We start from the raw sequence: 56,129 nt of genomic DNA, 5'->3' as shown, positions 1-56,129 counted from the left end.
ACTCGCCCGTGGAATCATGACTGCGTGCCGCGACGGCCGCAATGTTGGCGACCCCGACATGCTGCATATATACGAAAGGCGGCTGCGCCTGTCGGCGGCGCCGCTCTACCATGCAACGAACATATTGGTTGGACTCTACTCCAGAGACCACCTGGCGGCACGGCTTGCAAGGCATCTGGGGCTTCGCTTTGCCCAACATGTTCCCCTTGTCCGGCATGGGATTTCGGCGGAGCTCCAGCGGTGATACTGCACCAGCAGTCGCATTTTTGCGCGTGCTGGGCGAGCGATGAGAGAGTGCATGATGCACCGGAGTAATCCTGCTCCCCGACGCTGATCTCCGATTGAAGAATTAACCCGTCCTTCAGGGGGGCTGCATAGGCTGCGGACAAGCAGGAGTAAGCAAGCTGACCCGTCCAGCCTTGGAAAAAGAAGATCCGCTGGAGGCGAGAATCCTTCAGGACCAGCTCGCTGATCTGAGGGCAGGCCTTTTCGTCTCAATGCCGATAAGCATTGTGCTGTCCGGGCTGATTTTGACCGTGCAGGCCCTTTCCGGGAACGGTCTTGCTGGCGCGGCCTGGTTTTCGGTCGTTAATGCGATAAATGCCGCCCGCCTTGCACTCGCCCGTCATCAGCTGAAGGAACCCGGAGTCCAGGATGATCTGACACGGGTTTGGCTGCGGCTTCGCTGGTTTGGCAGGCTTGCTCTTCTGGCGGGATTCACCTGGTCATTCCTTGCCGTCCTAACGGCTGGATACACGACGTCTCAAGCATCGCTGCATCTAATAATTCTGGCGGGCATTTCAGCTGGCGCGGTCACGTACGGCAGCTCATATGCTGCGGCAGCGATATGCTTCATCACACCGCCACTCCTCATTGCCGCCGCATGTTTGCTGACGAAGGGAGCCCCGGAAAACTACATTCTGGCTTTTGCCGTCCTGCTTTTCGAGGGCGGCCTGGTTCGATCCTCGTTCGTTGGACAAGCGCGCTTCCGTGACGCGAGCCGCCTGAGACATCAAGCCGAGCGGCTTGCCGCGGAAATGGAGCGCAATTCCAGGGAGGACCATCTTACCGCGCTCCTCAACAGGCGGGGCCTCGAACATGCAATCGATCAGTTTGAGAACACCGATGGACCCTTTGTGGCCATGCTGATTGATCTGGACGGGTTCAAATCTGTCAACGATACCTACGGTCACAGAACGGGTGACGAGCTGCTTGCCAGGATCGCCCGCCGAATAGAGGAAGAAGCACCGGAGGGCTCAACGCTCGCCCGCATCGGTGGGGATGAATTCGTGCTGGTTTTTTCTTCGCGAAAGAATTCTCCTTCTCCCACCAATCTCGCGTCCAATCTCATAGCCAAGCTTGCTCGCCCCTATCCTGGGATCGCATCAGTCCGCATTGGAGCGTCTATAGGAATCTACTTGGCTGAAAACCCCGGACTAACGGAAATGTTGTTGCGGGCCGACATCGCCCTTTACACAGCTAAGCGCCGCGGCAGGAATGAATTTTGTCTGTTCGATGCCGAGCTAGCCCGGGAGTTGCAACGCCGCCAGTCAATCGAACGCGATCTTCATTCGGCGATAACGATGAGAAGCTTGGTCGCTTGGTTTCAGCCAATCGTAAGACTCGAAACTGAAGCCGTCGTCAGTTTTGAAGCCTTGCTAAGATGGTCTCACCCGCTTCACGGTCCCATTTCTCCGCCCGAGATCATGACAGCGGCACGCGAAACTGGAATGCTTCAGCTGCTAACTCAAACGGTATTCGCCGACTGTTGCGCTCTTATCGAGGGCTTGGTCAAAGCTGACCGTCGTGATGTTCGTGTGGCGATGAATGTTTCACCGTGCGAGTTGGAAGCTGGCGATATTGACGAGATGATTCTTAATGGTCTGGCGGCAAAAGACCTCCCTGCAACGATGTTCGACATCGAGATTACCGAAGAAGCCCCAGTGGATCCGGACAGAGTGGATGAAAAGCTCGCCCGGCTTTCACATGCTGGCATTTCTATCGCGCTCGATGACTTCGGCACCGGTTTTTCGACGTTGGCATCGCTCAAGGACAGTCGGATCAGGAAGGTGAAAATAGATCAGGGCTTCGTTCGCGGCTTAGCCAAGTCCCGGGAGAATCGGCTGCTTGTCAAAGCGGTGATTGATCTTGGTAGGACGCTCGGGATCGAGGTCATGGCCGAGGGCGTTGAAACAGAGGCAGATCGGCAAACTCTGTACAAGCTTGGCTGCAGAACCGCGCAGGGCTTCCTGTTCTCTAAGGCAGTGCCTCTCCATTTGGCACTTGATTCGGTAGTAAAAGAGCACGCGAAGGAGTTGTGACCGGCCTCTCCGTCCGTGCTGCTCGCGGAACTTTCATGTGGGGTGGACCTGACGCGCGAAAGCCGTTTCGGACGGTAGAGTTATTACGGGGGCGAAACTGAGCACGTGGTTTGGATAGCAGCAATCCGGTCCACCGGCGCACATGCAGCGGCTTCATACAAGCGTTCAAGTTGCGAGATGAGCTTGAGTGAACGACGTCGGAGAATTGCGTCCTTTGGACGCTGGTTTCGCGGTTCCCGTAGGATTCGATTACGGGAAGCGTTCTTGGCTGCTTCTCGGCTCAGCGCTCATCGGGATGAACAACGTACCCGCGGTCAAGGTCTTCGCGACCTCAACCCAGTCACCATCCCGCAACAGCAGCGGTCGGGTCCTGATCAAGCGCTCAGCCTCAGCACAGGTGCTGGAGCAACGGTAGAGCGCGGAAAACGTGTATCGGAATGCGCTGGCTCACCATAGGAAGCTGCCACGGCATGTCGAATGTCCCCAGGGGGCGGACCGTTCCCTTGCATTTGTCTCGATGACGGGCTCTCAAAGCTAAAGCCAAGAGAGCTTTATAAAAATCGCACCCGATCGGCTGCGCAACGACGACCAGCTGAGGCCCGATCGGGTGCTAAGGTCGTGCCAAAAAAGGCGCGTCACTGTCGCATTTCTAGCCGGCTTGCGATCGGACGTCATCTCTTGGCGATCGCTGCCCCTTCTCTCAAATGCGCTTAGCGGCGCCGATGGCGAATAGCGCAAGCTTTTCCACCCGTTTCTACTCCACTACCGAGACTCGTCACCAACCTCCTTTTATTCGCTTCCATATGGCCCATCCTGTCTCCAATCGAGGAGGAGCGCGAACATGGGCCAAGCCGTAGAACGTCTCAGTCTCGGGAATTCTTCTGCTCGCCAAACTGCCGTTGTCGCCGGCACCATATTTGGCAGGGTGACAGTGCACGACAAGATATCAGGCGTTCTTGTCTGGGCTGAACTATGCTTGCAAGCCATAACCCAAAAATCGCCGATCCCTTTGAATTCGAGCCGGATGAATGGGTGTTTCAAAATTTTTGGCGGTTTTAGGCAGAACCCTCCGATGGCCCGCGTACCGGTCAAGCTTCGTGAGCACTTTAGGTTCGTCGATCAGGCATAGGTTTCTTTCCCATGCCACATGCTGGCCGTTTGCCTAGTTCGGAAGCCCTCGAGAGGCGTTGCTCGTCTTGGTATGGCGTCGCCCCTTTTTCCGATCCATCGGCCACGGAGCTAGAATGGTGTCTAGCTGTTGCCGCCTACTTGGTCATCCGGCATGGAGATGCCTATATACCGACCTTCGAAAGGCTGGAATACGAGGTCGAACAAATGCGGCGGAAGCTCGGAAATCGCGAGCGAGCGCAGCGCGTGCTGGCCACGCTCAACCTAAATGGCTCGGACAGCTGGAGCCGTGAGGTTGGTTCTCAAGGCCTGGATGGCGCCGCAATCACATTCGCCCGGGCGGGGTAAAAGCGATTTTTTGGAGCCACTCGCGCTTTTGCGCTAACGAAGGTCCCGCGCCGTATTTGGGCCGGATCCATTTGTGGCCCATCAGAGAAGCAATTACCTTCTCCGGCGCCTCAACTGCCGTCAGCCGGTCCTCGAAAGTGTGTCGCAGGCTATAAAGACTATGCTCGGAAGTCGGCAGAAGTTCCTTGCTGGCGAGCACCTTGTTGACGAGCGCTGAAAGTGACGCGGCCTTGTCGCGATAACGAGGAAAGCCGTCCGGATGGAGCTTGATGGCTGCAAGTGCGCCGCCAACCAAGGGAATGTCACGGGCTGAATGACCGGTCTTCAAGCGACGGCCATTGGGGCGCACCCGCACATGCGGGATTTCTCGATCGAGGTGGATTGTTTCGGTGGTGAGGTTTGCCGCTTCAGAAAGCCTGAGTCCGGTATCGGCAATCACATAGATTAGATGGCGGGCTTCGTCATTGAGTCCGTCGAGCGCGCCTTCAGCGAGTATCTTCTCCTGAATGAACTCCGCTGTGAACGCAGCGCGTTGCCCGGGGACGGCGCCGGAAAGACGCAGGTTTCGAAAAACCGGCTCCAGCTTGAGCTGGTGAGTCAGATCGACGACGCGCAGCATTTTCGAAACATGGCCGATGTCCTTGTTGGCCGTACCGATATCAAGTCCATCCTCAACGATCCGCTTTTGCCACCACTCGCGGAACGCGATTGCGTCGTCCCGAGTGAGGCTTGCGATCTCCTTGTCGCCAATGACTCCAACCAGATTGGCAACTGCGCGCTTTTTGGGGTTACGCCATTTCTTGATTTGGTTGGGCGACATGGTCAGCAAGTTCTGTTGCTCGATCGTCTCGAATTCCTTGATAAGACCGCTCAGGCGGACCGCTGGCCGCTTCTCCCCACCCATGACGGCCGAGACGTCCTGCGCGTCCTCGATCGATTTTTTGTCGAGGAGCAGCTTGATACGGGCCATGAGTTCGTCGAGCGGCCCCGCTGCTAGTTCCTCGTTAGTGCGATAGGCCAATCCAAATGACCGCGCGCGCTTCCTCGCGGCTTCGAAACGCAGCCCCGCCTCGGCGGATTGGCCTTCCCGCAGTCTACGCCAATACGCCTCCAGCCCCGCGCCGAGGCTTTGCACTGCATCTCGCGCCCGTACACCGCGGGGATCGTCAGCCACGGCGACGCCCGTGGAAATGCGTACTAGGCAGCGGCGATCAAACGCCGCGAATTCCTTCGGCACCCTGCGGACGAGATACCAGATGCCTTCACGTTTATGCGGCTTTGGCGCTGCGGAACGTCGCATTATCTTTCTCTAATGTTACACAGTTTGTTACACAGTCTAAGATATGTTTCGCTTCGTGCTGGTCAAGCGCAACAAGGAAGCTTTTGAAAGGAAAGGATTTTTATGGAAGCTAAATGGCGGAGAGGGAGGGATTCGAACCCCCGATACCCTTGCGAGTATGCCGCATTTCGAGTGCGGTGCATTCGACCACTCTGCCACCTCTCCGCGAGGTCATGGTCGGCCGTTGCCGGCGCGGCGCACTAGATAACGGCTGACCGCCGCAGTTACAAGGCCCTAGTCGACCGATTTCCCGCTTCTTGAAAAAGCGTCGGCGAGGCGACGGACCGGCGCGCGGCCCGCGGCATGCTCAGGAGCAAGGGCCGCTCGCCTTGACTTCCTTGCGACCTTCGGTTAGGGACAGCCCGCATCCGGCGTGGGGCTTCTCCGCGCCGCTTGTTTTTTGAACCCGCAGACTGACAAAAAGACGGCCGAACCGCCTAAAGCGGTTCATCGAGGCCGACCGAACAGCGAAAGGCAAAAAATGTTCGCAGTCATCAAAACGGGCGGCAAGCAGTATCGCGTCGCCGCCAACGATCTGCTCAAGATCGAGAAAGTCGAAGCCAAGGTCGGCGAGATCGTCGAGATCGGCACTGTTCTCGCGCATGGCGAGGGTGAGAATGTCACCTTCGGCGCGCCGTTCGTCGATGGCGCTCTGGTCACGGCGGAAGTCGTCGAGCAGGGCAAGAACCGCACCGTCATCGCTTTCAAGAAGCGCCGCCGCCAGAATTCGCGCCGCAAGATCGGCCACCGCCAGCTTCTGACCACCGTCCGGATCTCCGAGATCCTGCTGGGCGGCGCCAAGCCGTCGAAGAAGGCCACCGCCAAGGCTGAGGCCATGGCGCCCGAAGCCAAGGCAGACGTCGCCGCCGAGGCGAAGGCCGAAGCCGCTCCGAAGGAGGCCAAGGCCAAGAAGGAAGCCAAGGCAGAGGCCGCCCCCAAGGAAGCTCCCGCCAGCGAAGAGGCCAAGGCCGCGCCGCTGTTCAAGGCACCGAAGGGCGAGCCGGACGATTTGACCGTGATCAAGGGCATCGGTCCCGTCGCGGCGAAGGATCTCGCCGAGCAGGGCATCGTCACCTTTGCGCAGCTGGCCAAGCTGACCGAGAAGGATGTCGCCAAGATCGACGAGCACATGCCGTTCAGCGCCGACCAGATCAAGGATTGGCGCGAGCAGGCCAAGGAGCTGGCGAAAAAGAAGTAAGGACGGTCGGCGATAATCGTCGCCGGTACGCACTTGAAACGGAACGCGAACGCGTTCATAAGACCATTCAAGCGCCTCAGGGCGCATCGGAGTTAGTTAGATGGCACACAAGAAAGCTGGCGGTTCGTCGCGCAACGGTCGCGATTCGCACTCCAAGCGTCTCGGCGTGAAAAAGTTCGGTGGCGAAGCCGTCGTCGCCGGCAACATCATCATTCGTCAGCGCGGCACGCAATGGCATCCGGGCACCAACGTTGGCATGGGCACGGACCACACCCTTTTTGCGCTCGAAGCCGGCGCAGTCACCTTCAACAAAAAAGCCAACGGCCGAACCTACGTCTCGGTAAACCCGATCACCAAAGCAGCGGAGTAGCCGGTTCCGCACCATAACACCGGCGCCCATCTCGGGAACCGGTGTCTGGCCAGGCCAGGAAAAGGATCAGGAGAGATGGGCTTCCATCTCTCCTTTTTCATTTTTCTTTGCCCTGGAGGACTAAAATGGTTGCCGAAGCGGAAGACACCGAAGACGAAAGTTACGCGATCGATTGCCCGGTGCTCGCCACCGAGCGCCTGGTCATGCGCGCTCCGCGCGAGAGCGATCTCGCGCAACTCGTCGCTCTGGCCGACAACCGTCACGTCGCCGAAATGCTGGCCCGCATGCCGCATCCTTACGGCGAAGCCGAGGCCCGCGCCTTCCTCGCCATGGCCTCGTCGCGCCGCGCCGGCATCGCCTATGCGCTGACGCTCGCCGGCACCGGCACTTTCGTCGGCTGCGCGGGGTTGAATACCACCGATCGCGGGCTGGAGCTGGGCTACTGGATCGGCGAGCCTTACTGGAAGCGCGGCTATGCGACCGAGGCGGCGCACGCGCTGGTCGACCTTGCTTTCCAGAAGACCTCGATCCAGGTGCTGCATGCCTCGACCAGGGTCATCAATCCGGCATCGCGCCGCGTCATCCACAAGTGCGGCTTTCAGTATGCCGGCCAGGGCATGCTGAACTCGATCGTCGCCGGCCAGGTGCCGGTCGAGCGCTACCGGCTGGACCGCAAGACCTGGACGAGCCTGCGCAACTGGGTGCACTTCTAGGCATGTTGAAATTCAGGTGAAGCCGGCCTGCAAATGACGGTTTCCTGCGCTTCCGGTGCTCGCGTACTTTCAGTACGCTCCGCTCCGGTTCTCGGAAGCCGTCATTTTCGGCTCAGCCTGACCTGAATAGCAACACGCCTAGGCGTCGGCGCTCAAAGACGACTCAACCCAATTCGACCCAGACCGGCAGGTGGTCCGATCCACGCGCCTGCCGGTCGGCCCACAGGCGCTTCAGCGAGCCGGCGAGCGAAGCGCTGGTGAAGACGTAGTCGATGCATTTGTGGCGGCCCGCATCGTTGGGACGATTGGGGTCGATCCAGGTGAAGAGGCCGGAAACGTCCAAGCGCTGGGCGACATCGACGGCGAGATCGGCGGTGAGCGGCATGCCGAATTCATGGTCCGGGCGTCCGGCGAGTTCGACATATTCGGGCGATCCGGGCAGCATGTTGAAGTCGCCCATGACGATGAAGGCTTCCGGATAGGGCAGGTCCGGCAGGCCGATTTCGGGAATGCCGGAAAGGCCGCCGCCTTCCAGCGCGTAGTTGAGCAGGCGCTGGCGCAGGAAACGGATCTGGCTCTGACGCTCGACGGGGCTGCGGTGGTCGAGATGGGTGGAATAGAAGCGGATGAAGCCGAGCGGCGTCTCGATCAGCGCCTCCAGCGCGCCGCGCTGGAAGTTCATCCGCTCCAGGCTGCGGCTGCGCGGCAGAAGGAGATTACGCGACAGATGAATGGGCGTCTTCGACAGCACCATATTGCCGAGCTGGAAGGTGCGGGTGACGGCGCGGCCGGCATCCAGGCGCGAGCCGATATTGACCTCGAAATTGCTGGCATAGGCGACAAAATAGTCCGGCAGCGCTTCGCCGATCTCGGCCACCATGTCGCGGTCGCCGTTGCGCGGGTTGTTGCGGGTGACTTCCTGCAGGGCGATGACATCGGCGCCGCGCACCGCGTCGGCGATGCGGCCGACATCGTATTTGCCGTCGAGGCCGATGCCATACTGGATGTTGTAAGTGACAAGCTTCATTCGCGCCTCCCGGTCTCGCCCGCGAACAGTGCTACCGCGCCCCTGGCTAAAGTGCATCCGGCGCTTTAGTTGCAAACGGGCCTCGCCCTTGGCTCCACCTTGGTTTAGAGCAATCCCGCAAGCGCAATAGCAGAAACCTGAAAATCCGATGAAATTCCTCGACCAAGCCCGAGTTTACATCCGGTCCGGCGACGGTGGTGCCGGATCGATGTCGTTCCGCCGCGAGAAATTCATCGAGTTCGGCGGTCCGGACGGCGGCGACGGTGGCCGAGGCGGCGATGTCTGGATCGAAGCCGTCGATGGCTTGAACACACTGATCGACTACCGTTACCAGCAGCATTTCAAGGCCAAGACCGGCATGCACGGCATGGGCCGCAACATGACGGGCGCCAAGGGCGCCGACGCGACGCTGAAAGTGCCGGCCGGCACCCAGGTATTCGCCGAGGACAATGAGACGCTGATCTGCGATTTAACCGAGGTCGGCCAACGCTTTCTGCTCGCCAAGGGCGGCAATGGCGGCTTCGGCAACCAGCATTTCAAGACCTCGACCAACCAGGCGCCGCGCCGCGCCAATCCCGGCCAGCCGGGCGAGGAGTTGAGCATCTGGCTGCGGCTCAAGCTGATCGCCGATGCCGGCCTCGTCGGCCTGCCCAACGCCGGCAAGTCGACCTTCCTTGCGGCCGTCACCGCCGCCAAGCCGAAGATCGCCGACTATCCCTTCACCACGCTCTATCCGGGCCTCGGCGTCGCCCGCATCGACGGCCGCGAGTTCGTGCTGGCTGACATCCCCGGCCTGATCGAGGGCGCGCATGAGGGCGTCGGCATCGGCGACCGCTTCCTCGGCCATGTCGAGCGCACGCGCGTCCTGCTGCATCTCGTCTCGGCGCAGGAGGAAAATCCCGGCAAGGCCTACAAGACCGTGCGCGCCGAGCTCGCAGCCTATGGCCATGGGCTGGCCGACAAACCTGAGATCGTCGCCCTCAGCCAGGTCGACATACTCGACGCGGACGCCCGCAAGAAGAAGGCTGCCTCGCTGAAACGCGCCGTCGGCCGCGCGCCGATGCTGTTGTCAGCCGTCACCGGCGAAGGCGTCGAGGCTGTGCAGCGCGCGCTGATGGCGGTGGTCACCGAGGCACGCGATGCCGTTCCCGCTCCAGTCGATACGCGCTGGCGGCAAAACCCATGAAATCGCTGAAATCATACCGGCGCATAACCGTGAAGATCGGCTCGGCGCTGCTCGTCGACCGCGCGACCGGCTTGAAGCGCGATTGGCTGACCTCTTTAGCCGAGGACATCGCGGTGCTCGCCAATGCCGGCGCGGAGGTGCTCGTCGTCTCCTCGGGCGCCATTGCGCTCGGCCGCACCATTCTCGGGCTCGGCAAACGCGCGCTGAAGCTCGAGGAAAGCCAGGCGGCGGCGGCCGTCGGCCAGATCGCGCTTGCGGGCGCCTGGTCGGATGCGCTGGGCAGGGACGGGCTCAAATCCGGGCAGATTCTGTTGACCCTCGGCGATACCGAGGAGCGCCGCCGCTACCTCAACGCCCGCGCAACGATCTCGACCTTGCTCAAGATGAAGGCGGTGCCGGTCATCAACGAGAACGACACGGTCGCGACCTCCGAAATCCGTTATGGCGACAACGACCGGCTGGCGGCGCGGGTGGCGACGATGATGGGCGCCGATCTTCTGGTGCTGCTTTCCGACATCGACGGACTCTATACGGCGCCGCCGGCCAAGGACCCGCAAGCCAAGTTCATTCCGGTGGTCGACCGCATCACGCCGGACATCGAGGCGATGGCGGGCGCCGCCGCTTCGGAACTCTCGCGCGGCGGCATGCGGACCAAGCTCGACGCGGGCAAGATCGCCAACGCCGCCGGCACCGCGATGATCATCACCGCCGGCACGCGCCTGTCGCCGCTGATGGCGATCGAGCGCGGCGAGCGCGCCACTTTCTTCAACCCCAGCGCCAACCCGGTGAAGGGCTACAAGACCTGGATCGCGGGACAGTTGGAGCCGGCCGGGCGGCTCACCGTCGATGCCGGCGCTGTCGGCGCGCTGAAATCGGGCAAGTCGCTGCTGCCGGCCGGCGTCAAGCTCGTCAGCGGCAATTTCTCGCGCGGCGACACGGTGGCGATCCTGTCGCCCGAGGGCCGCGAGATCGCGCGCGGGCTGGTTGCCTATGATGCCGCCGATGCCGTAAGGATCGCGGGTTTGAAGACGGCCGAGATCGAAAATGTGCTCGGCTACGAGGCTCGCTCGGCGATGATCCATCGCGACGACCTTGTGGTAAGCGGCGCCGCCAACTGAGACGCGGTCCATTGATTTATGGTCGCTACTTCTCGGGCTTCGGTGGCCATTGGGGTGGATTGCGGTATCTCTCCTGAAATTCTCGCTGCATTTTCACAAGCTCACTGCAACCGCCCATCTCGGTTTCAATGGCGGCCTTGGCTTGTCGATCTACTTCGGCCTGAGGGAGATCGCTCCCGCCTTCTGATAGCATCTCGCGGACGAGTTCGGCGGTTGTCGTTATCTTCGACCCGCCTTCGTCCAGCGTTTTCTTGAATTTCGCCTCGAGTCGTGCGCGCGGACCGCACCCGTGGGCCTCCTCAACAACGACAAAGATTTGGGAAAGCGGCATCGGTGGTGCGCCGCAATAGCGCTCGGCGAGTCCGATGGAGAATATGGAACTCATCATGGTCATAGCCTTGCCATCGGGGCTTTCGCCGGGTTCGATCTTGTCGTCGCAGTAATCGGCCGCGCGCAGCCCGGTCGGCACGAACATCGCGCCCAGAACAACGAGGATTATGGCGCCCTTCATGCTGCCTCCCCCAACTTTGCAGCCATTGCCGCGAGGCCCAACCGCGTGTAAATCCACCAGCTTCACCGGAGCGGTCAAATGTTGGACAAACACCAAGGCCAAGATGTAGCCAGTTTGATGGCACAGATAGGCGGCAAGGCGCGCGCTGCTGCCGGACCGTTGGCCGTCGCATCGACCAAGGCCAAGAACGACGCCTTGGCCGCCATGGCCGACGCCATCCTGCGCAACGAGCAGGCGATCCTAGAGGCTAACGCCATCGATATGTCGAATGGCGAGGAAGCCGGGCTGTCCGGTTCCTTCATGGACCGGCTGAAACTTAACCCCTCACGCATCAAGGCGATGGCCGACGGCATTCGCGAGATCGCGGCGTTCAAGGATCCGGTCGGCGAGGTGATTGCCGAATGGGACCGGCCGAACGGCCTCCATATCGAGCGCGTGCGCACGCCGCTCGGCGTCATCGGCGTCATCTATGAAAGCCGCCCGAACGTGACGGCGGATGCCGGCGCGCTCTGCCTGAAAGCCGGCAATCCCGTGATCCTGCGCGGCGGCTCGGATTCGATCAATTCGTCGTCGGCTATCCATGCCTGCATGGTCGAAGGGTTGAAGGCAGCCGGCCTGCCGCAAGACGCCATCCAATTGGTGCCGACCACCGACCGCGCCGCGGTCGGCGAGATGCTCAAGGGCCTAGCCGGCAATCTCGACGTCATCATCCCCCGCGGCGGCAAGAGCCTAGTCGGGCGCGTGCAGACCGAGGCGCGCGTGCCGGTCTTTGCCCATCTCGAAGGCATCTGCCATCTCTATGTCGATCGTTCGGCGAAGCTCGACATGGCGGTCCAGATCGCCGTCAACGCCAAGATGCGGCGCACCGGCGTGTGCGGCGCCGCCGAGACGCTGCTCGTCGACCGCGCGGTCGCGTCCACCCATCTGGTGCCGATCCTGAAGGCCCTGCGCGCGGTCGGCTGTGAGGTCCATGCCGACGCCGAGGTGATGAAAGCCTTTGCCGACGCCAGCCCGGCGACCGACGCCGACTGGGTGACGGAATATCTCGACGCGATCATCGCGGTGAAGCTGGTCGACGGCGTGGCGGGCGCGATCGAGCATATCGAGACCTTCTCCTCGCATCACACCGAGGCGATCGTCGCCGAGGATGCGCAAGCGGTCGAAACATTCTTCAGCGAGATCGACTCGGCGATTTTGTTGCACAATGCCTCGACACAGTTCGCCGACGGCGGCGAGTTCGGCATGGGCGCCGAGATCGGCATCGCCACCGGCAAGATGCATGCGCGCGGACCGGTCGGCGTCGAGCAGCTGACCTCGTTCAAGTACTGCGTGCGCGGGTCGGGGCAAGTGAGGCCTTGATGTCGCTTGCTCTAAGAGGCTGAAGCTTGCGCCTAGGCACCCCCCTCTGGCCTGCCGGGCATCTCCCCCGCAAGGGGGGAGATCAGCTGATTTTTCCGGTTTCGCCAGTCGCCAACACTGCAAGATTTGCGGCTGCGAAGGAGCTGCCAATATCCGCCCTTGCGGGGGAGATGGCCGGCAGGGCAGAGGGGGGTGCCTAGCGTCATGCTTTCCCAGCCCGAGCAGCCCGTCCCCGCGCCCTATCTCCACATGCCGCATGCCGGCAAAGGGCTGGCCGTCGGCCTGTTCGGCGGCTCGTTCAACCCGCCGCATGCGGGCCACGCGCTGGTCGCCGAGGTTGCGCTGAGAAGGCTGGCCCTCGACCAGCTCTGGTGGATCGTGACGCCCGGCAATCCGCTGAAAAGCGCGCGCGAGCTGGCGCCTCTCGCCGAGCGCGTCGCGCTGTCCGAAAGGATCGCCAGGAATCCGAAGATCAAGGTCACTGCCTTCGAGGCGGCGCAGCATGTCCGCTACACCGCGGACACGCTGGCGCTGGTTAAGGCGCGCAATCCAGGCGTCGACTTCGTCTGGATCATGGGTGCGGATTCCTTACGCGACTTCCATCGTTGGCAGCGCTGGCGCGAGATCGTGCTGACCTTCCCGATCGCGGTCATCGACCGACCGGGCGCCACGCTCTCCTTCCTGTCCTCGGTCGTCGCCAAGACCTTCGACTATGCCCGCGTCGACGAAGGCGACGCGCCGCTGCTTGCCCGCATGCGGGCGCCGGCCTGGACCTTCATCCACGGCCCGCGCTCGTCCCTTTCCTCCACCGCGATCCGCAAGGCGGCGAAGGGCTGAGGCCACCCTTCTTCCACAAGGGGCCGAGCGATGTCGCTTTTACGGCGGCCTTTCGCGTTCCGATCAGCCAAGCTGCGAGGGCATGCTGACGCAGACCCAAACCGATCCCGGACAATCGGCGCCGCTGATTGCCATTGCCAGCGTCATCGTGTCGATGGCGCTGATCGCGATCGGCAACGGGCTGATGTTCGCCTTCATTCCGGTGCGGCTCGGCGCCGACGGTTTCGATCCGACCTGGGCCGGACTGATCGTCACCGGCCTTTCGGCCGGCGGGCTCGCCGGCTGCATCCTGACCGGACCCTTGGTGCGCCGGGTCGGCCATGCCCGCGCGTTCATGGTGCTTTCGGCGCTGATCGCGCTCTCCAACGTGGCGATCGGCGCCGGACCGATGCCGCTGCTGTGGATCGCGGCGCGGGCGCTCTACGGCTTCGCCATATGCGGCCTTTTCATCGTCGCGCAGAGCTGGCTCAACGACGCCTTGCCGAACGCCATACGCGGCCGGGTGATGGCGGTGTTCTACGTCGCCTATATCGCCGGATTGGGCGTCGGTTATGCGACGCTCGCCGCGATCGACATCCAGACGGCGGCGGCGCCGCTGATCGGCATCGCCTTCACCGCGTTGTCCATCCTGCCGGTGGGCATGACGCGGCTTGCCCAGCCGCCCGCGCCGCAGGCCGCTTCGGTGGCGCTCGGCCAAGCGTGGAGGATCTCGCCAGTCGGCGTCGTCGGCATGCTGGCGGTGGGCGGCCTGTCGATGATCATTTCCGGTTTTGCGCCGATCCACGCCACCGCCAAGGGTTACAGCCAGGCAGAGGTGGCGCTGCTCTTGTCGGCGATGCCGGTCGGCACGCTGATCCTGCAGATACCGCTCGGCTGGCTCTCGGACCGTACCGACCGCCGCTATGTGCTGGCGGGCACGGCGGCGCTGGCGGTGGCGGCGAGCCTGCTCGCCATCGCCTTCGATGGCGGCGCGCTGATGGCCCTGGTGGCGATCTACCTGATCTGGGACGGTGCATCGGAATCGATCTATTCGCTGTCCAGCGCCCACGCCGCCGACCGCGCCAGGAAGGAAGAGCTGCTGGCGCTGTCGAGTTCGCTACTCTTTGCCTGGTCGCTGTCCGGCTTCATCGTACCCGGCATCGTGACGGCGCTTTCCGCCGTCTTCGGCACCGGGACCTTCATCTATGTCGGCATCGCCATCGCTTCCGCGTTTTGCCTGTTCGTGCTGTGGCGGGTGTTTGCGGCGCGACCGATGCCCGCTGCCGCAACCGGCAGCTTCGCGCCGATGTCGGCGCAGACGCCCCTGCCGGTGGAGCTCGCCTTCGCGTCGGAGGAGCCGACAAAGCCGGCCAAGGCCTGACGAGATTATTGCTTGCGGACTTCCGGGGACGGTATCTCGGGCGGCGGCAGGGGGATCGAAATGCCCTCGTTGTCGAAGGCCAGCTTGGCGCGTTTGGTCAAGTCGATCTGGGTGGCGAAATAGTCGGCCGCGGAAGTCCAGTAGCGCAGGGTCAGTGAAACCGTGCTCTCGCCAAGCCCTGCGATGAAGGCGATCGGCGCCGGCTCGCGCCGGATGCGCTTCTCGGCATTGGCGATGGCAAGCAGCGTCTTCTGCCCGCGGTCGATGTCGTTCCATGAACCGATGCTCAAGCTGATATCGGTGCGCCTGACGCCGTTGCGGGTGAAATTCCGTACCGGCTGGTTCCACAGCGTCTGGTTGGGCGCCAGAATGTAGATGCCTTCGACAGTGCGCAGCTTGGTCGCGAACAGGCCGATCTCCTCGATCGAGCCGGCGATCGCACCGACCTCCACATATTCGCCGATGCGGAAGGGCCTCAGCGCAAGCAGCATGATGCCGGCGGCGATGTTCTGCAGCGTACCTTGCAGTGCAAGGCCGATCGCCAGACCGGCAGCGCCGATCGCGGCGATGATCGAAGCCGTCTGCACGCCAAACTGGCCGAGCACCATGATAACGACAAGGATCAGGATGCCGTAGCGGACGACCTGGGAGAAGAAGTGGCGCAGCGTCTCGTCAAAGCCGTGAATATGACCGAGCCCGGCATAGATCGATCGCTCGGCAAGGCCGGCAACGAGGTAGCCGACAACCAGAAGGATCACAGCACCGGTTGCCGAGAAGGAATAGGAGACTATCAGCGAGCTGAGCTGCGCAAGCCCGGCCTGAATCGTGATGAGGGCGCTCTGCGGGTCGATTGGCATGGTTGGGAATCCCCTTTGTCCGGTGTGCCGATAACCCATGCGGCGCGCAGGGGTTCCGCTCTTTTCAGCCTTCCGAGGGCCTGTCCGGCCTGCCGAGGCCGCCCTGAGAGCGCGCCCGTCTTGAAACTGCAATGGAACTCTGCCTATCTAAGCAGGGTCACCTGATTTGCCGGGTGATTTGGTTGTTCTTATTGGGAAAGGAAACACACTGAGAACAGCACTGCGGAAGAAGGCCGATATCGTGCCTTCGCCGGCCGGGATCAGCGGAAGCGATGCTGCCTCCCTCGCCATCAAGACAGTCCTTGCCAGTCTGGAAGACTCCAAGGCCGAAAACATCGTCTCAATCGACATCCAGGGTAAATCGAGCCTCGGCGACTATATGGTCGTCGCATCGGGCCGATCGCACCGCCATGTCTCGGCGGTCGCCGACCATCTCCTCAAGGCGCTCAAGGATGCCGGTCTCGGCATGGCGCGCGTCGAAGGGCTGGCCAGCGCCGACTGGGTCCTGATCGATTCCGGCGACATCATCGTCCATGTCTTCCGTCCCGAAGTCCGCGAATTCTACAATCTCGAAAAGATGTGGCAGGCGCCGGATCTCGAGGAAGAGACCTTGCACTGAGCCGTATCGCGGGCCGTGACCGTTCCGGTCCGGCGCCGATCGAGAGCTCGCCGAGGCGAGGATGAAGATCACCGTTCATGCCGTGGGCCGGATGAAGACCGGCCCCGAGAGAGAGCTCGCCGACCGCTATTTCGAGCGCTTCGCCAAGAGCGGGCCCGCGGTCGGGCTGGAATTTGCCGGCATTGTCGAGACATCCGAGAGCCGCGGCCAGAGCGCCGACGAACGTCGCCGCGAGGAGGGCCAGAAGCTGCAGGGTCAGCTGCAGCAAGGCAACGTGCTGTTCCTGCTCGACGAACGCGGCAAGGCGCTGTCCTCGGAGGACCTGGCGGCCCGCATCGGCCAGTTGCGCGACAGCGGCCGCAAGGCGCTGGTCATCGCGATCGGCGGCGCGGACGGCCATCACAAATCCTTGCGCGAAGAGGCCGATCTGGTGTTGTCGTTCGGAGCGCTGACCTGGCCGCATCAGCTGGTGCGCGTCATGCTCGGCGAACAGCTCTATCGCATCGCCACCATCCTTGCCGGGCATCCCTATCACCGCTCGTGAGTCATCGTTCGCGCTGTGACTCCGAAAGCTGGGGATCACGTCCGCTTGCACCGATTTCCGCCTCAATGAACCGACATCACGGTTGTTGCGGGTGCTCCAACATGGTTGATGGTTCGTTAACGAAGCGGCGGATAGAGTCGAGGCCTGATGTCTGAAGGCTGGAATTCGAGAACGCGCGCCTGGCGCAGCCGCTGCGGCTTGACACTTGTCGCCGCGCTGATCGCGCTCGGGCCGGCTATGGCCGCGGAAAATTCGCTCGATGTCGCGCCGGACCCCGACAAGAGCCGGGTCGAATACGAGCAGGTCTCCAAGGAAATCTCGTTGTCCTCCGAGCGGCTGGCCAAGCTTGCCGCCGACGTCGCGACGGTGAAGAAGGACCATGCCTCGATCAGTGCGGCGCTGATCCAGTCGGCGATGACCGAGCAGAAGCTCGGCCAGGACATCGAGGACATCGGCGCCAAATTGGAAGGACTGAAGGCCGAGCAAGAGAAGCTGCACGCTTCGCTGGTGGCGCGGCGCGACGTACTTGCCGAGGTGCTCGGCGCGCTGCAACGCATGGGGCTCAATCCGCCACCGGCGATCCTGGTCAAGCCGGAGGACGCGTTGTCGTCGGTGCGCAGTGCCATCCTGCTCGGCGCCGTGGTGCCGGAATTGCGCCAGCAGACCGACAGGCTGCTCGCCGATCTCAAGGAACAGACCCGGGTGACGGCCTCGATCGAGGCCGAACGCGGGCGGCTTACCGCTGCAATCACCGAGCAGACGGCGGAAAAGAAACGACTGACCATGCTGCTCGAGGCCAAGCAGAAGCTGCAGGCCGATACCGAAGCGGCCCTGGCAGCAGAGCGGCAGCGCTCGCAGCAGCTGGCGGACAAGGCCAGCAGCCTCAAGGACCTCATCGCCTCGCTCGAGGCCGACAAGGAGCGCAAGGCGGCCGACCAGGCCAAGGCGGCCGATCGGAAATCGGCGGACGCCGACACGACCGCATCGACGGCGGAACCCGCCGCGCCGCCGGTGCCGGAGGGCAATCGTTTAACCGCTTCCGCCCCGTTCGCGGCGCTCCAGGGCCAGATCGCGCTGCCGGTCATCGGCAAGATCAAACGGCGCTTCGGCACCGACGACGGCAATGGCGCAATGATGCAGGGAGACATGGTTGCGACACAATCGGGGGCCATCGTCACCGCGCCGGCGGATGGAAACGTTCTTTATGCGGGGCCGTTTCGCTCCTATGGTCAACTATTGATCCTCAATGCGGGCGATGGGTATCATGTCGTCCTGGCGGGGATGAGCAGAATCAGCGTCGCGACCGGACAGTCGGTGCTCGCAGGAGAGCCGATCGGCGCGATGGGAGAGGCCCGGGTGGCAAGCACCTCGGCCTCGCAGAATGGAAATGCGACGCCGGAACTCTATGTTGAGTTCCGCAAGGATGGAAAACCCGTCGATCCGAACCCCTGGTGGGCGGACCGATTTTCTGGAAGGACGTGAAATGATGCGGAAATTGTCGCTTCTGTTTGCCGGCGCGCTGATGGGCGCATCGGCAATGAGCCTGGTCTACGGCGCACCTGGCTCGGCGGCGAATGCTGCGGGTTCCGAGACCTACAAGCAGCTGGCGATCTTCGGCGACATCTTCGAGCGCGTGCGCGCGCAATATGTGACGCCCCCGGACGACAAGTCGCTGGTTGAGAACGCCATCAACGGCATGCTCGCTTCGCTCGACCCGCATTCGTCCTACATGAATGCCGAGCAGGCGCAGGATATGCGCGTGCAGACCAAGGGCGAGTTCGGCGGCCTCGGCATCGAGGTCACGATGGAGAACGACCTGGTCAAGGTGATCACGCCGATCGACGACACGCCGGCCGCAAAGGCGGGCGTGCTTGCCGGCGACTATATCGCCAAGATCGACGGCGAGGAGGTGCGCGGCCTCACCCTCAACGACGCGGTCGAGAAGATGCGCGGCCCGGTCAATACGCCGATCAAGCTCACCATCCTGCGCCAGGGCGCCGACAAGCCGATCGAGTTGACGGTCGTGCGCGACATCATCAAGGTCAAGGCGGTGAAGTACCGGGTCGAGAATGACATCGGCTACATGAAGATCACCTCTTTCACCGAGAAGACCTATGACGATCTTGAGAACGCCATCGAGAACATCAAGAAGCAGGTGCCCAACGACAAGCTGAAGGGCTATGTGCTCGACCTGCGCCTCAATCCGGGCGGCCTGCTCGACCAGGCGGTGAGCGTGTCGGACGCCTTCCTGAAGCGCGGCGAGATCGTCTCGACCCGCGGCCGCGATCCGAAGGACGTTACCCGCTTCGACGCCAAGCCGAAGCAGAACGACGACATCGGCGGCAAGCCGCTGATCGTGCTGGTCAATGGCGGCTCGGCAAGCGCGTCCGAGATCGTCGCCGGCGCGCTGCAGGATCTGCGCCGCGCCACCGTCGTCGGCACGCAGTCGTTCGGCAAGGGTTCGGTGCAGACCATCATCCCGCTCGGCGAGAATGGCGCGCTCAGGCTCACCACCGCGCTCTATTACACGCCGTCGGGCAAGTCGATCCAGGGCAAGGGCATCACGCCCGACATCAAGGTCGAGCAGCCGCTGCCGCCGGACCTGCAGGGCAGGGACCTGACCCGCGGCGAATCGGACCTCAAGGGCCACATCAAGGGGGCCGACGAGAGCTCGACCGGCTCGGGCTCGGCCGCCTATGTGCCGCCGGAGCCGAAGGACGACCTGCAGCTGATCTATGCCGAACAGCTGCTGCGCGGCCAAAAGACCGACCCGGCCTTCCCGCCGAACCCGGACAAGGCTGTGCTGAACCAGTAAAGACGGGGATGGCCGGGCCAAATCGCTCTGGCCGGCCGACCGAAGCGATGCAATGCTGCCGGGACCGCGAGGTTCCGGCAGTTTGATTCGGGGACAGGTTGGTTCGGCAACGGGCGCTGCGTCGCCTAAGGTTTTGAATTTGCGCGTGAGCGCTGACGATTCGATCAGCTGCGCTGATCCGATCAGCCGCGTCACGGGTCTGGGGATGCGGCTTGGCTGACATCGGCAAGGACATCGAACGCCCGCTCGGACAGACGCTCCGGCCAGAGCGCCCTGCCTCGCGCACCTTCGGCGCCGACACGCTTGGCGCGGCGGTCGCCATCCTCGCTGTGGTCGGCATTTCCGGTGCGATCGCGTTGCGTGAAAAACCTTTCCGCAAACCGCAAGAGACGGCCGTTTCGACGCCGAAGGTAATCGTGGCACCGGCTCCCGCGCCGGCACCGGCGCCGACGCCGGCACCGGCCGAGGTGGCGGCGGCGAAGCCCAATGCGAGCACGCCGATGAAGAGCGATGGCCCGCAAATCATCCATGTCCAGTCTGAAGAGGGCGATGGTCCGCCGAAGGCCGGTATCGTCATCCGCGATCCTTCCACACTCAGCCAGAATCTCAAGGTCGCGCATATTCCCGACAGGGCGCTGATCGAGGCGAGCGACGGCGGCCCGCTGCCGGTGCGCTCCGCCGATGGCCGGCGACCGTTCGACGTCTATGCGCGGCCCTGGTCCGGAGCGCGCGGCGCGCGCGTGGCGATCGTCATCGGCGGGCTCGCCGTCTCCCAGACCGGCACGCAGGCCGCGATCGCCAAATTGCCCGCCGAGGTGACGCTGGCTTTCGCGCCGCAGGGCAACAGCATCGACCGCTGGATGAAGGCGGCGCGCCAGAGCGGACATGAGATCGTCATGCAGATACCGCTCGAGCCGTTCGACTATCCCAGCGTCAATCCGGGACGCAACACGCTGACGGTCGATGCGAGTCCGGACGAGAACCTGAAGAGCCTGCACTGGGCGCTGTCGAGGACGACCAACTATACCGGGGTCATGAACTATATGGGCGCGCGTTTCTCGGCTGATGCAAACGCGATGGGCCCGTTCATGGCTGAGCTCGGCAAGCGCGGGCTCGCCTATGTCGACGACGGCTCCTCCGCGCGGAGCCTGGCGCCCGACCTCGCGCTGAAGGATGGCGTCCCGTTCGTCGCCGGCGACATGGCGATCGACGCGGTGCAGGACCGCGGCGAAATCCTCAAGAAGCTGGACAGCCTCGAGGCGACGGCACGCGCCAAGGGCAGCGCCGTCGGCATCGGCTCGGCCTTCGATATCACCGTCGACACGGTTGCGTCCTGGGTGGCAGAAGCAAAGAAGCGCGGCATCGAGATCGTGCCGATTTCGGCGGTGGCGATCGATCCGCAAAAAGGCTGACGCCGACCCTTTCGCCTGAATGCATCTCCAAAACGGCTGGAAATCTGAACGATGGCCAAGAAGATCGATCCCGAAACGCTGCCCTATCGCCCTTGCGTCGGGCTGATGATCCTCAACCCGGCCGGGCTGGTCTGGGTCGGGCATCGCATCGCCGAGCCGGACAGCGAATTCTCCGGCACCACGAAACTCTGGCAGATGCCGCAGGGCGGCATCGACGAGGGCGAGGAGCCGCTCCCGGCGGCGGAGCGGGAGCTTTACGAGGAGACCGGTATGCGCAGCGTGTCGCTGCTTGCCGAAGCGCCGCACTGGATCAATTACGACCTGCCGCCGCATCTGGTCGGCGTCGCCTTCAAGGGCCGCTATCGCGGCCAAACGCAGAAATGGTTCGCCTACCGCTTCGAGGGCGACGAGAGCGAGATTGAGATCAATCCGCCGCCGGGCGGCCACAAGGCCGAATTCGACCAATGGGCATGGCGGCCGATGCGGGAGCTGCCCGACCTGATCGTGCCGTTCAAGCGCAAGGTCTACGAGCAGGTGGTGGCCGCGTTCCAGCATCTTGCTCGCTAGGCGATGGCAGGCGCGCTTCCAACTAAGTTCGGTTAGCGAAGAGGTTGGCACCGTAGTCGAGATCATGCTTTGTTGATGCAGATGCGCCGCAGGCAAAGAGGCAAACATGAACGACGCGCGACAAGCGCACTTCGCCGGCGTCGAGAAGCAAGCAGCTCCGCAACAAGTGTGACCCGTCTTTGTCTGACGCAATTGCCCCGATGACCGGCACCAAAACGTCTTTGCCGCAAACGACCGCCACCAGCGGCTTTATGCCCAGCGAAACCGCAGCCGGCGCGATCCTGACCATCGATCTTGGCGCCATCCGCGAGAACTACCGGCGGCTGAAGGCGCGGCTGGCGGGCGTGCGCTGCGCCGGCGTGCTCAAGGCCGACGGCTATGGCCTCGGCGCAGCGCGCGTGGCATCGGCGCTGATGAAGGAAGGCTGCGAGATCTTCTTCGTCGCGCTGCTCGGCGAGGGCATCGCGCTGCGCAAGGCGCTTGGACCCGGACATGAGATCTTTGTGCTCAACGGCCTGCCGCCGGGCTCCGAGCCGGAAGCGATCGCGACTGGGCTTCATCCTGTCATCAACAGCACCGCTCAGTTGAGGGCGTGGCGTGAAGCGGCGCTTGCCGCCGGCCGAAAGCTGCCGGCCGCTGTTCAGGTCGACAGCGGCATGTCACGGCTCGGTATGCCGACGGCTGACGTCGAGGCGCTCGCGGCGGATGCTTTCGGCGGCATCGACATCCGCCTGGTGATGAGCCATCTCGCCTGCGCCGACGAGCCGCGCAATCCTGCCAACGAAGCGCAGCGGCTCGCGTTTGAGCGGCTGCGCGGGATGCTGCCCAAGGCGCCGGCCTCGCTTGCCAATTCGTCCGGCATCTTTCTCGGATCGGCCTACCACCACGACCTCGCGCGGCCGGGCGCGGCGCTCTACGGCATCAACCCAACGCCGGGCGAGGCGAACCCGATGATGCCGGTGGTCCGGCTGCAGGCGAAGGTGGCTCAGACGCGCAACGTCGAAGACGGCGCCGGCGTCGGCTACGGCCACACCCATCATGCGCGCGGACCGCTCAGGCTGGCGACAATCTCGCTCGGCTATGCCGATGGCTGGCACCGGCGCGCGGCGTCGGCCGCCTGGTTTGAGGGCGTGCGGCTGCCTTTCGTCGGGCGGGTATCGATGGATTCCATTGTCCTCGACATTTCAGCGCTTCCGGTCGATCAACTGGGCGAGGGCGACCTCGTCGAGCTCATCGGGCCGTCGCAAAGCCTCGACGACGCGGCCGCACATGCCGGAACCATCGGCTACGAGGTGCTGGCCAGCTTGGGTGCGCGCTTTCACCGCCGCTACATCGGCGGGTGAAAGGGGCGGCTTGCTTGACAAGCCGATGCATCTCGGCAAGGGTCGAGGCATGAGCAACCTTGCCCATAGCAGAACCTTTTTCAGGGTTTGCCCCATCGCGGGAGCGTAGCCCCGGCGCGGTCGTGTTGGCGACCGCCGAGCCGGGGCATTTGAATTCCTGACATCGTCATCGAGCCAGCCAGCCTTTCGCGGCTGTCGGCTCTTCGTCGCCGCCTTTGAGCGGGCTGCAGTGCGCGTCGGTTCGTCGACGTGCAAATCCAGGAGGTTTGCCATGAATGCCACAACCCAATCGCGTTCCCGAAACACGATCCTCGTCAGCGACGCGGACCACGACCGGCTCAGCGGCCTTGCCAGAGCCTTTCTCGAGCGGACGCCCGAGATGGCCGAGGACCTGCTCGCCGAGATGGACCGCGCGCGGATCGCCGCCGAAGCGGCGATGCCAGCCGATGTCGTGCGGATGGGCACGACGGTGACGCTTCACGACGGGGAAGGAAGCATTCAGCGCGTCACGCTAGTCTATCCCGCCGAGGCCGACATCGCCGAAAAACGCATCTCGGTGCTGACGCCGCTCGGAACCGCGCTGATCGGCGCGCGTGCCGGCCGCACAGTCTCCTGGCGAAGCCGCGACGGCCGGGTGCTTTCGGCGACCATCCACGCGGTCGAGCAATCCGCGTCGCGGAGAGCGCCATGACCAGGACCATCTATCGTCTCACGACGAAGGATCTCGCGGTTCTCGAAGCGATGCTGATGCGCCGGCGCGCCTTTGCCGACGCGATCGTGCCGATGCTCGAACGCAAGCTCGCCGAGAGCAACATCATCCCGGCCGGCATGGTCGAGCCCGACATCGCCACGCTGAACAGCCGGGTAGTCTTCCGGATCAACGACGGAGCCCCGGAGACGAGGACGTTGATGCTGGGCGACGCCTCCGCTCCTGTCGGATTCGGCCTGCCGCTCGGCACCTGGCGCGGCCTCTGCCTGCTCGGCATGAGGGCGGGCCAGTCGGTAGTGGCCGAGCGCCCCGACGGCAGCCGCGAGCGCATCCTTCTCGAGGATGTGGCCTACCAGCCGGAGGCCAAGCATCAGGCGGCTCGGACTGCCGGACAGCGACCCCGTGGCCCCAGGCTGGTGTACAGCGCCGCAGGCGATCGTTGGCCCCTTGGCGGGGGCGGCAAAATCCGGCAGACAGAAGGCGACGATCCCGGCCCTTCGGCGGCATGATCGGTTTGAGGAGCAATAGAATGAAAGTCCTGGTGCTGGGCGGCGGTGTGATCGGGATCACCACCGCCTACTTCCTTGCCGAGGCTGGCCATGAAGTCACGGTGATCGACCGGCAGCAGGGACCGGCGCTGGAGACCAGCTTCGCCAATGCCGGCGAAGTGTCGCCGGGCTATGCCTCGCCATGGGCCGGGCCCGGCATTCCCGTGAAAGCCGTCAAATGGCTGTTGATGAAATACGGACCGCTGGTGGTGCGGCCGGCCTTCGATCCGCATATGTGGACATGGCTCTTGAAGATGCTGCGCAACTGCACGGCCCAGCGCTATGCGCTGAACAAGTCGCGCATGGTGCCCTTGGCCGAGTACAGCCGCGACACGCTGAAGGCGCTACGCACTACGATCGGCATCAGCTATGACGAGCGAGCCAAGGGCACGCTGCAGCTCTTCCGCAAGCAGAAGCAGCTCGACGGCACCGGCGGCGATGTCGAGGTGCTGAAAAAATATGGCGTTCCCTACGAGCTCCTCGACCGGGACGGCTGCATCGCGGCCGAGCCGGCGCTGGCCGGTGTGCGGGAAAAATTCGTCGGTGGGCTGAGGCTGCCCGGCGACGAGACCGGCGACTGCAAGATGTTCACCGACAAGCTGGCCGAGCTTTGCGTGGCGCGCGGTGTCGCCTTCGAATATGGCACGAGCATCCGGCGCGTCGTCAGGAACCGAAACCGCGTCGTCCAGGTCGGCACCGACAAGGGCTGGCGAACGGCGGAGGCTTATGTGATGGCGCTTGGCAGCTATTCGGCTCCCTTCATGCGCAAGATGAAACGGCCGATCCCCGTCTATCCGGTCAAAGGCTATTCCATCACGGTGCCGATAACGGACGCGGCGGCGGCGCCGGTGTCGACCATCATGGACGAGACTTACAAGGTGGCGATCACCAGGCTCGGCGACCGCATCCGCGTCGGCGGCACCGCGGAGATTTCGGGCTTCGACCTTCGTCTGCATGAATCGCGCCGCCGCACGCTCGAGCACTCCGTCGGCGACCTGTTTCCGGGCGGCGGCGATCTCAAGGCGGCGAGTTTCTGGTGTGGCTTGCGGCCGATGACGCCCGACGGGCCGCCGCTGGTCGGGCGCAGCGAATTGTCCAACCTCTATCTCAACACCGGCCACGGCACGCTGGGCTGGACCATGGCCTGCGGCTCGGCGAAAGTGCTTGCCGATATCATTTCCAACCGGGTGCCGGAGATCAACGCGCTCGACCTCAGCCCGGACCGCTACATCAAGGCTTGATTTAAAAGGCCTGTTTCACCCACCCATTGCTGAACAGCAGCCGGTAAGCCCAGCCGATCGTGACATTGGTGGCGACCGGCTGCGAATGGGCGAGATAGTCGTCATAGACCGACTTCATGCGGCGGTAGAAGGCCGGATCGAGCACCATCATGCCGTTTTCCGAGTCGTGGACGAAGCTGCGATTGTTGAGGTTGACCGAGGAGATCGTCACCAGGCGCTGATCGATCATCATGATCTTGGAATGCAGCACCACGTCGGGCGCCTTGAATTCGCGGATGTTGATGCGGTCGCCATATTTCTCCACGAATAGCTTGTTGAGCGCGGTGAGGAAGCGGCCGCCTATGTCGCCCTTGAGATCGATGCGCCCGACGACGTCGATCTTGACGCCGCGGGCCAGCGCCCGATCGAACGCTCTCGCGATACTGGGCGTGAGGTTGAGATAGGGATTGACGATCTCGATGCGATGCTCGGCGGTGTCGATCAGTTCGACGAAGTAGTTTTCCAGTGCATGCCCGTCCGCGTAAGGCACGGAAATGAAGTGCCGCACCACGCCTTGCGGATGGCCACCGGAACGAACCGGAATGGAAAACGGCCGTGACAGGTTGGTGTCGGCATCGCGCAGCCAGACGGTCGAGAAATGCGCGGCCAGCGTTTCGACCGTCGCCGGGTCGGCGATCTCGATGTCGAAGTCGCTCCAGTTGGAATAGTAGTTGAGCGAGAAGCCGTCGGTCTTGCCGTATTGCTGCAGCTGAGGGTAGCGCGACAGGTCGATCGGCCTATGAAACAGGAACCCGTCATGGATGTTGCGGCCGCCGATGATGACGCGCGAGCGGCCGGGTTCCTCGGCCAGGGTCGCCAGCATCTTGATGTGATGGGTCTTGTGCAGCTGTGAGAGCTGCTCGTCGATCGGCGCGCCGTGATCGGCCTGCCAGCGATATTCCTGCAATTGGACATTGGGAAACTCCGCCGCCAGCCGATGCAGCAGGGCGTCGTCCTTGTCGCGCTCCAGTACGTCGGTGACCAGGATGCGTACCTTGGTGCCGAGCGCCGCGTGGTGGCGGATCAGCCGCTCCATGATGCGGCCGGAAAAGTCCGCCTTGAACTCCAGCGACGACAGATAGATCAGCTTGAGTCTCGGCGCGTTGGAGAAATCGAGCGGCAGTTCGGGATCGGCCTTGTCGAAGGCGCTGTCGGGCAGCGTTTTGCCGAGCAGCGCCTCGACCTTGGAATTGAAGCCGTCGCGCGATTTGCGCAGCAGGGTCGGCGACCCGAGCGGCAGCGCGCAGGTCTGCGACAGCCAGCGGCCGGCATAAAAGGCGCGGTCGAGCGCTTCGAGCCCGGCCGGATCTGGCACCGGACAACGATCATAGCGGCTGTCGAGTGCCGTGATCCAAGGGTCGGCGGCCTCCTCGCGCAGGATGGTCAGCTTCGCGCCGGACGGCGCGAGGCTGGAGCTGACGGTGAGGTCGCAGCGGGTGAGCGCTTCGCTTGGAAACAGGCTGGCAGATGTCTCGGCCGCCGGCAGGCTGAGATGGAACGGGGCACCTTTGGCAATTGTGCGCGACCGGCCCGAGACGCGCATCGCCAGCGATCCGTCGCAGCTGCCGCCGATCACGACCGTTTGCCGGCCGGCTTGGCGGAGCACGATCTCGACCGAGCGCGCCTGCAGACCGGAGAAGCTGAAGCTCTTGGGGGCGGACGGCCTGGCGGCAGCGTCGAGATAGAGCGTCTGGCGCGACATGCGCCAGCGACCGGTGAAATGGCCTTCGCCCGGTTTGCCTGAAGCCAGCGGCTGCTCCGTGCTGTCGAGCGGCTTCGCCAGCCGTCGCAGGGCCGGATAAGTTGCCTGGAAACGATCATTGTGGACGTCGCGCCAGTCACGGCCGAAGCGGCCGGTGCCGTTGGTGCGGTCGAGCGCATCGATTCGGCTTTGGGCCAGCAACGCCTCGAATCGCTTTTCATAGGCGGCATTGCCATTGTCCGCGAAGTAGCGGGCGCTGGCGATCTCGGCGCCGCTTCGATCCGCCGAGATGGGCGCACGCGCGCAGGCCCCGTCTCCCGGAAAGAAGGCGCAGGCGGAACGGCCCGGCATGCCGGCGCACCCGGCGGGCGCGGTCAGCGCCAGGCCAAGCAGCAGCCTTGTCACGACGGCTCCCGGTCTCACCCGGTCGCCCCGTTCATGACCTTGAGCTGGGCGGGGTCGCGCGGCGGCATGAAGCCCTGCGGAAAGACCTTGCAGACCGGAAGCGCGAAGGTGGCTATCAAGAGCTCGGCCTCGCCGCGCATCTTCCTTGGCGCCGTCTTGTCGCCGCGGATCGTCCTTGCCGAAGCGATCAGCGCGCCGTCGCAATCGCAATGATTGTGGCGGGCGATATAGCAGGCATCGTGGATCCGGCAGGCGGCATCGAGCCGGTCGACCGGGGTGGCCGAGAGATCGCCGGTACGGGTTCCGGGACCGCAATAATTGCCGAAGACGAAAGGCGAGGGGCGGGCCATCGCATAGCGGATCGACTTCGGCAGTTCCGCTTCGGGAACCCTGGCCCACGGATTGGCGCAGCCGGAGAGGCAAAGCAGCGGCAGGATGGCAAGAATGGCTCGCATGTCTGCGCCGGCTTTCCCAGATTCCCCCTCGCCTGCCATGGCATGGCGAAGCACTGGTGCCACACTGGCCGATTTTGTGGCAAGCGCAAGGCGGGTCGGCTCCGCCTTCGCTTCGGGCAGTTTCAGCAACGACAGGCTGGCGCGACTCCCGGACGGCTATCCCGTGCGGATGGCTGACATGGATTTCCACCTCGGCGACGGCGATGTCAGCTTCTACGGCCACGCCAGGATCGCGATTTCGATACGCGACCGCCACTACGGCTTAGTCACCTGCGGGCTCATGGGCAACAGCGCCGAGGAAGCCGGCCGGATGTGGGCGCCGCTCGCCGCTGAGGCCGACAGGTTGTGAATTCTTTCGTCCTCGATGCGCCTTGAAGGCGGTTCCAAAGCGGGTCGGCCTTTTTGGGCGGCATCAGACGAACAACCCCTTTTCCCGCTCCACCACCCTGGTGATGAAATTGGCGACGAGCTGGACCCGGCGCAGCGGCCTCACTGATTCGTGATAGACCAGCCAGTATGCGCGGCGGATGGGCGCGACGATGTCTACCGGCACCAGCTCCGGCATCGAGCGGGCGACGAAGGTATGCAGGATGCCGATGCCGGCGCCCGAGCGCACCGCCTCCGCCTGGCCAAGCGCTGACGAGATGGCGAAGCTGGTGCGCCAGTCCGGGCTGAACTCCGCGGCATAGTCGAGCGAAGGGCTGACGATGAGGTCGGGCACATAGCCGATCAGCGTGTGCCGATCGAGCTCGGCTGCTGACTTCGGCAGGCCGTTGGCTTCCGCATAGGTGCGGGAGGCGAACAGGCCGAGCGTATAGTCGACCAGCTTTCCCGCCACCAATCGACCCTCGGTCGGCCGCTCGACGGTAATCGCGATGTCGGCCTCGCGCCGCGACAGGGAGAAGGAGCGCGGCACCGGCACCAGCTGGATGGTCAGCTCGCGGTGGAGCGCCGTCAGCTCGCCCAAACGCTTGGCGAGGAAGGCGACACCGAAACCGTCGGGAGCGCCGATGCGCACCGTGCCGGAGACGTCGTCGCCCTCGCCGGCGATGGTCGATCGCGCGGCGATCATGTCGCTCTCCATGCGCTCGGCGATGTCGAGGAAGCGCTCGCCGGCCGGCGTCAGCTCGCTGCCGGTGGTCAGGCGGCGGAGGAGTTTCGTCCGCAGCGCTTCCTCGAGCGCCGCGAGCCGTCGCGAGACGGTGGCGTGGTTGAGCTCCAGACGTTTTGCCGCGCCGAGGATCTGGCCGGCGCGCGCCACGGCGAGGAAGATGCGGACATCATCCCAGTTCATGGGGATGGTCCAGGTTAGTCGCCAGCGCTGCGTTCCCGCCCACCCCCCTCTGTCCTGCCAGACATCTCCCCCGCAAGGGGGGAGATCGGATGTCGCGTTCGCTTTCGCCAATCGCCAACGGTGCAGGAAGAGCCCCGGCGATGAAACTGCCAATCTCCCCCCATGCGGGGGCGATGTCCGGCAGGACAGAGGGGGGAGTGAAGGAACTCAATCTTCGATCCTTTCAATGACCGATCATCATCACCTTTTGCGGCAATTAATGCACGTCCGACTGCCGCTGTCTATTTCGCGCACAACGGTTGCGTTCTAGCTCGCGTTGCCATTGCGGACGCAAAGGCGGACAATGCCTCATCACCAAAACAGGGAGAGAACCCATGATCGAGTACGGTCATTTCATTGGCGGCAAGCGTGTCGCCGGCACCAGCGGCCGCAAGCAGGACGTCATGCAGCCGATGGACGGCTCGGTGCGCGCTACGGTGGCGCTGGCCTCGGCGCAGGAGCTGCGCGCCGCGGTCGAGAACGCCAAGGCCGCGCAGATCAAGTGGGGCGCCACCAACCCGCAGCGCCGCGTGCGCGTGCTGATGAAGTTTCTCGAACTGGTCCAGCGCGACTATGACGAGCTGGCCGACATCCTGGCGCGCGAGCATGGCAAGACCATTGCCGACGCGCGCGGCGACATCCAGCGTGGCCTCGAAGTGGTCGAGGTCTGCATCGGCGCGCCGCATATGATGAAGGGCGAGTTCACCGACGGCGCCGGTCCGGGCATCGACACCTATTCGATGCGCCAGCCGCTCGGCGTCGTCGCCGGCATCACGCCGTTCAACTTCCCGGCGATGATCCCGCTGTGGAAGATCGCGCCGGCGATCGCCTGCGGCAACGCCTTCATCCTGAAGCCTTCGGAGCGCGACCCGGGCGTGCCGATCCGCATCGCCGAGCTGTTCATCGAGGCCGGCCTGCCGGAAGGCGTGCTGAACGTGGTCAACGGCGACAAGGAAGTGGTCGACGCCATCCTCGACGATCCAGACATCAAAGCCGTCGGCTTCGTCGGGTCAACGCCGATTGCGCAGTACATCTATGCGCGCGGCTGCGCGGCGGGAAAACGCGTGCAGTGCTTCGGCGGCGCCAAGAACCACATGATCATCATGCCCGACGCCGACATGGACCAGACGGTCGACGCGCTGGTCGGCGCCGGCTACGGCTCGGCCGGCGAGCGCTGCATGGCGATCTCGGTGGCCGTGCCGGTCGGCAACGACACCGCGAACCGGCTGATGGAAAAGCTGGTACCACGCGTCGAAAGCCTGAAGGTCGGTCCGTCGACCGACTCCTCGGCCGATTTCGGCCCGCTGGTGACACGCCAAGCCCTGGAACGCGTCAAGGGCTATGTCGATATCGGTGTCAAGGAAGGCGCCAAGCTGGTTGTCGATGGCCGCGGCTTCAAGATGCAGGGCTACGAGAACGGCTACTACATGGGCGGCTGCCTGTTCGACAACGTGACGCCGGAGATGCGCATCTACAAGGAAGAGATCTTCGGGCCGGTGCTTTCGGTGGTGCGCGCGCCGACCTATGAGAACGCCATCAACCTCGCCAACGACCACGAGATGGGCAACGGCGTCGCCATCTTCACCCGCGACGGCGACGCCGCGCGTGACTTTGCTTCCAGGGTCCAGGTCGGCATGGTCGGCGTCAACGTGCCGATCCCGGTGCCGATCGCCTACTACACCTTCGGCGGCTGGAAGGCGTCGTCCTTCGGCGACCTCAACCAGCACGGCCCGGACGCGTTCCGCTTCTACACCAAGACCAAGACGGTCACCTCGCGCTGGCCGTCCGGCATCAAGGACGGCGCCGAGTTCGTCATCCCGACGATGAACTGACCGGACGGTTTTCGGCCGCGCGTCCTCGCCGCGTTGCGGCTGCGGGCACGCGGCAGGCATCAAGGACGGCGCCGAGTTCGTCATCCCGACGATGAACTGACCGGACGGTTTTTTCGAGAGCCTCGTGAGAAAGCGCGGTTTGCACCCGCGCTTTCTGTTTGGGGCCTTGCAGAGGAGGCTGGTTGTCCTTCACCTCATCGATATTTGGCGTAGCTTGTCGTCTCGCCCGGTCGTCGCTTGCAACTTCAGATGCATGATTTGCGACGAGACACGTCGAGGCTGCATCCGCACCTCCTAATGATTCCATGGAACCAACAGGCCGCCATTCGCCTTAGGCTGTATTCCTGCCATGCGTGCAGGCCAATCAAACAGCGCCGGTGGCAGCCGGGGTTCTCGTCTGGCGCGAGGAGGTGTCGGATGACACGATTTCTTATGGCGACGACGATGTGCCTTGCGGCGGCAGCGCTGTCGGTCGGCCAGGCCAATGCGGCAGCACAATGCGCACCACGCGCCGACATCATCAAGGCGCTCGGCGACAAGTTCCACGAAAGCGAGGCAGGGCGCGGGCTGATCAATCCGAACGTCGTGCTCGAGATCTTTGTCTCCGACCAAGGCAGTTGGACCGTTCTTGCCTCCGATACCAAGGGGCAGAGCTGCATCCTGTCCGTTGGCGAAGGCTGGGACAGCCCGACGGTCACGGCAGCCGTGCCGGGAGCCTAACACTCACTGGCGCCACGGCTCGTTCAGTGAAAGCCGCGCCGGCGCCCGCATCAACGCCCGCTTGTCTACCGGGCGCAGCTTCACCATATCGAATGCAGGGAGTGATAAATCTCCCTGCGACAGACCGGAAACCAGAAGGAGTGACGTGATGGCGACGTCGAGTCCGGCCTGGAGCGTTCCGGCACACTGAGGCGGCCGAATGTGCCTCTCTTGCCGGAATGCCACGGCGAAGGAGGTGCCCATGGCACGCAGATTTTCGTTCCGAGTGGTGAAGGCGGCAGTCGCCGGCGCCGTCATGGCTTTGCCGGCAGTCCCGGTGCAGGCGCAAGTCCTCTGCGGGGGCCATGACGATCTGGTCGCGGGGCTGGCAGAGACGTTCGAAGAGAAGCGGCTGGGCTATGGCCTGGGTGGAGACGTCGCCATCTTCGAGGTGTTTGTGTCGGCGAGCGGAACCTGGACCATCTTGATGACCGACGTTAAGGGCCAGAGTTGCATCTTGGCGGCCGGCGAGGGATGGGAGCACACGCTGGCCACCGCGGTCCGGCACCCGGGCGGGTGAACTGCGTAACCGGACAGTTCAGTTAAGCCGGAACCGCTCCGGTCAGCGCGTCGCGGCCGCCTCGGCGTGGTGGCGCAGCAGCGCCATCAATTTCTTGGCGTCCTTGGCGGCGGCTTCCTCGTCGCCGTCGAGGATCGAGCGGATCAGCGCGACGTGGTGCTCGGCCGATTCGGCGAGCCCGGTATCCGCCTTGTAGCGGAACCAGAAGCGCCGGCTGTGCGTCTGCAAGGGCGCCGCCACGCGCGCCGCGAATGGATTGTCGGCGGCGATCGCCAGCGCCTCGTCAAGTTGCTTGTCGGCCTGAATGAAGGAAAGCACGTTGCCGGAGATCACTGCCTTCTGCATGGCAAGGGCTGCTTCGTGAAACAGGTCGGCCGCCTCGCGGGTGACGAAGCGGGCGGCCGAGCGGGCAAGCACCACCTCGATGCCGCGCCTGGCATCGATAACGCGCAGCCAGTCGCCGGGGTGGAGCGGAGCGACCGCGATGCCGGCGCGTGGTCTGACGTCGAGCAAGCCCTCCCAGGCCAGCCTTTGGATCGCTTCGCGCACCGGGGTACGGCCGAAGCCGAGCCGCTCGATCAGTGCACCTTCGGTGACGAAGCTTGAAGGCGCCAGTTCAAGAGTGACGATCATGTGCTCCAGCACACGATAGGCCCTGGTCGCAACCGGCTCGAAGGTTGCGCTCGTGTCGTTGGATATCAATGCGGATATCAATGGGCCAGCTCCTGATATATTTTTCATATATCATAGCGGATTCAGCATTGACAGCCCGCGTCTTAATAAATATACCGCTGATATATCAGACGGAGAGATAGCCATGTGGGCCGGAGTTTTCCCTGCAGTCACGACCAAATTCACGCCCGACGACCGCCTCGATCATGCCGAAATGGAGCGTTGTTTCTCCTTGCAGATGGCGGCCGGCTGCGACGGCATCATCGTCTGCGGCTCGCTCGGCGAAGGGCCAATGCTGTCGCATGACGAGAAGATCGAAGTGCTGAAGACGGCGCAGAAGGTCGCCGGGACAAAGCCGGTGCTTCTGACCGTCAACGAACCCGGCACCCGCGAGGCGGCAAGCATCGCACGCCGCGCAGCCAAGGAAGGCGCCAACGGCCTGATGGTGGTGCCGAGCCCGATCTACCACACCAATGCCGAAGAGACGGTCGCCGCACTTCGCGCCGTCGCGGAGGCCGGCGACCTGCCTGTCATGATCTACTCCAACCGGCTCGCCTATCGCGTCGACGTCACTGTCGACCTGATGGAGGAGCTGGCGTCCGACAAGCGCTTCGTCGCAATCAAGGAATCGTCGGACGACATCCGCCGCTCGACCGAGATCATCAATCGCCTCGGCGACCGCTACGACCTCTTCACCGGCGTCGACAACCTCGCCTTCGAGGCGCTGTCGGTCGGCGCCATCGGCTGGGTGGCGGGCCTTGTCACGGCCTTCCCGCGTGAGACCGTCGCCATCTATCAGTTGATGAGAAAAGGTCGCCGCGAAGAAGCGCTGAAGATTTACCGCTGGTTCAGGCCACTGCTCGACCTCGATGTCTCGACCTACCTGGTCCAAAACATCAAGCTTGCCGAAGTGCTGGCGATCGGTACCAATGACCGCGTTCGCATGCCGCGCCAGCCGCTGTCGGGCGAGCGCCGGAAGGCGGTGGAAAAGATCGTCAGGGATGCGCTGGCCGCGCGGCCGGAACTGCCGGCGTTCTGATAGCTTTCTGCTCCCGTTCACGGGGGAAGTAGATGGCGGCAGACAGACGAGGGACAGCGCCAGCGTGCAAGGAAATGCCAAGCCGACCGAAGAGGGGCGCCGCCCTTCATCCGCCCGTCGGGCGCCTTCTCCCCGTGACCGGGGAGAAGGGGAAGATATCGCCATCATCGGCGGCGGCATCATCGGCATTTGCGCCGCCACCTTGCTCGCGGAGGCGGGACGCAGCGTCACCATTTTCGATCGGACGGGCATTTGCGAGGAGACGAGCTCCGGCAACGCTGCCGCCTTCGCCTTCTCTGACGTGCTGCCGCTGGCGCATAAGGGGATGATCAGGCAGTTGCCGAAATGGCTTGCCGATCCGCTGGGGCCTCTTGCCATCCCGCCGGCCTATCTGCCTAAACTTCTTCCCTGGCTGTTCCGCTTCTGGCGCGCGGGCGCCGCCAGGCACTTCGAGGCGAGCCTTGCGGCGCAGGCCGGCATGATGAAGCTCGCCGAAGCCGAATGGATGGGTTTGCTCGACCGCTCCGGCACGCGGCCGATGCTGCATGAGGACGGCTCGCTCGAACTCTACGAAAGCGAGGCCGAGTTCCGCGCCTCGCTGTCCGGCTGGAGGGCGCGCGAACGTTTCGGCATAGGCTTCCGCCATGTCGAGGGTGAGGGGATGGCGGCGCTGCAGCCGGGTCTTTCGCCGCGCTTCGTCAAGGGCACCTTCGTGCCGGGGTGGAAGACAGTCGCCGATCCGAAACTGCTCGGCAAGGCGATCTGGGCCTATGCGGAGCGGCTCGGTGCGCGCTTCGAGCACGCGCGCGTCGAGCGTATCGGGACCGGAACAAACGGCGTCACGCTTATGCTTGCGGACGGCACGGCCCGAAAAGCGAAGCAGCTCGTGATCGCCGCCGGCGCCTGGTCGCATCTGCTGGCCAAAGATATCGGCGACCGCATCCCGCTGGAGACCGAGCGCGGTTACAACACCACGCTGCCGGTGTCGGCCTTCGACGTGAAGCGGCAGTTGATCTTTTCCGGGCACGGCTTCGTCATCACGCCGCTGGAAACCGGCTTGCGCGTCGGCGGCGCCGTCGAGCTGGGAGGCATCGAACGAGCGCCGAATTTCGCGCGCTCGAAGGCGATGCTGGAAAAAGCCAAGCGTTTCCTGCCCGGGCTCGATCCGTCGGGCGGCCGCGAGTGGATGGGCTTCCGGCCATCGCTGCCGGATTCGCTGCCGGTCATCGGCAGGGCGCGGGCGCCGAACATCGTCTACGCTTTCGGCCACGGCCATCTCGGCCTGACCCAGGCGGCAGCGACCGGCCGCTCGATCCGAGATCTCCTTCTCGGGCAGGAGCCGCCGATCGATCTCACTCCTTTCCGCCCGCAACGGTTCTGACAATTCGCCAGAATTCTGATATTTCAGGGAGCCATCATGGCCAAGACATCCTTCTTCTGCATCGACGGCCACACCTGCGGCAACCCGGTGAGGCTGGTTGCCGGCGGCGGCCCACTGCTAGAAGGCGCGACGATGATGGAACGGCGGGCGCATTTCCTCGCCGAATATGACTGGATCCGGACCGGGCTGATGTTCGAGCCGCGCGGTCATGACGTGATGTCCGGCTCGATCCTCTATCCGCCGACGCGCGAGGACTGCGATATCGCGATCCTCTTCATCGAAACCTCGGGCTGCCTGCCGATGTGCGGCCACGGCACCATCGGCACCGTGACGATGGCGATCGAGCATGGGCTGGTGAGGCCGAAGACGCCGGGCGTGCTCAGGCTCGACACGCCGGCCGGCCTAGTCGTCGCCGAATACAAACAGGTCGGCGAATATGTCGAGGAGGTGCGCATCACCAACGTGCCGTCCTTCCTTTACGCCGAAGGGCTGTCGGTGGAGTGCCCGGTGCTTGGCGAGATCAGCGTCGACGTCGCTTATGGCGGCAATTTCTATGCCATCGTCGAGCCGCAGGAGAACTACCGCGACATGGCCGACCATTCGGCCGCCGACCTCATCGCCTGGAGCCCGCTTGTGCGCCAGCGCCTGAACGAGAAATACTCGTTCGTGCATCCGGAGAACCCGGGCATCAACCGGCTGTCGCACATGCTGTGGACCGGCAAGCCGAGAGATGCCGAGGCCGATGCCCGCAATGCCGTGTTCTATGGCGACAAGGCGATCGACCGCTCGCCTTGCGGCACCGGCACCTCGGCGCGCATGGCGCAGCTCCACGCCAAGGGCAGGCTCGAGGTCGGCGACAGTTTTGTCCATGAGTCGATCATCGGCTCGCTGTTCAAGGGCAGGGTCGAAAAGGAGGTCAGCGTTGCCGGCAAACCAGCCATCATCCCCTCGATCGGCGGCTGGGCGCGCATGACCGGACTGAACACCATCTTCATCGACGACCGCGATCCGTTCGCGCACGGGTTCATCGTCACCTGATCGCTCCCGTTCGGCGCGTCAGGCCGCCTCGTCGTTCGTCGAAACCTGACTACCGAACCAATCGGCAAAGGTGATTTCGGCCGCCGTTCGCCTCGCCGTCACATGACCGTCATACCGGGCAGAATCCTGACTTGGCGGAATGCGCGGGACGGCAAAATCGAGCGCTGCTGCTGACGCAAGGAATCTTCTCATCAATTTATTTTGACGGCGATTTCTTCGAAACGACGCGCATGATACGGCTTAATCGTCAAAGACATTGCGTTGTGCCAATGATAGGGTCCGCGATAGTCCAGTGGCCGGGTGCGAGAAAGCGGGCAATCGGGCAGCGTGCTTCCAAACCACGCGCGGCGATTGAAAAATCACGTTGCAATCCGGGCTTGAAACTTTACGACTAGGGGCAATACGAAAAGGAATGCGTCCTCGAAGGCGACATTCCAGGGGAGCCGCTTAAATATGCAGTATTTCGTCCAGCAGCTTATCAACGGGCTGACGCTGGGATCTATCTACGGGCTGATCGCGATCGGCTACACGATGGTCTACGGCATCATCGGCATGATCAATTTCGCCCATGGCGATATCTTCATGGTGGGCGCCTTCACGGCCCTCATCGTCTTCCTGATCCTCGGCGCGATGTTCTATTCGGTGCCGGTGGTGGTGGCGCTCCTCATCATGATGATCGTGGGCATGCTGCTCACCAGTCTTTACAACTGGACGATCGAGAAGGTGGCCTACAGGCCGCTGCGCGGATCGTTCCGGCTCGCGCCGCTGATCACCGCCATCGGCATGTCGATCGCCCTGTCCAACTTCGTGCAGGTCACGCAAGGGCCGCGCAACAAGCCGATCCCGCCGCTGGTCAGCCAGGTCTATACGATCGACGGCATCAGCGTCTCGCTGAAGCAGATCATCATCGTGCTCGTCACTGCCGTGCTGCTGGCGATCTTCTGGTATCTCGTCAACAGGACGGCATTGGGGCGGGCGCAGCGCGCCTGCGAGCAGGACCGCAAGATGGCGGCGCTGCTTGGCGTCGACGTCGACCGCACTATCTCCATCACCTTCATCATGGGCGCAGCGCTTGCCGCGGTCGCCGGGACGCTTTTCTTGATGTATTATGGCGTGGTGGTCTTCTCAGACGGTTTCGTGCCGGGCGTGAAGGCCTTCACGGCGGCGGTGCTTGGCGGCATCGGCTCGCTGCCGGGCGCAGTGCTCGGCGGGCTTTTGATCGGCTTCATCGAGAGCATGTGGTCGGCCTATTTCTCGATCGACTACAAGGACGTCGCGGCCTTCTCGATCCTGGCGATCGTGCTCATCTTCCTGCCCTCCGGCATCCTGGGCCGGCCTGAAGTCGAAAAGGTCTGATCCTCATGGCCGTTACCGTTTCTCCGGAGCGCGACGTCGTCGCTACTCCCATCCAGCGCGCGTTCCGCGAAGCGCTCTACGCCGGCGCCATCGCGCTCGGCCTGTTCGTGCTGTTCATCGGTCTCAGGACCGATCAGAACATCAACAACGAGCTGATCCTGGTGCAGCGCTGGGGCCTGCTCGCCCTGGTGGTCCTCGCCGTTGTCGTCGGGCGCTTCCTCTATGTTGCCTATGCGGTTCCGGCGCTCGAACGATCAAGGGCTGAAAGGGCCAAGGCGCCTGCAGTCGCCGTGGAGCCCGGCTTCGTGCGGCGAAACTTCAACAAGATCGGCGCCACGGTGCTGATCCTCTATCCAGTGGCGATGGTGCTCCTGTTCGGCTTCCAGGGCTCGCTCAAATGGGTCGACAATTTCGGCATCCAGATCCTGATCTATGTGATGCTGGCCTGGGGCCTCAACATCGTTATCGGGCTAGCCGGCCTGCTCGACCTCGGCTATGTCGCCTTTTACGCCGTTGGCGCCTATGCCTATGCGCTGCTCGGCACGCATTTTGGCCTGTCGTTCTGGATCCTGCTGCCTGCCGCCGGCGCCATGGCCGCCTTCTGGGGCGTCATGCTCGGCTTCCCGGTGCTGCGGCTGCGCGGCGACTATCTGGCGATCGTCACGCTCGCCTTCGGCGAGATCATCCGTCTGGTGCTGATCAACTGGCGTGAGGTGACCAACGGCTCGGCCGGCATTTCCGGCATCCCGAAGGTCTCCTTCTTCGGGCTCATGTCGTTCAACGTCTCGGACCCGAACTACATCGCCAAGGTGCTGGGCATCGCCCAGTCGGGCGCCTACTACAAGATCTTCCTCTATTATCTCATCCTGGCGCTCTGCTTCCTCACCGCCTTCGTCACCATCAGGCTGCGCCGCCTGCCGGTGGGCCGCGCCTGGGAAGCGCTGCGCGAGGACGAGATCGCCTGCCGCTCGCTCGGCATCAATACCACCACCACCAAGCTGACGGCGTTCGCCACCGGCGCCATGTTCGGCGGCTTCGCCGGCTCGTTCTTCGCCGCGCGCCAGGGCTTCGTCAGCCCGGAATCCTTCGTCTTCCTTGAATCGGCGATCATCCTGGCCATCGTCGTGCTCGGCGGCATGGGCTCGTTGGGCGGTATCGCGGTGGCGGCGCTGGTGATGATCGGCGGCACCGAGATCCTGCGCGAGTTGGGCTTCCTCAAGGTGGTGTTCGGTCCGGACTTCACGCCGGAGCTCTACCGCATGCTATTGTTCGGCGTTGCGATGGTGATCGTCATGCTGTGGAAGCCGCGCGGCTTCGTCGGCAGTCGAGAACCAACAGCCTTCCTCAAGGAGCGAAAAGCGGTCTCAGGCTCCTTCACCAAGGAGGGCCACGGCTGATGAACGCGCAAGTTTCCATGAACGACTTCATCCTGCAGGTCGAGCATCTGTCGATGAAGTTCGGCGGCCTGATCGCCATCGGCGACCTGTCGTTCCAGGCCAAGCGCGGCGAGATCACCGCGCTGATCGGACCGAACGGCGCCGGCAAGACGACCGTGTTCAATTGCATCACCGGCTTCTACAAACCTTCGGAAGGCATGATCACGCTCAGCCGGCGCGACGGCTCGAACTATTTGCTCGAGCGCCTGCCCAATCACGAGATCCCCGCGCGCGCCAAGGTAGCGCGCACCTTCCAGAACATCCGCCTGTTCTCGGGCATGACGCTGCTGGAGAACCTCCTGGTCGCCCAGCACAACAAGCTGATGAAGGCCTCGGGCTATACCTTCCTCGGCCTGTTCGGCTTCTCCAGCTACCGGCAGGCCTCGGCTGAATCGATCGATCTCGCCAAGCACTGGCTGGAAAAGGCCAATCTCGTCGACCGCGCCGACGATCCGGCCGGCGACCTGCCCTATGGCGCGCAACGGCGGCTGGAGATCGCGCGCGCCATGTGCACCGGACCTGAGCTTTTGTGCCTCGACGAGCCGGCCGCCGGTCTCAATCCGAAGGAATCGGCCTCGCTCAATGAACTGTTGATGGACATCAAGGACAACACCGGCACGTCGATCCTGCTCATCGAGCACGACATGTCGGTGGTCATGCAGATCTCCGACCACGTCGTGGTGCTGGAGTACGGCCGCAAGATCTCCGACGGCAGCCCGCAGTCGGTCCGGACCGATCCGCGCGTGATCGCCGCGTATCTCGGCGTCGACGACGAGGAAGTGGAAGAGGTGCTGACCGAAGTCGGCGACGAGGATGTCATCGAGCAGCTGGATACCGGGCCTGATGCGGCGCACGGGCCGGGCAGTTCCGCCTCGATGATGGCGGGGCCGGTTTCCGACACTGTCGAACACGCGGACGAGGGCGAACGGGTCATGGTATCGAGAGGCGCCTCGAAAGCGGCTCAGGTCGATGCCAAAGCCAAAACGCCAAGAAAGTCGTCCGAGCGGGCCACGGGCAAGCCGGCCGCGAAATCCTCGACAGCCAAGCCGCGCGGAGGGCGTAAGTAATGGCCGGCACAACGCTGCTCGATATCAAGGGCGTGCAGACCTATTACGGCAACATCCGCGCGCTGAACGGTGTCGACGTCACCGTCAACCAGGGTGAGATCGTGGCGCTGATCGGCGCCAACGGGGCGGGCAAGTCGACGTTGATGATGACGATCTTCGGCGCGCCGCGTGCGCGCAGCGGCACCATCACCTTTGCCGGCAACGACATCACGCAGTTGCCGACCCACGAGATCGCGCGGATGCGCATCGCCCAGTCGCCGGAGGGACGCCGCATCTTTCCGCGCATGACGGTGATGGAAAACCTGCAGATGGGCGCCAGCCTCGACAACCTCAAACATTTTGACGAGGATGCCGAGAAGGTGTTTTCGCTGTTCCCGCGGCTGAAGGAGCGCATCGGCCAGCGCGGCGGCACGCTGTCGGGCGGCGAGCAGCAGATGCTGTCGATCGGGCGTGCGCTGATGGCCCGGCCGAAGCTGCTTCTGCTCGACGAGCCGTCGCTGGGCCTCGCGCCGCTGATCGTCAAGCAGATCTTCGATGCCATCCGCGAATTGAACCGGACCCAAGGGCTGACCGTGTTCCTGGTCGAGCAGAACGCCTTCGGCGCGCTGAAGCTCGCCAACCGCGGCTACGTGATGGTCAACGGCAATGTGACGATGAGCGGCACCGGCAAGGAGCTGCTCGCCAATCCGGAAGTGCGCGCCGCCTATCTCGAAGGCGGCCACCACTGAGTTCAGGAGACTTCATCATGCAAGGCATTCTCTACGAGGAAGCCTCGATCTGGCAGTTCCTGTTCGTCACCTGCCTGCTCGGCGGATGGGCGGCGTGGATGACCGGCAAGGCGAGCGCGCAGACCTGGCGCAGCTTCTTTCAGCTGTTCCTCTATATGCTCGGACTCGGCATCGGCATAAGGTTCATCCACCACGCGCTGTTCGACGGCACGATGTTTTCGCTGCACTACTATATCGTCGACACCATCGTGCTGATGATACTGGGCTTCCTTGGGTATCAATACACGCGCACGAACCAGATGGTCACTCAGTATAATTGGCTCTACGAAAGAGCCTCCTTATTGAGCTGGAAACCAAAGGGTTGACGTTCATGATCAACGCCGTTCCGGGAATGAATTTGGCGTGACAAGTGCCTGAAAATCGGCATTCTATGCTTTCTGCGATAAGGGTGGGCATCGCATGAAAGTATCATCCACGCCCACTCCGTAAATGGGAGCGTTTCAATGAAAAAATCACTCTTGTCCGCCGTGGCGCTGACCGCGTTCATCGCGTTCAGCGGCAGCGCGTGGGCCGACATTCTGATCGGCGTCGCCGGTCCGATCACCGGTCCGAACGCGGCCTTCGGCGCGCAGCTGCAGAAGGGCGCCGAACAGGCGGTCGCCGACATCAACGCGGCCGGCGGAGTCCTCGGCCAGCAACTTAAGCTGAGTGTGGGTGACGACGTGTCGGATCCGAAGCAGGGCATCTCGGTCGCCAACAAGTTTGTCGCCGACGGCATCAAGTTCGTCGATGGCCACTTCAATTCGGGCGTCTCAATTCCTGCGTCGGAAGTCTATGCCGAGAATGGCATCCTCGAAATCACGCCGGCCGCGACCAATCCCAAGTTCACCGAACGCGGCATGTGGAATACGTTCCGCACCTGCGGACGCGACGACCAGCAGGGCAAGGTTGCCGGCGACTATGTCGCCAAGAACTTCAAGGACGCCAAGATCGCGCTCATCCATGACAAGACCCCTTATGGCCAGGGCCTTGCCGACGAAACCAAGAAGGCGCTCAACGCCAATGGCGTCAACGAAGCCATGTATGAAGGCATCAATGTCGGCGACAAGGACTTCTCGGCGCTCATCGCCAAGATGAAGGAAGCTGGTATCTCCGTCGTCTACTATGGCGGCCTGCATACGGAGGCCGGCCTCATCATCCGCCAGCTCGCCGACCAGGGCCTCAAGGCCCAGTTCATGTCGGGCGACGGCATCGTGTCGAACGAGCTCGCCTCGATCGCCGGCGACGCCGTCCAAGGCACGCTGATGACGTTCGCGCCGGATCCGCGCAAGAACCCGAACGCCAAGGAGCTCGTGGAGAAGTTCCGCGCTGCCGGTTTCGAACCGGAGGCTTACACGCTCTACTCCTACGCCGCGATCCAGATCATCGCTGCGGCCATCACGAAGACCGGCTCCGCCGACGATGCGCAGAAAGTCGCCGAGACGATCAAGTCGGGCGGCCCCTGGAAGACCGCCATCGGCGACATTGGTTATGACTCCAAGGGCGACATCACCCGCCCGGACTACGTCATGTACACCTGGAAGAAGGGCGAAGACGGCAAGTACTCCTACTTCGAGCAATAAGCCGGCAAAGAAGATCCGACTTTCCGAGATGCCCGGCGCTGAGCGCCGGGCATTTTTTGTTTGGCTGGGCATCCAGCCTGCCATCATGTCCCCGCCAGGTTCGTCGGCGTTGTCGTCCAGGCGCTCGGAGGCCGTTGCGAGGTTTTGGCGCAAACAAGAGATTTAAATCGATTGAAGTGTCGCGCTATTTTGTTTGCGCTGCAGCATTTTCACGCTAATCATTGCGCCGGTTCACCTCACCTTCCGCTACTGGAGCCCAGTCCTTGGCAATCACGAAAATCCTCGTCGCCAACCGGTCCGAAATCGCCATCCGCGTCTTTCGCGCGGCCAACGAACTAGGCCTCAAAACCGTGGCGATCTGGGCGGAAGAGGACAAATATTCGCTGCACCGCTTCAAGGCCGACGAAAGCTACCAGGTCGGGCGCGGTCCGCATCTCACCAAAGACATGGGTCCGATCGAAAGCTATCTGTCGATCGACGAGGTGATCCGCGTCGCGCGCCTCTCGGGTGCCGATGCGATCCACCCCGGCTACGGCCTGTTGTCGGAAAGCCCCGAATTCGCCGAGGCCTGTGCTGCCGCCGGCATCACCTTCATCGGGCCGAAGCCCGAGACGATGCGCCGGCTCGGCAACAAGGTGGCGGCGCGCAACCTGGCGATCGAGGTCGGCGTGCCGGTCGTGCCCGCCACCGATCCGCTGCCCGACGATATGGACGAGGTGAAAAAGCTCGCTGCGGAAATAGGCTATCCGGTGATGCTCAAGGCCTCGTGGGGTGGCGGCGGCCGCGGCATGCGCGCCATCCGCGCTGAAGCCGACCTCACGCGCGAAGTCATGGAAGGCAAACGCGAGGCGAAGGCCGCCTTCGGCAAGGACGAGGTCTATCTCGAAAAGCTGATCGAGCGCGCCCGCCATGTCGAGGTGCAGGTGCTGGGCGATACCCAGGGCAATGCCGTGCATCTGTTCGAGCGCGACTGCTCGATCCAGCGCCGCAACCAGAAGGTCGTCGAACGTGCGCCGGCTCCCTACCTCGGCGAGAAACTGCGCGAGGAACTCTGCGGCTACGCGCTGAAGATCGCGCGCGAGACCAGCTACATCGGAGCCGGCACCGTCGAGTTCCTGCAGGACGCCGACACCGGCAAGTTCTATTTCATCGAGGTCAACCCGCGCATCCAGGTCGAGCATACCGTCACCGAGATGGTGACCGGCATCGATATCGTGAAGGCGCAAATCCACATCCTCGACGGCTTCGCCATCGGCACGCCGGAGTCCGGCGTGCCGGCGCAGAAGGACATCAAGCTCAACGGCCACGCCCTGCAGTGCCGCATTACCACCGAGGACCCGGAACACAATTTCATCCCCGATTACGGGCGCATCACCGCATATCGCGGCGCCACCGGCTTCGGCATCCGGCTCGACGGCGGCACCGCCTATTCGGGCGCGGTCATCACCCGGTTCTACGATCCGCTGCTCGAAAAGGTGACGGCCTGGGCGCCGACGCCGGCCGAGACGATCGCGCGCATGAACCGGGCATTGCGCGAGTTCCGCATCCGCGGCGTCGCCACCAATCTCACCTTCCTCGAAGCGATCATCAACCACCCGAGCTTCGCCGACAATTCCTACACCACCAAGTTCATCGACACGACGCCGGAGCTGTTCGAGCAGGTCAAGCGGCAGGACCGCGCCACCAAGCTGCTCAACTATCTCGCCGACGTCAGCGTCAACGGCCATCCCGAGACGCGCGGACGGCCGGTGCCGAAGGCGGATGCGGCGGCACCTGTGGTGCCCTATCTCAACGGCAAGGTGCCGGACGGCAGCAAGCAGCGGCTCGACGCGCTTGGGCCTCAGAAGTTCGCGGCATGGATGCGCGAGCAAGCCCAGGTGCTCGTTACCGACACGACGATGCGCGACGGACACCAGTCGCTGCTCGCCACCCGCATGCGCACCTACGACATCGCCGGCATCGCCGGCACCTATGCGCGGGCGCTGCCGCAACTGCTCTCACTGGAATGCTGGGGCGGCGCCACCTTCGACGTCGCCATGCGCTTCCTCACCGAGGATCCATGGGAGCGTCTGAACAGAGTGCGCGAGGCAGCCCCCAATCTTCTGCTACAGATGCTTCTGCGCGGCGCCAACGGCGTCGGCTACACCAACTATCCCGACAATGTCGTGCAGCATTTCGTCAAACAGGCAGCTGCCGGCGGCGTCGACCTGTTCCGCGTCTTCGATTGCTTGAACTGGGTCGAGAACATGCGCGTCGCGATGGACGCGGTGGGTGCCGAGGGCAAGCTGATCGAAGCGGCGATGTGCTACACCGGCGACATACTCGATCCGGCGCGCGCCAAATACGACCTGAAATATTATGTCGGGCTGGCGAAGGAACTGGAAGCGGCCGGCGCGCATATCATCGCCGTCAAGGACATGGCGGGCCTGTTGAAGCCCTCGGCGGCGCGCGTGCTGTTCAAGGCCCTTCGCGAAGAGACCGACCTGCCGATCCATTTCCACACGCATGACACCTCCGGCCTGTCGGCGGCGACGGTGCTGGCGGCGGTCGAGACCGGCGTCGACGCCATCGACGCGGCGATGGATTCGTTCTCCGGCAACACCTCGCAGCCTTGCCTCGGCTCGATCGTCGAGGCGCTCAAGGGCACCGAGCGCGACCCCGGCCTCGACCCGCAGTGGATCCGCCACATCTCGTTCTATTGGGAAGCGGTGCGCAACCAATACGCCGCTTTTGAAAGCGACCTCAAGGGACCGGCCTCGGAAGTCTATCTGCACGAGATGCCGGGCGGCCAGTTCACCAATCTCAAGGAACAGGCGCGCTCGCTTGGGCTCGAAACGCGCTGGCACGAGGTGGCGCAGGCCTATCACGACGTCAACCTGATGTTCGGCGATATCGTCAAGGTGACGCCGTCGTCGAAAGTGGTCGGCGACATGGCGCTGATGATGGTGAGCCAGGACCTCACGGTCACCGATGTCGAGAACCCGGCGAAGGACATCGCCTTCCCGGACTCGGTCGTCTCGATGCTGCGCGGCGATCTCGGCCAGTCGCCGGGCGGTTGGCCGCAAGCGCTGCAGAAGAAGGCGCTGAAGGGCGAAAAGCCGATCACCGTCCGGCCGGGCTCGCTGCTCAAGCCGGCGAACCTCAAGGCCAGCCGCAAGGAGATCGAGGAGAAGCTCGAGCGCAAGCTCACCGAGTTCGAATTCGCCTCCTGGCTGATGTATCCGAAAGTCTTCACCGACTTCGCCGCCGCTCAGGAGACCTATGGCCCGGTCAGCGTGCTGCCGACGCCGACCTATTTCTACGGCATGAAGTCGGAAGACGAGATCTTCGTCGACATCGAGAAGGGCAAGACCCTGGTGATACGCTGCCAGGCGTTCGGCGACGTCGACGAAAAAGGCATGGTCACCGTCTTCTTCGAGCTCAACGGCCAGCCGCGTCGCGTGAAGGTGCCGGACCGCGCGCATGGCGCTTCGGCCGCCAAGGCGCGGCGCAAGGCCGAGCCGGGCAACGAGGCGCATGTCGGGGCGCCGATGCCGGGCGTGGTGTCGGCTCTTGCCGTGGCGCCAGGCCAGGCGGTCAAGGCGGGCGACGTGCTGCTCTCGATCGAGGCGATGAAGATGGAGACCGCGTTGCACGCCGAGCGCGACGGCGTGGTGGCAGAGGTGCTGGTCAAGGCCGGCGACCAGATCGATGCGAAGGATTTGCTCATCGCCTTTGGCTGAATGTGCTGATCTTCAGGTGAGGCCGGCCTGCAAACGCCGGCTTCCTGGGGTTCCGGCCTTCGCCGCCGAAGCACTCACCAGGCACGTCGCAGTTAAGGCTACGGCCAGCTTAGGCCCGTGCCCACGTACTCCAAGCACGCTCGGCTCCGGTTCTCGGAACAACCGTTCTCGCCCGCTTCGCGCCCGTCTTCGACTCCGGCTCGGCCTGACCAGAATCTCAGCACAGCCTGGGGTGCTCCAACCCTTCATGCCGCATCGATAATGTCTTGACCCGCCGCGCCTGCTCGGGCATCGAACCCGCTCCAATTTTGCCGGGCGGGAATCGCCGTGGCGCAAAAAAACGCGGAGAGAAAAAATGGCCGACGAGATCACCGAGACCAGCCAGACTGTAGCCGCCGGCCAGCTGCGCGCCATCATCGAGCGCATCGAGCGGCTCGAGGAAGAAAAGAAGACGATTTCCGACGACATCAAGGACGTCTATGGCGAGGCCAAGGGCACCGGCTTCGACACCAAGGCGATCCGCACCATCGTCCGGCTGCGCAAGAAGGATCAGGCCGAGCGCCAGGAGGAGGAGTCGATCCTCGATCTGTACAAGGCCGCGCTCGGCATGGTGTAAGGCTCGCGGCTAGAGCAGTTCAGCGTTTTGATGGAATCGCTGAACTGCTCCAACGATTTGCTTTTGCGCAATTCCGGACGGAAACCGTTACACTTCCTGGAATTGCCTCTAGGGGGCGGCCATGAGTGAGTTCGACTTCGGCGGCTATCGCGCTTCGGAGTTCCGGCATCGCGGGTTCTGGGCGCTGTTCGCCGAACGGCACCCGGAAGAAAGGGCGCGGCTGGCGCGACGCGGGCCATGGTTCTGGCAGCGCGGAATGCCGGAGTTCGCCCTGGTGCTGTCCATGTATGTCGCGCCAAGCGAGAACGTGGTCGGCGTCTTCTTCGGCCGCAACGAGAAGCTCGGCGCGACGGAGGTCTGGACGCGGCTGATGCCATTCCAACCGGCGATCGAGGCGCGGCTGAAGCTCAGGCCGGAGCAGAGCGCGCAGAATCTCGGCATAAATTCGCAGTGGCGGGTCAACTGCTTTGCCGAGGACAATTGGCCGGCCATGGCCGACTGGCTGGCGACGGAATGCTCGCGCTTCGAGCAAGCCGTCACCCAAGTGCTGAGGCAGGAGTAGAGCACAGATGGTTGCCGGCTTCTTCCGCTCGCGCTGGCAAGGCATTGTGCCGCTCGACCGGCTGTTCTGGCGCGACATGCTGCTCGCCGGCACGGCGATCAACATCGCTTCGTCCGCGCTGGCGCTTGTCCTGCTTGGGCTGAAGCTGCCGCTCTGGCTGGTGCTCACGGTGCATTTCCTTCCCGCCCCCTACAACATCTTTCTCGCCCTTGCCGTCTGGCGGACGGCGGAAACGGCCGGCGGGTTCAAGGCGCAGTTGATGATGCTGGGCTCGGCGCTCTGGCTGATCGCGACGGTCGTCGTCTGAATCGAAAAGGGCGGCCGAAGCCGCCCTTACAAAGCTACCACGAACTGGCTGTCAGGCCGCCGGCTCGAAGCGCAGCGACACGCCGTTGATGCAATAGCGCAGGCCGGTCGGCGGCGGACCGTCCTCGAAGACATGGCCGAGATGGCTGCCGCAACGCGAGCAGTGGCACTCGGTGCGGACCATGCCGTAGCTGCGGTCGACGGTGGTCTCGATCGAGCCCGGGACCGGATCGTTGAAGCTCGGCCAGCCGGTTCCGCTCTCGAACTTCAGCTTGGATTCGAACAGCGGCTGGTCGCAGCCGACGCAGAAGAAAGTGCCGGCGCGCTTCTCGTAGAGCAGGGCGCAGCTGCCGGGACGCTCGGTGCCGTGGTTGCGCATGACGGCATACTGCTCCGGCGTCAGCCGGGCGCGCCACTCGGCATCGGTGCGGGTGACGGGATAGGCGTGGGTGTCCATGAAATCTCCTCGGCCTTGGCGGCTCGTTGTTGGTTGGCATGTCATGTTCGCACGAAGATAGGTGTTTGTTACACCACTGACCAGCGCTGGGACTGACAACGCAATCGCCGCTGGTTTCCGCGAATTACTGTCACGCTCAATGCTTCCTCGATAGCTGCTTCGTTGCCGCTTCGAGCCCGGCAAGCGTCAGCGGGAACATGCGGCCGCCGAAGATGTCGCTGATCATCGCGATGGAATGGGTGTAGCGCCAGTTCTTCTCAGCCTCAGGGTTCAACCAGACCGCGTTCGGCCACTGCTGCAGCAGCCGACCGAGCCAGACGCCGCCGGCCTCCGGGTTCCAGTGCTCGACCGAGCCGCCGGGATGCGCAATTTCGTAAGGGCTCATCGAGGCGTCGCCGACCACGATCACCTTATAGTCCGGCCCATATTTGTGGATGAGGTCGAAGGTGGGGATTGTCTCGGCCAGGCGGCGGCGATTGTCCTTCCAGACGCGCTCGTAAAGACAGTTGTGGAAGTAGTAATACTCGAGCTGGCGGAATTCGGCGCGCGCGGCGGAGAACAGCTCCTCGACGGTTTTGACGTGACCATCCATCGAGCCGCCGACGTCGAAGAACATCAGGAGCTTCACCGCGTTGCGCCGCTCCGGCCGGGTTCTCAAGTCCAGATAGCCGTGCTCGGCGGTGGCGTGGATGGTGCCGGGCAGGTCGAACTCTTCCTCGGCGCCCTCGCGCACCCAGCGCCGCAGCCGCTTCAGCGCCACCTTGATGTTGCGGGTGCCGAGCTCGATCGCGTCGTCGAAGTTCTTGAACTCGCGCTTGTCCCAGACTTTCACTGCGCGACGGTGGCGGCTTTCGTGCTGGCCGATGCGCACGCCTTCCGGATTGTAGCCATAGGCGCCGAAGGGCGAGGTGCCGCCGGTGCCGATCCATTTCGAGCCGCCCTGGTGCCGGCCCTTCTGCTCCTCCAGGCGCTGCTTTAGCGTCTCCATCAGCTTGTCGAAGCCGCCCAGCGCCTCGACCAGCTTCTTCTCCTCGTCGCTCAGGTGCTTTTCGGCGAGCCGGCGCAGCCATTCCTCGGGGATGTTGGCGACGTCGACAGCGTCCGGACCGGCGAGCGCTTCGACGCCCTTGAAGACATGCGCGAACACCTGATCGAAACGGTCGATATGGCGCTCGTCCTTCACCAGGGCCGAGCGCGCGAGGTAGCAAAAACCCTCGACGTCGTAGTCGACCAGCCCAGCTTCAAGGCCTTCGAGCAGCGACAGATACTCCCGGAGCGAAACGGGAACCCGCGCGGCTTTTAGTTCAAGGAAGAAGGGGATGAACATCGCCAGACGGCTATCTCTGCCCCTCGATCTTTTCACGCGCGGCACTCGCAATGAAGGCAGAGCGCGTCAGGCCCCGGCGGCTGGCTTCAGTATCGATCGCCGCAAGCAGACCAGCGTCCAACGACAGGTTTGCCCGGACTGACCGACCGGAGTCGATCAGCAGCGGGATCATGACGGCAGACTCGCCTGCGGCGCTATCGATCTCACCTGATCGTAACAAGTCCGCCACCGTTCGTGCTTCGGGTAACGAGACGTGCTTTGCCAACCGAGTTTCGGCCCATTCGCGTATCGCCGATGCTGCATCGGCAATCGCCTCCTCGGGGCTGGCGCCGCCGCCATGGCAGCCCGGGAGGTCGGGGACCCGGATTCCCCAGACATTATCCGCGCCGTCCAGAACTCCGATATAATGCGTCATGCGATCATGCCTCAAATCCATCCGGCGAGCTTGGCGATCGAGCGTGCAACGCCCGGAGATTGCTCGCGGTGCCGCGGCACGATGATGGTCACATCCGGTTTTCCCGGGTGCTCGTATTTGTCGTGCTTGCCGCCTCCGACGCTCGACCAGCCGTCGCGCAAAAGCCGCGCTATGATCTTGCGCGTGTTAGTCTCAATCAGCGGCACGGCGGCTTTCCAATGCGCAATATATTGCGCAGCTGGACCGGTTTCAACCGTTTCACAACAGATCGTACTCGATGAAGCCCGTGCGCCGGGCCACATGGTCGTACAGCCGGCGCGCGGTGGCGTTGGTCTCGTGCGTCATCCAGTAGACGTTCTTCACGCCGATCTTGCCGGCCTCGTCCTGCACCGCTTTGATCAACGCCGCGCCGATGCCCTTGCCGCGCACTTCGGGGTCGGCGAACAGATCCTGCAGATAGCAGGTGTTGACCTCGGACCAGCAGGAGCGGTGGTAGAGATAGTGGGTCAGGCCGACGGCCTTGCCCTCAAGCGTGGCGATAAAGCCTTTCGGCTCGAACTCGCCAGGCGTGAACAGGCGCTTCCAGGTGACGTCGTAGACCTCTTCCGGCAGCTTGGTCTCGTAGAAGGTGAGGTAGGCGGTCCATAGCCGGCGCCAGTCGGAGCGGTCGGACTGGGCAAGCGGGCGGACGGTGATCTCGGACATGTTTTCCTCCAACGTTTTGGTCGGAAGCTGCGGCAACCGCCGCCTGTCGGGAACGGTCCACAGACGGACAAAGCGCTATTGCTGCCAAGCCTATTGCTGGCGCCTGGCCATGAAGGCCAAGCGTTCGAAGAGGTGCACGTCCTGCTCGTTCTTGAGCAGCGCGCCATGCAGCTTCGGCAACATATTCTTCGGATCGGCGCGCAGATCCTCCGGCGCGATGTCGTCGGCGACCAGCAGTCGGATCCAGTCGAGCGCTTCGGAGGTAGATGGTTTCTTCTTCAGCCCGGGCACGTCACGGATCTCGTAGAACTGGGTAAGCGCGGCCCGCACGAGATTCTGCTTGATGCCGGGATAATGCATGTCGACGATCCGGTGCAGCGTCTCGATATCGGGGAAGCGGATGTAGTGGAAAAAGCAGCGGCGCAGAAAGGCGTCCGGCAACTCCTTCTCGTTGTTGGAGGTGATGATGACGATCGGCCGAAATTCGGCGCGGATGGTCTCGCCGGTCTCGTAGACGAAGAACTCCATCCGGTCGAGTTCCTGCAGAAGATCGTTGGGGAATTCGATGTCGGCCTTGTCGATCTCGTCGATCAGGAGAACGACCTTTTTCGGTGCCGCGAAGGCGTCCCACAGCTTGCCGCGTTTGATGTAGTTCTTGATGTCGCTGAACCGGTCGTCACCGAGCTGGCTGTCGCGCAGCCGCGAGACGGCGTCATACTCGTAGAGCCCCTGCTGCGCCTTGGTGGTCGATTTGACATTCCATTCGATGAAATCGAGGTCGAGCGCCGCCGCCACTTGACGGGCGAGTTCGGTCTTGCCGGTGCCCGGCTCGCCCTTGACCAGCAACGGTCGCTCCAGAGCGATCGCGGCGTTGACCGCCACCATCAAATCCTTGTCGGCGACGTAAGCCGCGGTGCCTTCGAAACGCATTTCTTCTCCTGATCGTTGGGCCGCGACCCTAAGGACGCTGGCCGGGCTGTGCAAGGCATGACAACGCTGCAAGGCCCATGACGCAGATTTGCGGCCGCTTGGAGCGGTGTCCTTCTGGCGCTCGGTCAACCATGGGCCTATATTGGTTTTGGCGGTCTGCGCTTCCCGGCAGGAGAAACTTATCCCCGGGGCCTTATCGATCCTTAGGGAGCTGTCCCTGGGAAGACCCGTGGGTTTTCTCACACGGCGCCCACCTACTTTGTAGGCACCCGGGATCGACCTCTCCACCGGTTGTGTGGATCGCCACTCTCCCGTTTTTGAATTTGATGCGGTAGAAAGCGTCGCTCCTGCAACTTCGTCCGGATACGACCTTTTCTAACGTCTGCGCATGACCTCATCAAAAGACCTGAAAAAACAGCTTCGCAAGGAAGCTCTGGCGCGGCGGGATGCGCTGGACGAATTCTGGCGGGTCGAGATCGCGCTCGAAATGGCTGAGACGGCGCGTGACCAGATCGCCGTCGAACCGGGCCAGATCGTCTCCGGCTTCTGGCCGATGCGCTCCGAGGTCGATGTGCGGCCGCTGATGTTCGCGCTGCGCGAGAAAGGCGCCAGGCTTTGCCTGCCGGCGATCCTCGACAAGACAACCATCGTCTTCCGCGAGCTGGTGCGCGGCGCGCCAATGGTCGAGATGGGTTTCGGCACGGTCGGACCGCACGAGGAGGCCGAAGAGCTCGACCCCTCGCTCATGTTTGTTCCGCTCGCAGCATTCGACGCGCGCGGCCACCGCATCGGCTACGGCGCCGGCTATTACGACCGAGCGATCGCCAGGCTGGCCGACAAAGGGCTGGCGCCGCGGCTGATCGGCATTGCGTTCGACTGCCAGGAGGTGTCGCAAGTGCCGGATGAGAACCATGACGTGATCATCCCGGAAATACTCACCGAGAGCGGGTTACGCCGGTTTACCGCCTCTTAGAATATTCCGACCCGCTTCGCGCGATTCCAATCCCTATCCAACAGTATTCCTGCTATCCAATCCAAGTTGAGGCTAGCAAGGGATTTTGTCTTCATGCGATTCATCCTGATGCCGTTTGCTCTGATCGCGGCAGCACTGTTTGCGATGGGATTGCATATCACCGGAACCACCCTGTACCACCAAGCGGCCTGGGGGCAGACGGTCGCTACCGTGACGGATGTCAGTCCTTTCACTGAAATGCACAAAAATGGCCTCGCCATAGAGCGCATCAATGTCGCCCTCGCCTATGTGGTTGACGACGTGCCGATGACCTGGTCCGGAAAGGGAAACCTTGTCGGTCTCCACGAGGCGTCGATCGGCGACAAGGTGAAATTCTACTACGACCCTGGCGATCCAGCGACCCTCGATACCGCCGGAATGAAGGGCTGGCGCGGCATGCTGTTGATCCTTGCAGGTACCGGCGGCTTCACCGTTCTACGTTTGGTTCTTCTGGCTGCGCGGACGGAGCGCGCGTTAGACGTCGCCTTCGGCTGCTAGGACGGGGCGGTGGTGCCGTATAAGACCATCATGTGATCATCGCGGAAATACTCACCGGGAGCGGGTTGCGCCGGTTCACGCCGCAATTGTAGAACAGCGGTTGAGAAACGCATGATCTTTTGCGGAAAGTCATGCAGCTTTTGCTTGGCGGACTTTCGACGCGGGATCGTATGAGACTTCTCTTCCTCGGCGACATGGTCGGAAAAACTGGGCGCACGGCGGTGTGGGAACAGCTGCCGGGCTTGATATCCGACTTCAAGCTCGACTTCGTCATCGTCAATGGCGAGAACGCCGCGGGCGGCTTCGGCATCACCGAGGAGATATTTCGCGAGACGCTCGCGGCGGGCGCGGATGTCGTCACCACCGGCAACCATGTCTGGGACCAGCGCGACGCGCTGGTCTTCGCGCCGCGCGAGGAGCGCTTCCTGCGCCCTTCCAATTTTCCCAAGGGCACGCCGGGGCGTGGTTCCGGCGTCTATATCGCCAGGAACGGCGCGCGGGTGCTGGTCGCCAACATCATGGGGCGCGTCTTCATGCATCCCGAGCTCGACGATCCGTTCCAGGCCGGCGAGCGCGAGCTTGCGGCCTGTCCGCTTGGCGAACAGGCCGACGCAGCAGTGATTGATTTCCATGCCGAGGCGACTTCGGAAAAGATGTGCTTCGCGCATTTCGTCGACGGCCGAGCCAGCCTTGTGGTCGGCACCCACACGCACCAGCCGACCGCCGATCATCAGATACTCAACGGCGGCACCGCCTATATTTCGGACGCCGGCATGTGCGGCGACTATGATTCCTCGCTCGGCATGGACAAGGAAGAGCCGCTCAACCGCTTCCTGTCGAAAGTGCCGAAAGGTCGTTTCGAGGCCGCGAATGGACCGGCGACGCTGTGCGGCGTCGGCGTGGAAATCTCCGACCGCACCGGGCTCGCCGAGAAGATCGCGCCGTTTCGCCGCGGGCCGAGACTCGAGGAAACCGCGCCGTCCTTCTGGTGATGATATTGATATGAGCACCGGTCGTACCTAACTGGCGACGAAACCCGCGAAAACTGCTCTAGATCGTAGAGGGGACGACCTCCATGCAGCTTGTCGAGTTCCTGGCGCCGCACTTTGCCTTTGTCTCCGATCCCACAGCCTGGATCGCGCTGCTGACGCTGGTGGTGCTGGAGGTGGTGCTCGGCATCGACAACCTGATCTTCATCTCGATCCTGACCAACAAGCTGCCGGAAACGCAGCGCGCCCGCGCCCGCAAACTCGGCATCTCGGCGGCACTGGGCATGCGGCTGGTGCTGCTCGCCACGATCTCGATCATCGTGCAATTGACGACGCCGGTGTTCACGGCGTTCGGGCATGGCTTTTCCTGGCGCGACCTGATCCTGATCGCCGGCGGCCTGTTCCTTGTCTGGAAGGCGACCAAGGAAATCCACCACACGGTCGATCCGCAGGATCATCAGGACTCGATGATGGGCGGCACACTGCAGATGAGCCTGGCCGGCGCGATCTTCCAGATCCTGCTGCTTGACCTCGTCTTCTCGATCGATTCCATCATCACCGCCGTCGGGATGACCGACGAGATCGCCATCATGTACATCGCTGTCATCGTGGCGGTGAGCGTGATGATGCTGGCGGCGACGCCGCTCGCCAACTTTATCGCCAAGAACCCCACAATCGTGATGCTGGCGCTCGGCTTCCTGCTGATGATCGGCATGACGCTGATTGCCGACGGCATGGGCTATCACGTGCCCAAGGGCTACATCTACGCCGCCATGGGTTTTTCCGCGCTGGTCGAGGGCCTCAACATGCTGGCGCGGCGTCGAAAGAAGCAGCGGTCCGGCGGCGGGCATTAAACTAGGGCAGGTTGATCTGCCAGGAAACGCCGAAGCGGTCGTTGAGCCAAGCGAAACGGCGGCTGAAGCCGTAATCGTCGGTCGGCATCAGAAACGCGCCGTCCTTGGCCAGCACCCCGACAATGCGATCGAGCTCCTCCTCGGAGGAACAGTCGACGAAGAGCGAGAACGACGGCGTGAAGGAGAAGGCGTGATGCACGGGGCTGTTGAAGACCATGACCTCAGTGCCGCCGATCACGAGACGGGCCAGCTTGAGCGCACGTTCGGGCCCGTCCTCACCGGCGCCATAGCGTGTGACGTCGACAACGCGGCTTTCTGGAACGGTGTCGCAATAGAGGGTCATGGCCTTCTCGGCCTGACCTTCGAACATCAGGAACGGCGTTACCTTCACGGCCGGGCCTCCTCGCTCAAAGGGAGTCAAATATTGGTCTCGTTGGCCGGCTCGCCTTTCATCTCGGCGCGATAATAGCCGTCGCGCAAATTGATGCCGTATTCGAGATACGCCTTCATGCAGGCGAGCATCTGCGACCAGCCCTCGCAATTGAGGTAGGATTTCTTCAGTCCGACCTCGCCTTCGTGCCAGCCGGCCTCGGCGATGGTAACGAAGGTGCCGCCGTCGTCCAACGGCTCGAAGTTCATCTCGATGCGTGTCTTGTAGGCCGGCTTGCCGTCAGTGTCGGCCGCGTCCCAGCGCAGCACGATACGCCTATCCTTGATCACCTCGTCGACCTCGACCGGCACCGTCTTCCACCAGGTGACGGTGGTGCCGGCGACCAGCGGAGCAGAGGCGCCGCCAATGGTGGTGAAATAGCCGCTGAGCTTCGTCGGGTTGACCACGGCGTCGAAGACTTCGGCGACCGGCTTGCCGATGCGTCCGGAAAT

At 63.3% G+C, this 56,129-nt stretch carries 56 protein-coding genes, 1 tRNA gene, 1 other RNA gene and 1 pseudogene (2 of these 59 cut by a window edge); 42 read left to right on the top strand and 17 right to left on the bottom strand.

Annotated features, from left to right (window positions below):
• Both ubiM and P9217_RS27060 read left to right on the top strand, forming a co-directional pair.
• Positions 1-244, top strand: partial view of a 5-demethoxyubiquinol-8 5-hydroxylase UbiM gene (gene ubiM / locus P9217_RS27065; RefSeq protein WP_024502870.1) — the 3' portion only. 938 nt of this gene lie to the left of the window's left edge; the window shows 244 of its 1,182 coding nt (coding positions 939-1,182); its start codon lies off the left edge, out of view; it ends in the stop codon at positions 242-244.
• A 175-nt stretch (positions 245-419) separates the two neighbouring features.
• Positions 420-2,321, top strand: coding sequence for an EAL domain-containing protein (locus P9217_RS27060; RefSeq protein ID WP_082826564.1), 1,902 nt, complete (start codon positions 420-422; stop codon positions 2,319-2,321).
• A gap of 1,453 nt (positions 2,322-3,774) precedes the next feature.
• On the opposite strand, the gene P9217_RS27055 is transcribed toward P9217_RS27060, so the two are convergent.
• A complete protein-coding gene (locus tag P9217_RS27055; protein WP_063169217.1) occupies positions 3,775-5,097 on the bottom strand; it encodes an integrase in 1,323 nt (440 codons plus the stop codon).
• A 114-nt stretch (positions 5,098-5,211) separates the two neighbouring features.
• A tRNA-Ser gene (locus tag P9217_RS27050) sits at positions 5,212-5,301 on the bottom strand.
• A 316-nt stretch (positions 5,302-5,617) separates the two neighbouring features.
• Between P9217_RS27050 and rplU the strand changes: the two genes are divergently transcribed.
• The 3 genes from rplU to P9217_RS27035 all read left to right on the top strand — a co-directional run bounded on the left by rplU (position 5,618) and on the right by P9217_RS27035 (position 7,417).
• Entirely contained in the window at positions 5,618-6,334 is a 717-nt protein-coding gene (gene rplU, locus P9217_RS27045; protein WP_278088174.1) for a 50S ribosomal protein L21, read from the top strand.
• A 100-nt stretch (positions 6,335-6,434) separates the two neighbouring features.
• Positions 6,435-6,704 (top strand): 50S ribosomal protein L27, encoded by a 270-nt coding sequence (gene rpmA / locus P9217_RS27040; protein WP_040991608.1) that lies wholly within the window; start codon positions 6,435-6,437, stop codon positions 6,702-6,704.
• Between the two features lie 125 nt (positions 6,705-6,829).
• Complete coding sequence (locus P9217_RS27035) at positions 6,830-7,417, top strand: GNAT family protein (protein WP_067001577.1); 588 nt, start codon at positions 6,830-6,832, stop codon at positions 7,415-7,417.
• Positions 7,418-7,580: 163 nt separating this feature from the next.
• On the opposite strand, the gene P9217_RS27030 is transcribed toward P9217_RS27035, so the two are convergent.
• Positions 7,581-8,444, bottom strand: a complete 864-nt coding sequence (locus tag P9217_RS27030; protein ID WP_067319561.1) for an endonuclease/exonuclease/phosphatase family protein — start codon at positions 8,442-8,444, stop codon at positions 7,581-7,583.
• Between the two features lie 148 nt (positions 8,445-8,592).
• Between P9217_RS27030 and obgE the strand changes: the two genes are divergently transcribed.
• Entirely contained in the window at positions 8,593-9,630 is a 1,038-nt protein-coding gene (obgE, locus tag P9217_RS27025) for a GTPase ObgE (protein ID WP_095799729.1), read from the top strand.
• A complete protein-coding gene (gene proB / locus P9217_RS27020; RefSeq protein ID WP_095799730.1) occupies positions 9,627-10,748 on the top strand; it encodes a glutamate 5-kinase in 1,122 nt (373 codons plus the stop codon). The genes obgE and proB overlap by 4 nt, the downstream gene beginning before the upstream one ends.
• Before the next feature lie 25 nt (positions 10,749-10,773).
• Here proB and P9217_RS27015 read toward each other — a convergent pair whose 3' ends face one another.
• On the bottom strand, positions 10,774-11,259 hold the full coding sequence (locus P9217_RS27015) for a hypothetical protein (protein WP_095799731.1): 486 nt from the start codon (positions 11,257-11,259) through the stop codon (positions 10,774-10,776).
• A 78-nt stretch (positions 11,260-11,337) separates the two neighbouring features.
• On the opposite strand from P9217_RS27015, the gene P9217_RS27010 reads away from it, so the two are divergent.
• From P9217_RS27010 to P9217_RS27000, 3 genes are all read left to right on the top strand, one after another.
• The gene (locus P9217_RS27010) at positions 11,338-12,618 is read left to right on the top strand and encodes a glutamate-5-semialdehyde dehydrogenase (protein ID WP_095799732.1); all 1,281 of its coding nucleotides are present in this window, start codon (positions 11,338-11,340) and stop codon (positions 12,616-12,618) included.
• Positions 12,619-12,867: 249 nt separating this feature from the next.
• Complete coding sequence (locus tag P9217_RS27005) at positions 12,868-13,455, top strand: nicotinate-nucleotide adenylyltransferase (RefSeq protein WP_095799734.1); 588 nt, start codon at positions 12,868-12,870, stop codon at positions 13,453-13,455.
• 82 nt (positions 13,456-13,537) lie between these two features.
• Positions 13,538-14,815: an MFS transporter gene (locus tag P9217_RS27000; protein ID WP_095799735.1), complete on the top strand. Its 1,278-nt coding sequence runs from the start codon at positions 13,538-13,540 to the stop codon at positions 14,813-14,815.
• A 5-nt stretch (positions 14,816-14,820) separates the two neighbouring features.
• On the opposite strand, the gene P9217_RS26995 is transcribed toward P9217_RS27000, so the two are convergent.
• Positions 14,821-15,672: a mechanosensitive ion channel domain-containing protein gene (locus P9217_RS26995; protein WP_278088173.1), complete on the bottom strand. Its 852-nt coding sequence runs from the start codon at positions 15,670-15,672 to the stop codon at positions 14,821-14,823.
• 241 nt (positions 15,673-15,913) lie between these two features.
• Between P9217_RS26995 and rsfS the strand changes: the two genes are divergently transcribed.
• From rsfS to P9217_RS26945, 10 genes are all read left to right on the top strand, one after another.
• The gene (gene rsfS, locus P9217_RS26990) at positions 15,914-16,291 is read left to right on the top strand and encodes a ribosome silencing factor (protein ID WP_059189846.1); all 378 of its coding nucleotides are present in this window, start codon (positions 15,914-15,916) and stop codon (positions 16,289-16,291) included.
• A 61-nt stretch (positions 16,292-16,352) separates the two neighbouring features.
• Positions 16,353-16,835: a 23S rRNA (pseudouridine(1915)-N(3))-methyltransferase RlmH gene (gene rlmH / locus P9217_RS26985; protein ID WP_067001603.1), complete on the top strand. Its 483-nt coding sequence runs from the start codon at positions 16,353-16,355 to the stop codon at positions 16,833-16,835.
• A gap of 147 nt (positions 16,836-16,982) precedes the next feature.
• Positions 16,983-18,317: a murein hydrolase activator EnvC gene (locus P9217_RS26980; protein ID WP_278088172.1), complete on the top strand. Its 1,335-nt coding sequence runs from the start codon at positions 16,983-16,985 to the stop codon at positions 18,315-18,317.
• A gap of 1 nt (position 18,318) precedes the next feature.
• Complete coding sequence (locus P9217_RS26975) at positions 18,319-19,650, top strand: S41 family peptidase (RefSeq protein WP_067001610.1); 1,332 nt, start codon at positions 18,319-18,321, stop codon at positions 19,648-19,650.
• Positions 19,651-19,862: 212 nt separating this feature from the next.
• Positions 19,863-21,062: a divergent polysaccharide deacetylase family protein gene (locus P9217_RS26970; RefSeq protein ID WP_095799739.1), complete on the top strand. Its 1,200-nt coding sequence runs from the start codon at positions 19,863-19,865 to the stop codon at positions 21,060-21,062.
• 51 nt (positions 21,063-21,113) lie between these two features.
• On the top strand, positions 21,114-21,629 hold the full coding sequence (locus P9217_RS26965) for an RNA pyrophosphohydrolase (RefSeq protein ID WP_067319545.1): 516 nt from the start codon (positions 21,114-21,116) through the stop codon (positions 21,627-21,629).
• Positions 21,630-21,829: 200 nt separating this feature from the next.
• Positions 21,830-22,972, top strand: a complete 1,143-nt coding sequence (gene alr / locus P9217_RS26960; protein ID WP_067319543.1) for an alanine racemase — start codon at positions 21,830-21,832, stop codon at positions 22,970-22,972.
• Positions 22,973-23,243: 271 nt separating this feature from the next.
• Positions 23,244-23,663, top strand: a complete 420-nt coding sequence (rnk, locus tag P9217_RS26955; RefSeq protein ID WP_067319541.1) for a nucleoside diphosphate kinase regulator — start codon at positions 23,244-23,246, stop codon at positions 23,661-23,663.
• Positions 23,660-24,190, top strand: a complete 531-nt coding sequence (locus P9217_RS26950) for a nucleoside-diphosphate kinase (RefSeq protein ID WP_278088171.1) — start codon at positions 23,660-23,662, stop codon at positions 24,188-24,190. The genes rnk and P9217_RS26950 overlap by 4 nt, the downstream gene beginning before the upstream one ends.
• 20 nt (positions 24,191-24,210) lie before the next feature.
• Entirely contained in the window at positions 24,211-25,470 is a 1,260-nt protein-coding gene (locus P9217_RS26945; RefSeq protein WP_278088170.1) for a D-amino acid dehydrogenase, read from the top strand.
• Position 25,471: 1 nt separating this feature from the next.
• Here P9217_RS26945 and P9217_RS26940 read toward each other — a convergent pair whose 3' ends face one another.
• A complete protein-coding gene (locus P9217_RS26940; protein ID WP_278088177.1) occupies positions 25,472-27,562 on the bottom strand; it encodes a phosphatidylserine/phosphatidylglycerophosphate/cardiolipin synthase family protein in 2,091 nt (696 codons plus the stop codon).
• A 68-nt stretch (positions 27,563-27,630) separates the two neighbouring features.
• Positions 27,631-28,071, bottom strand: coding sequence for a hypothetical protein (locus tag P9217_RS26935; RefSeq protein ID WP_095782605.1), 441 nt, complete (start codon positions 28,069-28,071; stop codon positions 27,631-27,633).
• Between the two features lie 178 nt (positions 28,072-28,249).
• Here P9217_RS26935 and P9217_RS26930 point away from each other — a divergent pair, with 178 nt between their 5' ends.
• A complete protein-coding gene (locus tag P9217_RS26930; protein ID WP_278088169.1) occupies positions 28,250-28,420 on the top strand; it encodes a hypothetical protein in 171 nt (56 codons plus the stop codon).
• 63 nt (positions 28,421-28,483) lie between these two features.
• On the opposite strand, the gene P9217_RS26925 is transcribed toward P9217_RS26930, so the two are convergent.
• The gene (locus tag P9217_RS26925; protein ID WP_278088168.1) at positions 28,484-29,365 is read right to left on the bottom strand and encodes a LysR family transcriptional regulator; all 882 of its coding nucleotides are present in this window, start codon (positions 29,363-29,365) and stop codon (positions 28,484-28,486) included.
• Positions 29,366-29,739: 374 nt separating this feature from the next.
• Here P9217_RS26925 and P9217_RS26920 point away from each other — a divergent pair, with 374 nt between their 5' ends.
• The 3 genes from P9217_RS26920 to P9217_RS26910 all read left to right on the top strand — a co-directional run bounded on the left by P9217_RS26920 (position 29,740) and on the right by P9217_RS26910 (position 32,515).
• The gene (locus P9217_RS26920) at positions 29,740-31,236 is read left to right on the top strand and encodes a CoA-acylating methylmalonate-semialdehyde dehydrogenase (RefSeq protein ID WP_067319526.1); all 1,497 of its coding nucleotides are present in this window, start codon (positions 29,740-29,742) and stop codon (positions 31,234-31,236) included.
• A gap of 417 nt (positions 31,237-31,653) precedes the next feature.
• Positions 31,654-31,956, top strand: coding sequence for a hypothetical protein (locus P9217_RS26915; protein ID WP_278088167.1), 303 nt, complete (start codon positions 31,654-31,656; stop codon positions 31,954-31,956).
• A 241-nt stretch (positions 31,957-32,197) separates the two neighbouring features.
• Positions 32,198-32,515 carry a hypothetical protein gene (locus P9217_RS26910; RefSeq protein ID WP_067319522.1) on the top strand — a complete coding sequence of 106 codons (318 nt, stop codon included), beginning with the start codon at positions 32,198-32,200 and terminating at the stop codon, positions 32,513-32,515.
• Between the two features lie 42 nt (positions 32,516-32,557).
• Here the strand turns inward: P9217_RS26910 and P9217_RS26905 are convergent, their stop codons facing one another.
• The gene (locus P9217_RS26905) at positions 32,558-33,217 is read right to left on the bottom strand and encodes a GntR family transcriptional regulator (RefSeq protein WP_127216854.1); all 660 of its coding nucleotides are present in this window, start codon (positions 33,215-33,217) and stop codon (positions 32,558-32,560) included.
• Positions 33,218-33,332: 115 nt separating this feature from the next.
• Between P9217_RS26905 and P9217_RS26900 the strand changes: the two genes are divergently transcribed.
• From P9217_RS26900 to P9217_RS26840, 13 genes and pseudogenes are all read left to right on the top strand, one after another.
• On the top strand, positions 33,333-34,226 hold the full coding sequence (locus P9217_RS26900; protein ID WP_278088166.1) for a dihydrodipicolinate synthase family protein: 894 nt from the start codon (positions 33,333-33,335) through the stop codon (positions 34,224-34,226).
• Between the two features lie 64 nt (positions 34,227-34,290).
• Positions 34,291-35,607 carry an FAD-dependent oxidoreductase gene (locus P9217_RS26895; RefSeq protein WP_067319517.1) on the top strand — a complete coding sequence of 439 codons (1,317 nt, stop codon included), beginning with the start codon at positions 34,291-34,293 and terminating at the stop codon, positions 35,605-35,607.
• Between the two features lie 36 nt (positions 35,608-35,643).
• A complete protein-coding gene (locus P9217_RS26890; RefSeq protein ID WP_067319515.1) occupies positions 35,644-36,645 on the top strand; it encodes a 4-hydroxyproline epimerase in 1,002 nt (333 codons plus the stop codon).
• A 453-nt stretch (positions 36,646-37,098) separates the two neighbouring features.
• Positions 37,099-38,001, top strand: a complete 903-nt coding sequence (locus tag P9217_RS26885) for a branched-chain amino acid ABC transporter permease LivH (RefSeq protein WP_067001669.1) — start codon at positions 37,099-37,101, stop codon at positions 37,999-38,001.
• A 5-nt stretch (positions 38,002-38,006) separates the two neighbouring features.
• Complete coding sequence (livM, locus tag P9217_RS26880; protein WP_095824103.1) at positions 38,007-39,398, top strand: high-affinity branched-chain amino acid ABC transporter permease LivM; 1,392 nt, start codon at positions 38,007-38,009, stop codon at positions 39,396-39,398.
• Positions 39,398-40,483 (top strand): annotated as a pseudogene (locus P9217_RS26875) (ABC transporter ATP-binding protein); the annotation flags it as partial. The gene livM and the pseudogene P9217_RS26875, both read left to right, overlap by 1 nt.
• Before the next feature lie 20 nt (positions 40,484-40,503).
• The gene (locus tag P9217_RS26870) at positions 40,504-41,232 is read left to right on the top strand and encodes an ABC transporter ATP-binding protein (RefSeq protein WP_095782595.1); all 729 of its coding nucleotides are present in this window, start codon (positions 40,504-40,506) and stop codon (positions 41,230-41,232) included.
• Positions 41,233-41,249: 17 nt separating this feature from the next.
• Positions 41,250-41,597 carry a DUF6867 family protein gene (locus tag P9217_RS26865; protein ID WP_067001681.1) on the top strand — a complete coding sequence of 116 codons (348 nt, stop codon included), beginning with the start codon at positions 41,250-41,252 and terminating at the stop codon, positions 41,595-41,597.
• A 138-nt stretch (positions 41,598-41,735) separates the two neighbouring features.
• Positions 41,736-42,854, top strand: coding sequence for a branched-chain amino acid ABC transporter substrate-binding protein (locus tag P9217_RS26860; protein WP_067001684.1), 1,119 nt, complete (start codon positions 41,736-41,738; stop codon positions 42,852-42,854).
• 263 nt (positions 42,855-43,117) lie between these two features.
• Entirely contained in the window at positions 43,118-46,576 is a 3,459-nt protein-coding gene (gene pyc / locus P9217_RS26855; protein WP_278088165.1) for a pyruvate carboxylase, read from the top strand.
• A gap of 355 nt (positions 46,577-46,931) precedes the next feature.
• A complete protein-coding gene (locus P9217_RS26850) occupies positions 46,932-47,192 on the top strand; it encodes a DUF2312 domain-containing protein (protein ID WP_067001689.1) in 261 nt (86 codons plus the stop codon).
• Positions 47,193-47,313: 121 nt separating this feature from the next.
• Positions 47,314-47,754, top strand: coding sequence for a hypothetical protein (locus P9217_RS26845; RefSeq protein WP_127241613.1), 441 nt, complete (start codon positions 47,314-47,316; stop codon positions 47,752-47,754).
• A gap of 7 nt (positions 47,755-47,761) precedes the next feature.
• On the top strand, positions 47,762-48,061 hold the full coding sequence (locus P9217_RS26840; RefSeq protein WP_095824100.1) for a hypothetical protein: 300 nt from the start codon (positions 47,762-47,764) through the stop codon (positions 48,059-48,061).
• Positions 48,062-48,112: 51 nt separating this feature from the next.
• Here P9217_RS26840 and msrB read toward each other — a convergent pair whose 3' ends face one another.
• From msrB to P9217_RS26810, 6 genes are all read right to left on the bottom strand, one after another.
• Entirely contained in the window at positions 48,113-48,517 is a 405-nt protein-coding gene (msrB, locus tag P9217_RS26835; RefSeq protein ID WP_067001694.1) for a peptide-methionine (R)-S-oxide reductase MsrB, read from the bottom strand.
• A gap of 136 nt (positions 48,518-48,653) precedes the next feature.
• Positions 48,654-49,844: a VWA domain-containing protein gene (locus P9217_RS26830; RefSeq protein WP_278088164.1), complete on the bottom strand. Its 1,191-nt coding sequence runs from the start codon at positions 49,842-49,844 to the stop codon at positions 48,654-48,656.
• A gap of 10 nt (positions 49,845-49,854) precedes the next feature.
• Entirely contained in the window at positions 49,855-50,259 is a 405-nt protein-coding gene (locus P9217_RS26825) for a type II toxin-antitoxin system HicB family antitoxin (RefSeq protein ID WP_095799753.1), read from the bottom strand.
• 11 nt (positions 50,260-50,270) lie between these two features.
• On the bottom strand, positions 50,271-50,465 hold the full coding sequence (locus P9217_RS26820) for a type II toxin-antitoxin system HicA family toxin (RefSeq protein ID WP_206519945.1): 195 nt from the start codon (positions 50,463-50,465) through the stop codon (positions 50,271-50,273).
• 52 nt (positions 50,466-50,517) lie between these two features.
• Positions 50,518-50,964, bottom strand: coding sequence for a GNAT family N-acetyltransferase (locus tag P9217_RS26815; RefSeq protein WP_095799754.1), 447 nt, complete (start codon positions 50,962-50,964; stop codon positions 50,518-50,520).
• Positions 50,965-51,054: 90 nt separating this feature from the next.
• Positions 51,055-51,894, bottom strand: a complete 840-nt coding sequence (locus P9217_RS26810) for a MoxR family ATPase (protein ID WP_127241614.1) — start codon at positions 51,892-51,894, stop codon at positions 51,055-51,057.
• Between the two features lie 150 nt (positions 51,895-52,044).
• Between P9217_RS26810 and ssrS the strand changes: the two genes are divergently transcribed.
• From ssrS to P9217_RS26785, 5 genes are all read left to right on the top strand, one after another.
• Positions 52,045-52,200, top strand: a non-coding RNA gene (ssrS, locus tag P9217_RS26805) — 6S RNA.
• 82 nt (positions 52,201-52,282) lie between these two features.
• Positions 52,283-52,867 carry a 5-formyltetrahydrofolate cyclo-ligase gene (locus P9217_RS26800; protein ID WP_095799756.1) on the top strand — a complete coding sequence of 195 codons (585 nt, stop codon included), beginning with the start codon at positions 52,283-52,285 and terminating at the stop codon, positions 52,865-52,867.
• Positions 52,868-52,960: 93 nt separating this feature from the next.
• On the top strand, positions 52,961-53,404 hold the full coding sequence (locus tag P9217_RS26795; protein ID WP_278088163.1) for a DUF3592 domain-containing protein: 444 nt from the start codon (positions 52,961-52,963) through the stop codon (positions 53,402-53,404).
• 170 nt (positions 53,405-53,574) lie between these two features.
• Positions 53,575-54,396, top strand: a complete 822-nt coding sequence (locus P9217_RS26790; protein ID WP_095824096.1) for a YmdB family metallophosphoesterase — start codon at positions 53,575-53,577, stop codon at positions 54,394-54,396.
• An 83-nt stretch (positions 54,397-54,479) separates the two neighbouring features.
• Entirely contained in the window at positions 54,480-55,247 is a 768-nt protein-coding gene (locus tag P9217_RS26785) for a TerC family protein (protein WP_127241646.1), read from the top strand.
• Between the two features lies 1 nt (position 55,248).
• Here P9217_RS26785 and P9217_RS26780 read toward each other — a convergent pair whose 3' ends face one another.
• Together P9217_RS26780 and P9217_RS26775 are read right to left on the bottom strand one after the other, a co-directional pair.
• The gene (locus P9217_RS26780; RefSeq protein ID WP_278088162.1) at positions 55,249-55,638 is read right to left on the bottom strand and encodes a VOC family protein; all 390 of its coding nucleotides are present in this window, start codon (positions 55,636-55,638) and stop codon (positions 55,249-55,251) included.
• Positions 55,639-55,664: 26 nt separating this feature from the next.
• Positions 55,665-56,129, bottom strand: partial view of an SRPBCC domain-containing protein gene (locus P9217_RS26775; RefSeq protein ID WP_067001716.1) — the 3' portion only. 18 nt of this gene lie beyond the right edge of the window; only the last 465 of its 483 coding nucleotides appear in the window; its start codon lies off the right edge, out of view; the stop codon is at positions 55,665-55,667.

The organism is Mesorhizobium sp. WSM4989 (assembly GCF_029625795.1).
GTDB lineage: Bacteria > Pseudomonadota > Alphaproteobacteria > Rhizobiales > Rhizobiaceae > Mesorhizobium.
This window is presented reverse-complemented; position numbering and strand designations above follow the sequence as displayed.

Excerpts from the sequence above, each read along its gene's own strand:
- P9217_RS27055 (WP_063169217.1), bottom strand. The coding sequence starts at position 5,097 with ATGCGACGTTCCGCAGCGCCAAAGCCGCATAAACGTGAAGGCATCTGG.
- rplU (WP_278088174.1), top strand. The coding sequence starts at position 5,618 with ATGTTCGCAGTCATCAAAACGGGCGGCAAGCAGTATCGCGTCGCCGCC.
- rpmA (WP_040991608.1), top strand. The coding sequence starts at position 6,435 with ATGGCACACAAGAAAGCTGGCGGTTCGTCGCGCAACGGTCGCGATTCG.
- P9217_RS27035 (WP_067001577.1), top strand. The coding sequence starts at position 6,830 with ATGGTTGCCGAAGCGGAAGACACCGAAGACGAAAGTTACGCGATCGAT.
- P9217_RS27030 (WP_067319561.1), bottom strand. The coding sequence starts at position 8,444 with ATGAAGCTTGTCACTTACAACATCCAGTATGGCATCGGCCTCGACGGC.
- obgE (WP_095799729.1), top strand. The coding sequence starts at position 8,593 with ATGAAATTCCTCGACCAAGCCCGAGTTTACATCCGGTCCGGCGACGGT.
- proB (WP_095799730.1), top strand. The coding sequence starts at position 9,627 with ATGAAATCGCTGAAATCATACCGGCGCATAACCGTGAAGATCGGCTCG.
- P9217_RS27015 (WP_095799731.1), bottom strand. The coding sequence starts at position 11,259 with ATGAAGGGCGCCATAATCCTCGTTGTTCTGGGCGCGATGTTCGTGCCG.
- P9217_RS27010 (WP_095799732.1), top strand. The coding sequence starts at position 11,338 with ATGTTGGACAAACACCAAGGCCAAGATGTAGCCAGTTTGATGGCACAG.
- P9217_RS27005 (WP_095799734.1), top strand. The coding sequence starts at position 12,868 with ATGCCGCATGCCGGCAAAGGGCTGGCCGTCGGCCTGTTCGGCGGCTCG.
- P9217_RS27000 (WP_095799735.1), top strand. The coding sequence starts at position 13,538 with ATGCTGACGCAGACCCAAACCGATCCCGGACAATCGGCGCCGCTGATT.
- P9217_RS26995 (WP_278088173.1), bottom strand. The coding sequence starts at position 15,672 with ATGCCAATCGACCCGCAGAGCGCCCTCATCACGATTCAGGCCGGGCTT.
- rlmH (WP_067001603.1), top strand. The coding sequence starts at position 16,353 with ATGAAGATCACCGTTCATGCCGTGGGCCGGATGAAGACCGGCCCCGAG.
- P9217_RS26980 (WP_278088172.1), top strand. The coding sequence starts at position 16,983 with ATGTCTGAAGGCTGGAATTCGAGAACGCGCGCCTGGCGCAGCCGCTGC.
- P9217_RS26975 (WP_067001610.1), top strand. The coding sequence starts at position 18,319 with ATGATGCGGAAATTGTCGCTTCTGTTTGCCGGCGCGCTGATGGGCGCA.
- P9217_RS26965 (WP_067319545.1), top strand. The coding sequence starts at position 21,114 with ATGGCCAAGAAGATCGATCCCGAAACGCTGCCCTATCGCCCTTGCGTC.
- alr (WP_067319543.1), top strand. The coding sequence starts at position 21,830 with ATGACCGGCACCAAAACGTCTTTGCCGCAAACGACCGCCACCAGCGGC.
- rnk (WP_067319541.1), top strand. The coding sequence starts at position 23,244 with ATGAATGCCACAACCCAATCGCGTTCCCGAAACACGATCCTCGTCAGC.
- P9217_RS26950 (WP_278088171.1), top strand. The coding sequence starts at position 23,660 with ATGACCAGGACCATCTATCGTCTCACGACGAAGGATCTCGCGGTTCTC.
- P9217_RS26945 (WP_278088170.1), top strand. The coding sequence starts at position 24,211 with ATGAAAGTCCTGGTGCTGGGCGGCGGTGTGATCGGGATCACCACCGCC.
- P9217_RS26940 (WP_278088177.1), bottom strand. The coding sequence starts at position 27,562 with ATGCCGGGCCGTTCCGCCTGCGCCTTCTTTCCGGGAGACGGGGCCTGC.
- P9217_RS26935 (WP_095782605.1), bottom strand. The coding sequence starts at position 28,071 with ATGCGAGCCATTCTTGCCATCCTGCCGCTGCTTTGCCTCTCCGGCTGC.
- P9217_RS26930 (WP_278088169.1), top strand. The coding sequence starts at position 28,250 with ATGGATTTCCACCTCGGCGACGGCGATGTCAGCTTCTACGGCCACGCC.
- P9217_RS26925 (WP_278088168.1), bottom strand. The coding sequence starts at position 29,365 with ATGAACTGGGATGATGTCCGCATCTTCCTCGCCGTGGCGCGCGCCGGC.
- P9217_RS26920 (WP_067319526.1), top strand. The coding sequence starts at position 29,740 with ATGATCGAGTACGGTCATTTCATTGGCGGCAAGCGTGTCGCCGGCACC.
- P9217_RS26915 (WP_278088167.1), top strand. The coding sequence starts at position 31,654 with ATGACACGATTTCTTATGGCGACGACGATGTGCCTTGCGGCGGCAGCG.
- P9217_RS26910 (WP_067319522.1), top strand. The coding sequence starts at position 32,198 with ATGGCACGCAGATTTTCGTTCCGAGTGGTGAAGGCGGCAGTCGCCGGC.
- P9217_RS26900 (WP_278088166.1), top strand. The coding sequence starts at position 33,333 with ATGTGGGCCGGAGTTTTCCCTGCAGTCACGACCAAATTCACGCCCGAC.
- P9217_RS26890 (WP_067319515.1), top strand. The coding sequence starts at position 35,644 with ATGGCCAAGACATCCTTCTTCTGCATCGACGGCCACACCTGCGGCAAC.
- P9217_RS26885 (WP_067001669.1), top strand. The coding sequence starts at position 37,099 with ATGCAGTATTTCGTCCAGCAGCTTATCAACGGGCTGACGCTGGGATCT.
- livM (WP_095824103.1), top strand. The coding sequence starts at position 38,007 with ATGGCCGTTACCGTTTCTCCGGAGCGCGACGTCGTCGCTACTCCCATC.
- P9217_RS26870 (WP_095782595.1), top strand. The coding sequence starts at position 40,504 with ATGGCCGGCACAACGCTGCTCGATATCAAGGGCGTGCAGACCTATTAC.
- P9217_RS26865 (WP_067001681.1), top strand. The coding sequence starts at position 41,250 with ATGCAAGGCATTCTCTACGAGGAAGCCTCGATCTGGCAGTTCCTGTTC.
- P9217_RS26860 (WP_067001684.1), top strand. The coding sequence starts at position 41,736 with ATGAAAAAATCACTCTTGTCCGCCGTGGCGCTGACCGCGTTCATCGCG.
- P9217_RS26850 (WP_067001689.1), top strand. The coding sequence starts at position 46,932 with ATGGCCGACGAGATCACCGAGACCAGCCAGACTGTAGCCGCCGGCCAG.
- P9217_RS26845 (WP_127241613.1), top strand. The coding sequence starts at position 47,314 with ATGAGTGAGTTCGACTTCGGCGGCTATCGCGCTTCGGAGTTCCGGCAT.
- P9217_RS26840 (WP_095824100.1), top strand. The coding sequence starts at position 47,762 with ATGGTTGCCGGCTTCTTCCGCTCGCGCTGGCAAGGCATTGTGCCGCTC.
- msrB (WP_067001694.1), bottom strand. The coding sequence starts at position 48,517 with ATGGACACCCACGCCTATCCCGTCACCCGCACCGATGCCGAGTGGCGC.
- P9217_RS26830 (WP_278088164.1), bottom strand. The coding sequence starts at position 49,844 with ATGTTCATCCCCTTCTTCCTTGAACTAAAAGCCGCGCGGGTTCCCGTT.
- P9217_RS26825 (WP_095799753.1), bottom strand. The coding sequence starts at position 50,259 with ATGACGCATTATATCGGAGTTCTGGACGGCGCGGATAATGTCTGGGGA.
- P9217_RS26815 (WP_095799754.1), bottom strand. The coding sequence starts at position 50,964 with ATGTCCGAGATCACCGTCCGCCCGCTTGCCCAGTCCGACCGCTCCGAC.
- P9217_RS26810 (WP_127241614.1), bottom strand. The coding sequence starts at position 51,894 with ATGCGTTTCGAAGGCACCGCGGCTTACGTCGCCGACAAGGATTTGATG.
- P9217_RS26800 (WP_095799756.1), top strand. The coding sequence starts at position 52,283 with ATGACCTCATCAAAAGACCTGAAAAAACAGCTTCGCAAGGAAGCTCTG.
- P9217_RS26795 (WP_278088163.1), top strand. The coding sequence starts at position 52,961 with ATGCGATTCATCCTGATGCCGTTTGCTCTGATCGCGGCAGCACTGTTT.
- P9217_RS26790 (WP_095824096.1), top strand. The coding sequence starts at position 53,575 with ATGAGACTTCTCTTCCTCGGCGACATGGTCGGAAAAACTGGGCGCACG.
- P9217_RS26785 (WP_127241646.1), top strand. The coding sequence starts at position 54,480 with ATGCAGCTTGTCGAGTTCCTGGCGCCGCACTTTGCCTTTGTCTCCGAT.